Origin of the sequence: Ruegeria sp. HKCCE4148 (genome assembly GCF_017872495.1) — a bacterium.
Classification (GTDB): domain Bacteria; phylum Pseudomonadota; class Alphaproteobacteria; order Rhodobacterales; family Rhodobacteraceae; genus Ruegeria.
The window spans coordinates 2,501-60,171 of sequence record NZ_JAEDOS010000003.1; the positions used below are offsets into that span (position 1 = coordinate 2,501).

Below are 57,671 nucleotides of genomic sequence, written 5' to 3' on the forward strand. Positions count from 1 at the left end.
GAACAGAGTTGTCCAAGTCAAGTACACTAACCCGCATAACTTAACGGTTATGCATTGTCTTCTATCCTCTGCGTGGGGCCGACCGACATCGGCAGCGCGGGTTCCAGGATGGAAGGCGGGAAAGTATGCTTTTGGTTCAGAAGAAAGATCATCTTTAGTTACTAGCTGGATGATCGCGATGGACATACTTGTGCTCAAATAGCCGAATAGGCGGTAGCGCAAAATGTTATGTCTTTCTTTTTCTGGATCAAATCAAGCGCGAGAAGGGCGTTTGGTGAATGCCTTGGCAGCAAGAGGCGATGAAAGACGTGATACTCTGCGATAAGCCATGGGGAGCTGAGAATAAGCTTTGATCCATGGATTTCTGAATGGGGCAACCCACCTGAAAGCTTCATATTGTTATCCCCTCACAACCTGGTTGTGAGTAGATACTCAATATGGGGTTTAAACAGGTACTTAAGACCTGAATACATAGGGTTTTAAGAGCAAACCCGGGGAACTGAAACATCTAAGTACCCGGAGGAAAGGAAATCAATTGATACTCCCCTAGTAGCGGCGAGCGAACGGGGACCAGCCGAGCCAGATAAGTGACTAGAACACGTTGGGAAGCGTGGCCATAGCGGGTGACAGCCCCGTATAGGAAGCTTTGATGGACGTATTAAGTAGGGCGGAACACGTGAAATTCTGTCTGAAGATCGGAGGACCACCTTCGAAGGCTAAGTACTCCTTGCTGACCGATAGCGAACCAGTACCGTGAGGGAAAGGTGAAAAGCACCCCGACGAGGGGAGTGAAACAGTACCTGAAACCGAACGCCTACAATCAGTCGGAGGATCCTCGAGATCTGACGGCGTACCTTTTGTATAATGGGTCATCGACTTGGTCTCACGAGCAAGCTTAAGCCGTTAGGTGTAGGCGTAGCGAAAGCGAGTCTTAATAGGGCGCATGAGTTCGTGGGATCAGACCCGAAACCGAGTGATCTAGGCATGGCCAGGTTGAAGGTAAGGTAACACTTACTGGAGGACCGAACCCACATCCGTTGAAAAGGATCGGGATGAGCTGTGCCTAGGGGTGAAAGGCCAATCAAACTCGGAGATAGCTGGTTCTCTGCGAAATCTATTTAGGTAGAGCGTCATCCGAATACCCCGGGGGGTAGAGCACTGGATGGGTAATGGGGCCCCACAGGCTTACTGATCCTAACCAAACTCCGAATACCCGGGAGTACTAGATGGCAGACACACTGCGGATGCTAACGTCCGTAGTGGAGAGGGAAACAACCCTGACCTACGACTAAGGCCCCCAATTCATGGCTAAGTGGGAAAGCAGGTGGGACGACCAAAACAACCAGGAGGTTGGCTTAGAAGCAGCCATCCTTTAAAGATAGCGTAACAGCTCACTGGTCTAAATAAGTTGTCCTGCGGCGAAGATGTAACGGGGCTCAAGCCATGAGCCGAAGTCTAGGGATGCGTAAGCATCGGTAGCAGAGCGTAGTGTGACATAGAACCTTGCCTTTTTTACCGCCGGTCATTTGGTGCGCGCAATCGCGCTCAAGTAGCCGAATAGGCGGTAGCGCAGGCATAGGTTCTTTCGATGAAGCCGGGGCGTGAGCCATCCGGTGGAGAGATCACTAGTGAGAATGATGACATGAGTAGCGACAAAGAGTGTGAGAGACACTCTCGCCGAAAGTCCAAGGGTTCCTGCTTAAAGCTAATCTGAGCAGGGTAAGCCGGCCCCTAAGCCGAGGCCGAAAGGCGTAGGCGATGGGAACTAGGTTAATATTCCTAGGCCAGGAGGATGTGACGGATTGCAGGTGTAGTTCAACCTTATCGGATTGGTTGGGCTGCTGAGCAGTTCCTGGAAATAGCCCTCCATCAGACCGTACCCTAAACCGACACAGGTGGACTGGTAGAGCATACCAAGGCGCTTGAGAGAACGATGTTGAAGGAACTCGGCAAAATACCTCCGTAAGTTCGCGAGAAGGAGGCCCGGTTCCTAGGCAACTAGGGGCTGGGGGCACAAACCAGGGGGTGGCGACTGTTTATTAAAAACACAGGGCTCTGCGAAGTCGCAAGACGACGTATAGGGTCTGACGCCTGCCCGGTGCCTGAAGGTTAAAAGGAGAGGTGAGAGCCTTGAATTGAAGCCCAGGTAAACGGCGGCCGTAACTATAACGGTCCTAAGGTAGCGAAATTCCTTGTCGGGTAAGTTCCGACCTGCACGAATGGCGTAACGACTTCCCCGCTGTCTCCAACATCGACTCAGCGAAATTGAATTGCCTGTCAAGATGCAGGCTTCCCGCGGTTAGACGGAAAGACCCCGTGCACCTTTACTACAGCTTCGCACTGGCATCAGGATTGTGATGTGCAGGATAGGTGGTAGGCTTTGAAGCGGAAACGCAAGTGTCCGTGGAGCCTCCCTTGAGATACCACCCTTCGCACTCTTGATGTCTAACCGCGGTCCGTTATCCGGATCCGGGACCCTGCGTGGCGGGTAGTTTGACTGGGGCGGTCGCCTCCTAAAGCGTAACGGAGGCGCGCGAAGGTTGGCTCAGAGCGGTCGGAAATCGCTCGTTGAGTGCAATGGCAGAAGCCAGCCTGACTGCAAGACTGACAAGTCGAGCAGAGTCGAAAGACGGCCATAGTGATCCGGTGGTCCCGAGTGGAAGGGCCATCGCTCAACGGATAAAAGGTACGCCGGGGATAACAGGCTGATACTGCCCAAGAGTCCATATCGACGGCAGTGTTTGGCACCTCGATGTCGGCTCATCTCATCCTGGGGCTGGAGCAGGTCCCAAGGGTACGGCTGTTCGCCGTTTAAAGAGGTACGTGAGCTGGGTTTAGAACGTCGTGAGACAGTTCGGTCCCTATCTGCCGTGGGTGTAGGAGACTTGAGAGGAGTTGCCCCTAGTACGAGAGGACCGGGGTGAACGATCCACTGGTGGACCAGTTGTCGTGCCAACGGCAGTGCTGGGTAGCTATGATCGGACAGGATAACCGCTGAAGGCATCTAAGCGGGAAGCCCCCCTCAAAACAAGGTCTCCCTGAGGGCCGTGGAAGACCACCACGTCAATAGGCCGGAGATGTAAGCGCAGTAATGCGTTCAGTTGACCGGTACTAATCGCCCGATAGGCTTGATTTGATCCAGTAATGGAAAGACAAGACCAAAGCATACACCAACCTTGAGTTGGACAACGCTGATTGATTAACACAACCGTGCAGGACCGCGCATTCGCAAGCGAATACGCTGCCTCCTGCATAGTCGCTTTCTTGAACAGCAAGAAAGTCGACCGAGGGCTTTTCCTCGGTTTGGTGGTCATAGCGCAAGTGAAACACCCGGTCCCATACCGAACCCGGAAGTTAAGCACTGCCGCGCCAATGGTACTTGGGCTTAAGCCCCGGGAGAGTAGGTCACCGCCAAACCTAGTAAAAGCCCAAAATCTCTCTAAACGATGAAAATAATACCTGGCCTCAAGTAGCCGAATAGGCAATAGGCACACCAAAGCGTCGCGGGGTGGAGCAGTCCGGTAGCTCGTCAGGCTCATAACCTGAAGGTCAGAGGTTCAAATCCTCTCCCCGCAACCACTTGGGTCGAACAAGCCGCCTCAGGGCGGCTTTGTTCATTTTGGGCCAACCCAATCATTGCTGCCAGGGCACCCTCCAGTTCGATCTGAACGCCCTCGTTGGTGTGCTCGACCGTGACACGTTCGATAAGGCCCCGGATGATCTCCAATCCGAAGGCCGGCAAAGGCGCGTCGCCGCATCGGCATCAAAGCCAGCATGGCTATCATGGTGCCATCCCGCAGGCATATCATACGGCGCAGCGGTGTTGGCTCCGCTTCTGCATGACCCGTCGCTAGAGACATTCCCGCCTTGAATAGAACCTCGCTGGACAACACACGCCCAAGTTTGCGATCCCGATCACCCCGTCCTGCGGCGCGCTTCAATCCCGCTTTCAATCTCCGCTGAGCGGACCAGTCCTGTGTCGGGTCAGCCGCGGAGAGGATACGCAACACGCCGTCAATGAACATCAACCGGGTCATCGGCCGGGTGTGTGAGAGGTCCCTAAGCCATAGCCGCCGGGATTGGCGTCGAGCCAGTTCATCACCGCAAAATGCCGAAACAGGTGGGCATTCATCTCCAACCCCGTTTCCTTCCGAATCCGTTTGGAGACGCGCGCAGACAGAACGCCAGGATCAACCGAATGCTGACCATCCCTCCGGGGAAACAGCCAAGGCGTTCCCGCGGGGCAGAGTTCCGGACAGCGAGATTTGAGATGCACGTCGATCATGCGCAATACATCACGCGGGATCTCGAACTCGACAGGTCGCTCATTTTTGGTCTCGCCGTCTTCCAGAACCAGGTAGGCTCGGCCATCACCAGGACGGTGCAGGTGGCGTTCCAGGTGGATGCCAGCCAGGTTCTTCACGCGAACCGGGCAGACCAGCAAGATGGCGATGGCGAGTGCATCTTCGCGCGCCAGAGCCCAGCCATACGGTTTGGACATGCCGCGTGGTCGCGCGAAAATCCGTTCAGGCAGGAGCAGCAGGCGCTGTTGATGCCGATCCTCTTGCAACACCCGCAGCCGGCTTCGGTTCTTTTGGGTCATGCCATTCTGAGGTTTGACCGCCAGGCGCGTGGCAAGCCCGGCCAGTGCATCGCGAGCGTCATCGGGTGCATTAAGTATCCGGGCCAGGTTGCGGAGCAGCGCGGCGATCTCACTGATCATCTTTGTGGTCTGGTTGTTGGTGCGCGATAACATCTGGCGCAAACCCTGTTCAGCCATCACCGGATTGATCAGGACGTCCAATCCGCCAATCTCCGCGATCGGGATACCAGAGTGAACGAGTTCGGAGGCAAACCGAACCAACTGTCTTTGGTATTGGGACAGGGTCGCGGGTCGGAGTACCCTGTTCTGACCGTCATCTGCCAGCGGGTCCGGAGTTGCAAGACGGTGCATCAATTTTGCAAGCTCGCTTTGGAACGGCGTAGGAAATGCTGTCACGGGAAAGGTGATGACCTTCTGGCGCGTTTCCAGAGGCAGGATGGCCTTGGGCCATTCAGAAATACGTCGGACCGCCAGGTTCCAGCCGTTGACCGCAGCCCGATACGCGACATCCGGTGATTTGCTGATCTCGTTATGCGCAAGGGCTTCTCGATAGGCCGCGGCATGCTCTTTGCGCACAGTGGCGGGTTTGACGCCTTGCCGGTTCAGAAAATGCACGAAGCGGCAGAGTGCGGGTTGCAATGTCTTGTCGCCGGACGCCAATACATTCGCCCAGAGCGCTTGCCAATCGGGAGACAGATCATCGATCCGGTTGAAGCGCCGTTCCACCAGCCCGAAATGCGCGAGGGCGGCACGCGCATCACTCACCGCGTTTTGCCAACTCTTCGGTGTAAGACCGAGTGCTGCCGGTGTGACTTTGGACAGACGGGGCTGCAACCAGCGACTGTCGCAGGGCACATCCTCTGGCGGCAGCCCAAGGGCTTTGGCCACGCGGCGCAGACCGGAGATCATGTCGCGGCGGCGTCCGTCCGACAGAGAGCTGTCGGAGCGCAGTTGGTCGATGAGCTCGGCGAACATCGGTGTGTCGGCTTTGACGAAGGCCAATCTCAACGGAACGGGGCTCTGGCTAGTCATCGGGTTTACGTTCCTTTGGACATGTCGGGTCTCGGGCGGACGGGTGTGGACAGGGGGTCCGATTCGGGAAAAGCGTAGCACAGAAAGTCAGAAACTTACGGGCAAGCCCTCTTCCCGAAAATGTCATAACCTATTGACATTAATGTACATTAATGATCTCGATTGCCTACCAGCACTGTGCCTGCCGGTAGACGGCATGAGCTGCCGGATCAATGCGGATGAGGCGTCCGCCGGGGCCAACTCGGATAACCTCAAGCAGGCCTGCGGCAATCGCACGGCGCACCGTCTTCTCGGAGCAATTGTCCAGTTCAGCGACGTCCTTCACCGTCAGTAGCTTGCGGGGTCGGTTCTTCTTGGCATTGATCTGTGGCATCCTGATGCGCCTCCTTTTGGTCAGAGGCGTCCCGGCCCAGTTCCTGTACTGCCTGGGCAGCCAGCAATCGGACCAACTGGTCAATCGCTGTCTCAACCTGCTTGTGCGCGTGGTCGTCAGAAGGGGATATGGCAGGAACGCGTGTCATGCCATGACCATGACAACGCGGGCTTGCTCATTCTAAGTGTATTGATTGCCCAATTCCGGCGGCGCCCAACGCTCTTGCTCTTCGCGCTCAAGCTTGTCGCGAAAACCGTCAATGTCCACGCGGATCGTCTCACCGCTCAGGATTTGCCCCGGCTCGGTGATCATCTTCACGACAGCCTGGATAAAGTTGACGAGCGGACCTTGCCGTTGTCCTCCGGGGCGACCGTCTGAGTATGTCGTATAGGTTAGGGGGCGACCGGCATCTTTCCAGATGTAACAGCAGCTCTCGACAATGTACTGACGGCGTTTGTCGCGCGAGAACCGCTTGTCCCGGGGCGACATCTCCGCAATCGCACCAGGTGTCCCATGGATGCGTCGAATGTCATCGATGACATCCTGAGTAAGTGTCGTTGCGGTCTCAAGCTTGTCGAGCACTTGGGGAAGAAGGCCTGCGTCTTCTGGCGTCGACGCGAAACAAGTCGAAAGCGAGCCCAATGCGTTCCGGAGCTCTTGGGGACCAATGGAACTCTGTTTGGCTTTCCGCAAAAGTTGCTTGAGGTACTTTTGACCTCGTTCAATCGCTTGCGAGCGTCGGACCTCAGTCAGGTTGATTGCGATGTCGTCGTCGTTATTGAGGCAGTTCCCAAGAAGCACAGAGAGTTTGCGTACGAGCTGAGTTGGCAGGCCAAACCGTTCGGCCAAGCTCTCGATCATGTCATCAGAGAGAGTACCGCGTTCGCCATAACTGCCGAGCTTCCATGACAGCGAGCATTTGATCCCATCCATGTGCGGGTAGACCGAATAGTCACCTTCATCATCTTCAACGTCGCCTTGATCGTTCAGGCCAGCGTCCAAGTCAGCGCTCATCTTATTCTCCGCTTTGTACACTCTGCATTCGAGCCACACGTCCAAAAGCCAATGTGCATCACAGCAACTCTGCTTGCCGAAAAATCGGGCTGGATGACACAAGGCGATCCATTCAAACGTTGCACACAAACAAAAGAACAGGAAGAGAACAATTTGGTACCAGGTTCTGACTTGAAGCGCTGACCCAAAACGCCCGCGCTTTTGATAGGCTACAGCGCTTCGAGACAGCTGCGGCTTTTTAAGTTGGCGGACGAGCGAAACACAAGGAACAAAAAAACAGATCAATACACTTAGTCAGCAAGAACGAAAAATCGGACGTTCCGGGCCGGGACGGGTCTCCTCGTCTCCGTTGCGCCCGGTTTATGCTTGCTGCTTTCCCTCGCAAACGATCAAAAAAAGCGGTGACCACGGTACGTTCACGACCGGCCTCCAATAGTGAACTATGGTTCGGGGACTACCCCATCCCGCACCGACGCGGCTCCTTCTGGCCCGGTGCAGAAACGCGACTACGGAACCCACCGGCCGACGGGCGTCTTCAGACACTCGTCGGACCGGGGACCGCCGAGACCGTGCGCGGTCAAAGCGGGGCAGGTGAGAAGCCTGCGGGGAAGCGGCTGGCCTCCGACAAAAGGCATCGCGCGGATACGAACCTGAAAACGAAGGGCCTTCTCCCGCATGACGGGGGGAAGGAGCGGGGGCCGGATATTGTCTGGACAGTTGGAGGTCTCCGAACTGAAAGACTTTGCTGCCCGCTACACTTTGAGGGATGCTTGTGCCCTGCAACCTTTGTGAAATTTCCATTTGGTCGCGATATCTGTGTGACTCGTTTTTTCCAACACCATTTGAACTTTTGCACTTCGCTCGTTTGGTTGAGAAAATCGGCCATTTCGCTCTGTGTCAGTGAACTTTTGACCGTCTGGCTGCTGAGCCCTCTGACAAGGAGTGAGGCGAAGAAAATTTATTTGACATGCAGACATTATGTTTCATGCTTCAATTAGTCTTTTCTTCGGATTGGGAGTGCGAATGATGAAGTGGATGATGATAGCAGTCGGATTATTGACCTCTTTCGCCACAAACTCTGTAGCCCAAACCGCTGATACCGTCTTATTGAATGGCAACATCTACACTATGGATGCATCACGGCCTGAGGCTGAAGCAGTTGCTATTATGGGAACGCAAATCTTCTACGTTGGTTCCGATGATGGAGTCCAATCCCTGATTGGAGAAGAAACAACGGTCATCGATCTTCAAGGACAAACGGTTCTGCCGGGCTTTGTCAGCGGCCACGAACACCTTGTCGCATCCGGGTGGACGCAATTGGGTGTCCAATTGGGCTCTGGTCAATCCAAAGAGGATTATCTCAAGTTAATTAAAGAGTATGCGGACGCCAATCCCGACGAGGAGTTTATCCGTGGCATTGGATGGAACGCGACTCTGATGGGCGGTGAGTTCACGGCTGCCGATTTGGATGCAATCGTTCCTGACAGACCCGTGTTCCTGCAAGATTACACCATTCATGACGCATGGCTGAACACCAAAGCTATGGAAATGGGAGGCGTGAACAAAGACACCCCCGACCCAGTTCCGGGTTTGATCTATTTTGTAAGAGATGGCGAGGGTAACCCAACGGGCTACGCGAAAGAATTTGCGTGGATGGGGGCCTATGTGGAATCTGGTGCATGGCAGCCGGATACGATGATCCCAGAGAGCCAAACAGAGCTTTATGATTTGGCCGCGAAATTTGGCTACACCACTTACATTAACCAAGGCCTAGTGACACCGAACATCAAGTCTCAGGCTAAACACAAAGATGACACTAAAAAGGCATTGGAAATCCTGCAAGCACAAGCTGACGAAGGCACACTCAAGCTTCGTACGTTGATGATGACCCTTGTCAAAGGTGACGATTTCAATGCCGACGATGCGGTGGCCAATACTTTGGAACTGAAGTCTTCATTCGACAACGATGAAGTTCGCGTGCTTGGAATTAAGATACACCCGGAAGGGGTTCACACAAGCCATGCATCGGTCATGCTCGAGCCTTGGCTGGACCTGCCTGAAAAAAAGGCGGTGCGAGGTGTATCAGCAGCCCTCACCGATGAAATTGTCCTCAAAGCAAACGCAGCCGGGCTTGACGTCTCTGTGCATGTTGATGGCTCAAAAACCGTTCGCGAAACTGTTGACTCATATGTCAACGCTCAGAAAGCTGGATACACCGAAGCCCGCAATTCGCTTCAACACTTAGCTTTTGCGCATCCAGATGAAATTGAACGCATCATACAGCACAATATCCTGTCCAATATCACCCCGATTTGGGGCACGACTTGGAGCGGTGGGCTTGACGGTGCCATGGAAATCATGGGCCTTGAAAGGACGGTTTCCGAATTTCAACGCATCCGCACTTTGATGGACGCGGGCGCACCCGTCAGTATAGGCGCAGACGTTCCCAGCACCGATCCTAGCCTCATGGGTGTATTAACACTATGTGAAGCAGCCGTTACACGGCGCGATCCGTCTAATCCGGACGATGATCGTATCTTCCCACCGGTATATCAGGCCCTCACGCTCGACCAATGTATATACGCCGCAACGCTTGGTGGTGCGTATGAAGCGAGGATGGAGGACAAGATCGGAAGCTTGGAGTTTGGCAAGTATGCTGACCTGGTTATTCTAGAAGACGACCTTTTCTCGGTGCTTCCTTCTGACATCGCGGATGTGAAGATTGTCGCCACGATGAAGGGCGGAGTATTCACATATGAAGATGGTCTTTGAAACGCGGCAATAAACGTACCTTCGCAAATTGGGCCAGTGCGATGAACTAGGCTGCAATGCTACTAAAATAGGAAACTTTAGAGCTCTGAAATGACAAGCAATCTGATCGCTCTGATAGTTTTTGTATGTGCGTTCGCAGATGTGAATGCTGCTCAGGCAGAGGTTGCCCAAGGTTCGCCAGAACCTGCTGTCCAAACCTCTCCTTCAGGGGCGAAGCGTTTTGACATGTCTCGGCGCGCGCATGACTTTTCTGACACTTCAAACTCCACTGCGCTGGATAGATCTATTCAGAAACAAGTAGCGGATAGCTGGCTTGACTTGAAGCCAACACTGAAGTCTCTGGAAGCCCCATTTGAAACCCTGCCGGATCCGTTGTTGAACGCAATGAGAACGCAAATTCGTTGGCGAACGTCCGGAACCGCTACGCGCTCTGATCCTGATTTTGTCAAAGAATACAATGCAGCCACAGGTGTTCTCGCGGCGAATGAAATCGACGTTGAAAAGCTGATGCTCGAGCGCCGAAAGATCATTGCGCATAACAACTCAATCGGGCGTGGTCCAAACTTAGAAAAGCTGGGTACGGCGATCAAGCTGCCTGGGTACATAGTGCCGCTTACACTCAGTGGACGAGTTGTCACTGAGTTCCTATTTGTCCCGGTCGCTGGATCTTGCGTTCACACACCTTCGCAGCCGCCGAACCAGATCATTCATGTTGATTACCCCAGCGGCGTTGAATTTAAGTCGATTTTCGAAGCATTTTGGATCGAAGGCGAACTGTTAGCTGAAAGCAGAATTAGCGATGTTGTATTCTACGACGGCCAGGCAAACGTGGAGTCCACTTACAAACTAAACGCGAATTTAGTTGAAGTGTTTATGCCCTGATTTTTAGCCCCCCATCGGTTCATAACTTTCAGTCGTCTGTACGCGTAGACACTAATATCGGTGGACCGTCGCACACAGCCCAAGCCGTAAATGTTGAATAGAATGCGGCCTGACCCCTAATCTGGCTGGCTTTAGCGACTGCGGTCCCCTCGAAGATTTCATCAAGGGGGTTATCAATTTCCGATAGCAGACCTTGATTTAACTTTGTCCAACGTTTGCTCTGCAGGTATCTCAGCCTAAATCGCAGCGCGAAATTGACACGCAAAAAAGCACTGTTTTATGCGATACGTGTCAAGGATTGGTAGGGGCGATAACATACAGAGCTTTCAATGCTTCGCTGGGCTCTATCCCCGGCAAGGCAATACGGAAAATCTCCTCCATTGTACCTTGAGCATACATCTCTGACAAAATTCGATCTACAAGCAATCGAAAATCATAATCTCCTTTCGGTATCGCTAATCCTTGCTTTTCTATCGTCAATATTTCTTGGGATAACTTGAATTTGCCCTTTAGCCCGGCAGCAATGTAGTTGACTAATAAAATCGACTGATCTGCAAAATACGCATCGATTTCGCCGTCTCGCAGCGCCTTGATGCCGTCTGGGTGTGAGGCGAACCGTACCATATTTGCATCGATACTTGCCGCCTCAAAGGAATTGAGAACGGATGCCTCTGTTGTTGTGTTGCTTCTCATGCCAACCCTCTTACCCGCTAGCGCACTCATGGTGCCCTCGGCCTCGATTGGCAGTAATATGGACGTGCCGTCGACATAAATTGGAATCGAAAAATCAACAACTTCGCGACGGGAAAGTGTTATGGTTGCAGCCCCACAAAGCACATCGACTTCTCCTGAGGCAATTTTGTCGAAACGATCCTTGGCGTCGACCGGAATGAACTGGACGTTTAATTCCTTTAATTCAAGCTTCTTCGCAAGACTCTGCGCGACCCGATCGCAGATTAACGGTGACAATCCAAACGGCCGACCTTGATCGTTGAGGTAAGATAGTGGCGCAGCGTCTGTTCGAAAACCAAATCGGATTTCGTTGTTTTTTGTTATCCTTTCGATTGTCTGAGCAACCGCTCCGGTTGTGAAAAGAGCCGTTGCAATAAGTACAGATAGCAAGCGCATGGGTTTTCCTTCTTTGTCCGGTTTCCATTCCATTGGAGGTACGAATTATCCTATGTCGAGATCAAAACACATTGAGACGCAAAGTAGGCTGATAGTTGATAGCAAGAGTCGCTTGGCGAGGAAAGAAAACCACATCCTTGCACCATGGGTAGCTAACTCAGTTAGATAAAAGCAAAGCCTATTAGGCCGGGCTTATGTGCAAATGTCTAGTATGGGTTAACTCATTTGGATGCCACGGTGTCTTTGCCCCCTAGAGTTGGGCCACTACTTTTGCCGAGAAGGGGGAACAAGAAATGGCTCGGAGCGGCTCTTCGTTCCGATCTGACGAGCGGCTGTTATTTGGACCAAGCCTTGACCACAACATCCAACAATAAAATCGGTTAGTACAAGACACCAGGTCCGGTTGTAGATTATCCTTTGGAAAGCTACTTTTATCAGGCTTAAGGAAAACAAAAAATGGCGAACAAGCTGGCCACAATGTGGTTCGACGGCCCTTTGAGGTTAGTTGACCGGGTTTGTATTTCTTCAATGCTCGCCACAGATATGCCTGTCACCTTATACACCTATGGGGACATTCCGAATGCACCGCCTGGCGTCGAAATCAGGGACGGCAACGAAGTACTTGATCGGGCGTTAGTCCAGCGGCTGGTGCCTGTGGCGAAAAAAGATCAAGCTACCTGGCTGCCAACTGTTCAATTCAGTGATTTTTTCAGGGTCTTTCTGCAACGGGCTGGCGGAGGTTTGTGGCTTGATAGTGATGTGTTGATGTTTCGCCCCTTTGAATATCCTTCAGATGACGTCTATTTCGTGCGAGAGGTATCCGGCGGAATCGGCGCATCTGTTTTCTACCTTCCCCCCGGAAACCCGATTATTGGAGAATATGAGCGTCTACTTGAGCAGGATAGTCTGGTGCCAGACTGGCTTGAATATAAACGCCGCATTTTGCGTCCAATGTGGTATCGCCTGACCGGAACATCCTATTCCGCTTCGGACCTTGGGATTACGATCTATGGCAACGAGGCCTTCCGGCAGCTTGCAAAAAGATACGACCTTTATGGTCATGCACAACCACCAGCGACCTTCTATCATTGGTCTGACGCGAAGAATTTTGACGTTTTTCGCGACGTTCCCTGGCAATTCTTTTACGATGATCCTTGCCACATCGGTTTGCATATCCATAAAAAGTCCAATGAACATATCGAGCATCCGGAGCCCGGCAGCCTTTGGCACAGAGCTCTTAAAGACTTCTCGTGAAATGACCCGCGATTTTCCCATCCTCGCCACGAGAGGAACACTTCGAATTTAGATCTTTCTGGCGATGCTTGTGGTAGACTTGGTACTAAGGTTGCCCGTTTTCTGGCTCGGACTGAAGATACGCCGCTATCCGAAGCAATGCCCGTTTTTGGTTGGCCTGATTTGACGGGGGCAATTTGATTGCAAGCGCATGATTGGCCTGAGGCCCATCGGAATGATGGTTTGCTGCGCTTCTCATTCATTTCCTCTCGAAACGGTAAACACCATCCCAAGCGGCCGGTGGTTTAAACGCAAAACTGCTGCAACGTTCGATAAAGACATCTACAAGACGCTTGTTAGCTGCGATTTCTCGATGCCTCTGGAGGGCGTCTAATGCATCAGCCCATTTTCCAGACTGATACAAGGCATAGCATGCGCGCCATTCTTCGAGTTCGCGTTTCTTGGCTGCGCTCACCAGAAAACCACCCTCATCATCTTTTTCCGCGATTAGTTCAAAGATACGACTAGGAAAGCTAGTCCCGGCAGGCACGACAAAGTCAATTTCGCGCAGCAAAAACCTGTTCTTGACATGAACAGCCACGTCTTCCGATATAAGAATCCTTGTACCGTAAACTTTGTTCAACCCTTCTAGTCTGGAAGCAAAATTAACGGCAGCACCAAGCGCAGTGTATTGCAATCTTGAGAGAGACCCGACATTACCGACCACTACGCGACCGGTGTGTAGGCCAAAACGTGTGTGCAACGGACGTAAGGGTAACGCTCCATTGTCAGAATTGAGTTTCGCCTCAGCCAGTAAACACGCCAAAGCTGCTCGACAAGCATGAACAGGGTGATCAGAATCATCGAGTGGAGCGTTCCATAGAGCCATAATGGCATCTCCAATGTACTTATCCACTGTACCCTGATTACCGGATATCTCTTTTTCCATTGCTTCGAAATACTCGGACAAAGCAGACATCAGAACTTCGGGTTCAAGTCCCTCGGTCTGGCGCGTAAACCCTTTGAGGTCGGCAAACATAAGGGTTACATCGCGCGACTCTCCCCCAACACTAATTCTCTCTGCTTTTGAAAGGATAGAGCGCACCAGCTCCTTTGGTACGAACGCACCGAAACTCGACAATCCAGCTTTCATACTTGCAATGGCTGCTCCGAGTTCGGCGACTTCCTGAATATTTGATTTCAGGTTCAAGTTCTCACTTAGCTCAAAGTTACTGACTTTTCTCGCTTCCGTTGCCACGCGAACAAGATTTTTGCTCAAAAGACGGGCGACTACAAAGGTAAATGAGACAGCCAGAACCAAAGCAAGTACACCTATTTGCATGGCGCGAGTCGTGTTTCTTTTTATTTCTCCGATAAACTCATCTTCCGGCACTATTAGCCCGAGAGTAGGTTGGGCACCGAAGACTTCAGGAATTGGCATCACAGATGCGATATAGTTTCTTTCATCGGATGCTGGAGCTACGCGGAAAAAATCCTGCTGACTGGTTCGCCATCTTTCAATGACACTGTCAATAATTTTGCTACTACCTTCAATTGACCCGTTCGTATTGGAACTTACGAAGCGCGGCTCTCCACCTTCGGACCGCGTGCTGGTGTACGAAAGTAGGCGACCTTCGCGATCCAGCATGAAAACCAAACCATGATCGCCGATCCTGATATCATCTAGGATTTGCGAAAGTGCCGATATTGTTATGTCGAGCGCAACGACGCCAAGCATATTTCCGTCGTTGTCGACTACGGTTTTTGAGAACGTTGCGCCCAGACGCCCTGTGCTCTCAAACTGATAAAGCGGCGAAACGTAAACGCCGCTTTGCTCGAACGCCCCGCGATACCAAGGGCGCGTTCGAGGATCATAGACAGTGGTTCCACTAAGAAATGGGGTGGCTAACGAACTGCCATTCGACCAAAAGTAAGCTTCTACGCGCTCACCAGATTGTTCGGAAATTATCCGTTGGACGCGATCTACTCCTTCCGGCACTGGCAGCGCGCTTGGTCCAAAAGTTTTCCAGTGTTTTGGAAGGTTTATATTCTGATAAAAGTCTCCGGATTTCTCTTCTCCAAAATACAAGCCATAGTAGTGCTCATTGCCTTGAATCTGCGAATAGAGCACGTCCAAACCTGCACGTGAGCCAGCATACTCCGAAAAATTTGAAAGAAAGACGGACGCGGAAGACACGACACTTCCCGCTCCACGTACTACGGTTAGCATCTCATCGACTGACTGACTTCTGGCCTCGACCATCCTCTCTTTAACGGTACGAATGGCCAGTTCCTTGTTGCCAAAATAAAGAATGGCAACAAGCATTGTTGTTACGGCTAACGTGAGGAACGTGAATAAAGTCGCAACGCCGATATGGAGACGTACTTTCATGCTCTCAATTAGTCAAAATGTTGCAATAGAAGTTCACCCACTCATCGCCATACAAATAAGTGTCTTGAGTGCATTGTTCCCTGAGGACAAAAAGAATTGGCACTACTATTCTTCCTTGGATTGTTCGGCGCTTTTCGTTCGCCCAAACCGAACACTAAAGGACGGCATATCGTGAACCAGCCAATAGGCGAGTGAACAAGCAACCACTAGAAGTGCCAGGCCGACCAAATCCAGTCCACTGGTTTTTTCTGTATCGAGTATAATGACCTTTCGTGCGACGGCCATGAGCGCCGTCGCAACCACTATCTTAACATGGATTACATCGTCGCGAAGATAGATTGTGATGTTTACGAATATTTCGATGGCAATTAGCACCGCCATGAAGGCGCCAAAAGTAGCTAATATTTCAGAGATTGTTAGTATGAATACAGGCTGATTGATTAGTTTTTGATATAGGGTCCAGGCCACATCCAAGACGCCAAGTAGTATAACCAGAACCATCATAACGGCCAGAATACGGACGGCAAACCGAATTATGACCTGAAGTTTCTCTATAAATGGATCCTTGTGTTCCATTTATCACCTCCCCCTCTTTGCTAAGTCAAGAATCCAAACGGGCGTTCTCTGCGCCACCATCGCTTGCTCCCCAAAGGAAATATCTTGTACCATCAGTGCTTCATTTCAGCCGAGCTTACCTCGACGATTTTTGGCTTCACTCTAACGCCAGATGTCTTTTGTCCTGAAGGACTGGCTCGCTAGCCCCGTCGAAAGAAATTCCGAAATACTCATGGTCAACCACAAAAGAAACCACGAATTGTTTATTACGCTACTTGCCAATCGACAGAAGCCGATGACTATTCTTGAGTTCGCTTAAAGACGCGTCGCAAACCACTCCGAGAGGCCAAAGAGGTTAGATCACTCCGTCGACAAACTTAGCAAGATCCTCCTTTCCAAACAAAACAAGTGACCACCATATTAGGGTTAACAATTTAAACCCACACTCTTTCCACTCAAACGAATTTAAGATTGAACATCTCTTTCAGACCGGAAAGCACGAGTGTTGGAAGCGCCGCGACAAAGAACGTTCCCAACAGATGTGAAAGAGGCAATGGAACCGTGCCCAGAACGAAATGGCCCGGAGCAGAGTAAATTGCCAACAACGATAAAACGATTGAAATGCCGACTGCGCCTAGGAGCATTGTGTTGCCAAGCGGCGACTTGCGGTAAAGTGTCGTTGTAGTTCGCGCGTCAAATACATGCCAGATTTGCGCAAATATGAGAGTCATGAAGGCAGCTGTTTGTGCGTGCTCCAGAGAGGCGCCGCGTTCGAGAAACTCTTGAAACACGTAGTAGGTCAGAAGACCCAATGCGCTGCCCCTGATCAGAATCCGCTCTTTCATTCCACCGCCAAACATGTCCTCGTCGCGCGGGCGTGGCGGACGTCTCATTAGATCAGGCTCGCTTTTTTCAAATCCCAGCGCCAGTGCTGGTAAGCCATCTGAAACTAAGTTCACCCAGAGGATCATAAGCGGTGTGATGGGAAGGAGGGGATCTGCTCCCATCAGCAGAAAAGCGAAAAGAATGGTTGTAACTTCCGCAACGTTGGCAGTCAGAGCTTGCCGGACGAATTTCAGTAGATTGTCAAAGATTCTCCGGCCCTCACGAACCGCCGTGACAATAGTCGTGAAGTTATCATCCAGAAGAATCAACGCGGCGCTGTCCTTGGCAACCTGTGTCCCGGTAATCCCCATGGCGACACCTATGTCAGCCGCGCGAAGCGCAGGCGCATCGTTCACGCCATCTCCTGTCATCGCGGCCACTTCACCATTGGTCTGAAGTGCTTTAACGATGCGAAGTTTGTGCTCGGGCGTCACGCGTGCAAATACAGCTGCGTTCTTCACAGCGCTATTTAGATCTTCATCTTTCATTTGGTCGAGCTCGGCACCCGTGAATACTGCTTGCTGTGAACCCGACAGTACGCCGATTTGCTCGGCTATAGCCTTGGCGGTGACCGCGTGATCCCCAGTAATCATAACCGTACGGATTCCGGCACTAGTGGCTTCTGCTACGGCATGCGGGACTTCTTGTCGGGGGGGATCCATAATACCATGGATACCAGCGAGCACGATTTCCTGTTCTGGGTTGTTGTGATCCAGTTCGTCTGGAGAGACTTCGCGATACGCTACCGCCAAAGTTCTGAGAGCCCGCTCGCCAAAGCTGTCAATGACATTTTCTATGTCAGCTCGTAGTTCTGGCGTTATTTGGCACTCCTCCTCGCCAATGCGGACCTTAACCGCTCGCGACAAAATTACGTCAGGCGCTCCTTTTGCAACCAAAACAGTCCGCCCGTCGGGGAGCTGTGCAAAGACGGACATCATTTTTCGTGTTGAATCAAAGGGGAAAGATTGAAGAGCCTCACTCCGACGAGCCCTCAATTCTTCGACATCAATTCCAGCCTTTGCCGCAGCGACCAGAAGCGCACCTTCAGTCGGGTTACCTTGCACTGAGGTGTCAGCGCCTTCACCAATCAGCCGGGCATCATTGCAAAAAGCAGAGATCATCAGCACAGGCCATAACGGTGTCCCCTCTTCGACCTTTGTGGCTTCGTTTTTCGAGTCCAGAAATTCCCCTGACGGGTCAAAGCCAGCGCCACTAACGTCCCAGGTTTCGCCCCCAGCCCAAATGCGCATCACCTGCATTTGGTTTTGTGTAAGAGTTCCAGTCTTGTCCGAGCAGATAACAGACGTGGCGCCTAACGTTTCCACCGAAGACAGTTTTCGCGCCAGAGCGTTATTCGAAGCCATGTTCTGAGATCCGAGCGTCAAAAGTATTGTGACGACAGTTGGTAGGCCCTCTGGAATGGCAGCTACTGACAGAGAAATTGCTGTATTTAGCATTTCAGCGAGGTCCATGCCGTTGATAACGCCGATGCCAATGACGATAGCCACGACGATAAGCGCCGCGATAATAAGTACCTTCGAAAGCGCTTCGATTTTGAGCTGCAGCGGCGTCTTTGGTTCCTTAGCTGCTGACATCAGATCCGCGATATGGCCAACCTCGGTTCTCATACCAGTTCCAACTACGACGCCTTCGCCGGTTCCACCTGTGACAAGGGTACTCATGAAGCCCATGTTGAGGCGATCGGCAAGAACGACCTCCCGATCGTTGATCTTGCGATCATGTTTGTCCACAGGTTCGGACTCTCCGGTCAGTGCAGCTTCGTCGGCCTGCATTCTGCTGGCTTGAAGAAAGCGAATGTCAGCGGCGAGGATATCACCTGTTTTAACTATCAATATGTCGCCGGGAACCAGATCAGAAGCAGCGATTTGTACCTGGTCACCATCTCTTCTTACCAAAGCCTGAGGGGCCGACATCTCGCGAAGTGCGGCGAGTGATTGTTCTGCCTTGAACTCTTGCCAAAACGAGATGAAGGCATTGAAGATTGCGATCACAAAAATCGCCACGGCGTCGATCCAATGTCCAGTGAAAGCCGAAATAACCGCTCCCACCATAAGGATTATTAGAAGCGGGCTCTTAAATTGAACGAGCAGCATTTTCCACGCCGGGTCAGCCTCGGTTTCTGATAGACGGTTCAATCCGTATCGGGAGAGGCGTTCCTTTGCGGTTTCCGAGCTCAAGCCGTGTTTAGGATCTACAGCTAGTGTCTCGGTCAAAGCAGTTCTCTCGATTGCCCAAGGTGCTGTCGGAAGTGCGGCTCGGTCGTCCGTGGCATGGGAAGCATGCTGCATAGAAGCCCCTTTTCGTTACGACGTGGGTGCAAATTTTCGCGTACACGTAACGCGAATCATCGATAGTCTACTTCCTACCCTCGATTTTTCACTTTACGTTGAGCCATTTTGGCTCGCCAAAATTTGAAACGAATCTAAATACATGCTCGTTTTTTTATGTCGCTCTGCTACCAACGCGAGAGTCTACTATGTCCAAATTCAAGTTTCCTACTGCATTTACAATCCTGTTTGCTCTTATCGCTATTGTAGCGGTTCTAACTTGGGTCATTCCTGCGGGCGAATACGAACGTCAGATGAACGAAGCTCTGGGCAGCGAAGCTCCTGTTCCGGGCACTTATCACGAAGTCGAGTCTAACCCCCAAGGACTGACTTCGGTAATTCTCGCACCAATTGCGGGGATGTACGACCCTGGGCTTCTCGGAAGCTCTTCAAGTGCAGCAATTGATGTCGCTCTCTTCGTTTTGGTTATTGGCGGCTTCCTGATGGTCGTGACCAAGACTGGTGCCATCGACGCTGGCATTGGGTGGTTGCTGCTCAGGCTTGAAGGCCGCGAGATTTTAATGATTCCAATTCTGATGATTGCTTTTGCATTTGGCGGCACCAGCTATGGCATGGCTGAGGAAACATTGGCATTTTATGCTCTTATTATTCCGGTCTTTATACGTGCGGGATATGATTCACTCACCGGTGTCGCAGTGATCCTGCTAGGAGCTGGAATAGGTACTCTTGGCTCTACCTTCAACGCATTTGCGACAGTCGTCGCCTCGCAAGGCGCTGGTATTCCGTTTACCAATGGCATCGTTTTGAGGTTCATTATCCTCATACTCTGCTTGGCAGCTGGTATCGCTTTTGTCATGAGATACGCAAAGCGAGTAAAAGCCGACCCCTCTGCATCTGTGGTTGCGGATCAAGCCGAGGAAAACAGAAAGCATTTTCTTAAGGGGTCCGCCGGCGATGATGCTTTGCCAGAGTTGACACGAACCCGTTCCGTCATCCTGCTCCTGTTTGGAGTTACGTTTGCAATAATGATCTATGGTGTCGTGGTATTGGGGTGGTGGATGGCCGAGATGTCTGGCCTGTTCCTTGTTATGTCTATTATCGTCTGGTGGGTCGGAAAAACGGATGAAGGGTCCAGAATGGACGAAGGGACCTTTGTGGAAACCTTCGTTGATGGCGCGCGCGATTTGCTGGGCGTTGCCCTGATCATTGGCGTCGCGCGCGGTGTTGTCGTCATTATGGACGCGGGCAAAATCACCGACACAATATTAGCCGGAGCCGAGGGGTTTGTTTCGGGGCTGAGCGAGTTTGCTTTTATCAACGCGATGTTCGGCATTCAGGTTTTGATGTCATTCCTGGTGCCGTCCTCGTCTGGGCTGGCCACGCTTTCGATGCCGATCATGGCCCCACTTGCAGATTTCGCCGGTGTAGGCCGCGATTTGGTGGTCACAGCGTACCAATCGGCAAACGGATGGGTGAACCTATTCAACCCGACATTTGCTGTCGTCATGGGGGGGCTAGCCATTGGCCGCGTGTCTTATGACAGGTGGCTACGCTTTGTGTTCCCGCTGCTTGTAATTCTTGCAGCGATCATCTGCGCGGCACTTACCGTAGGGGCAATTACCGATCCGGGGATCGACGGGTCCACAACCGAGACTTCAGACACAACATCGAACTGAGCCGTCGCAATGACCGATCGCTCCGCTCCAGAGACGACTTCGACATCGGGTGCCCTAGGGCTGACGGCCTGTATCGCTTTGGTTGTAGGAAACATGATCGGGTCGGGAGTGTTCCTTCTACCAGCGTCACTTGCACCGTTTGGGCCAATTGCAATTGGTGGGTGGATTCTGACTTCGGCAGGGGCGCTTGTTCTTGCGATCATATTCGGAAGGCTGTCACGCGTCGTTTCGAAACCCGGTGGCCCCTATGCCTATTCGCAAGAAGCATTCGGCGACTTTGCAGGCTTCATTATTGCATGGGGGTATTGGATCGCACTTTGGACCGGGAACGCCGCAGTCGCAGTCGCGTTGGTGGGATATCTGGGATTCCTGTTCCCGATTATCATCGAAGTGCCGATGTACGGCCTCTCGACCGCATTGGTTGCAATCTGGACGCTCACCTTGGTTAACATCCGAGGGGTCGAAGGCGCTGGTTTGGTTCAGATCGTGACCACCGTTCTCAAACTCGCGCCGCTGATATTGATTGGCACATTGGGTATCTTCTGGATCAACACCGAGAACTATGTTCCGGTAAACCAAAGTGGCACCACGGCGTTTACGGCGATTTCTGCCGCGGCAGCTCTGACGCTTTGGGCCTACCTGGGCCTTGAATCTGCGACCGTTCCCTCTGGCGATGTTATCGAGCCGGAAAAGACCATTCCACGCGCCACCGTGATCGGCGTGATTATTGCGGCAAGCGTCTATATCTCAGTGACCGCCGTTTCGATGGGCGTCATTCCTGCCGAGTTGCTCGCTGTTTCCGCCGCGCCTCTGGCAGCCGTCGGTGAGGTGATGTTTGGTTCCATTGGCGGCGTCCTTGTTGCGGTGGGCGCGGTGATTTCGACCTTTGGCACTTTGAATGGCTTTACGCTGCTCAGTGGCCAGGTCCCTTACGGTGCCGCATTGGATCGCGTCTTCCCTGCAGCCTTGGGCCAAAAATCCAAATTTGGAACGCCTGCTAATGCGTTAATCCTGTCGAACGCGCTAGCCTCGGTTCTGATCATCATGAACTATGCGCAAGGGCTGGTCGCCGCATTCAACTTTGTCATTTTGCTCGCCGTTGTCGCCAGCCTGTTGCCCTATGCCATCTGCTCTGTGGCCGAGATTTTGATCCGTCTGAAAGGCGGGCAGGTCTTGCATGGCCCGGAACTGGCGAAGGTCGCCGTGCTGGGCGCGCTTGGGTTCGTTTATTCGGTCTGGGCCTTCATCGGCTCAGGCGCTGAAACTGTTTTGGTTGGCTCCGTCCTGTTGCTTATGGGCGTGCCCATCCACGTCTGGGTCCGCTGGAGCCAGGCCAATGAAATTGAAGACATTCAGAAAACGGATAGTTCGAAAGGAGAGTTGCAATGAAGCTCGGCGTTCATTCCGAGATCGGAAAGCTCAACAAGGTGATTGTCTCGCGCCCTTCACTGGCGCATGACCGACTGACACCGCGAAATTGCGAAGAGCTTTTGTTCGATGACGTGATCTGGGTCGAACAAGCTCGCAAAGACCACGCCGAGTTCTGCTCGCTCATGCGCGAACGCGGGGTCGAGGTTTATGACATTCAGGATCTTTTGGCTGAAGTGCTTACTGATAGTAGCGCTAGATCTTTCATGCTTGATCGATTGATCATTCCAAAAATTGTTGGCCTTGGCGTGTCTGTTGAGATGAGGGCTTGGTTGGACGAGATGAAAGCCGCGGATCTCGCGCGCCACATGCTTGGGGGTATCATATTCGCGGAATTGCCCAAGGGAACCATTGACCCAAAATTCGACGATTTGATCACCCAGAGTGAGTTCGTATTGCCCGCTGTGCCTAACGCCCTTTTCCAACGCGATCCTTCGTGTTGGATATTCAACGGTGTGACAACGAACCCGATGTTTTGGCCCGCTCGCAAACCTGAGACCTTAATGATGCGTGCGGTGTATAAATTCCATCCGATGTTTAAGGAAGCCGAGTTTGATATCTGGTGGGGCGACAGCGATGAGGATTTTGCCAATGCCTCAGTCGAAGGCGGTGACGTGCAGCCTGTAGGTAAAGGAACTGTGTTTATCGGAATGGGTGAACGAACGACGAGTCAAGCCGTTACCCTTCTCGCGCAGGCACTATTCGAGAAAGGCGGGGCAGAGAGAGTAGTCGCCTGCGCGATGCCAAAAAGCCGCGCGGCCATGCATCTGGATACCGTCTTCACTTGTCTTGACCACGACAAAGTGACTGCATTCACGGAAGTAGCGGATCAGATCACTTGCATATCGCTGCGCCCGGACGACAAGAAACTGTTTGATGCAAGGGTCGAAGAAGGTCACCTGTTCGACGTTTACAAGGAAGCCCTGGGGCTGAACTCACTTGAAGTCATCTCGACCGGTGGCAACGAGTTCCAGGCCGAGCGCGAACAATGGGATGATGGCAACAACGTTGTGGCCCTCTCGCCGGGTGTTGTCGTCGGCTATGCGCGTAATACGTTCACGAACGGAAAGATGCGCGCAGCTGGCGTCGAAGTGATCGAAATCTCAGGTCAGGAACTGGGACGCGGTCGTGGTGGCGGCCATTGTATGACCTGCCCGATCGACCGCGACCCCGCCTATTGAATTTACTATGGGTGCAGCCGCCTGCGCCCTTTGATTTTTGTTAGGGAGAGACAAAATGGCATTCAATCTAAAAGGCCGTAGCTATCTGAAAATCGCCGATTTCAGCCAGCGTGAAATGTTGTACTTGCTGGATCTGGCCCGTGACCTTAAACGCGCGAAATACGCCCGCGCCGAACAGCCGTCGCTGACCGGCAAGAACATCTGTTTGATCTTCGAAAAAACGTCGACCCGTACCCGGTGCGCCTTTGAAGTGGCCGCCTATGATCAGGGTGCCAACATCACCTATCTCGATCCATCGGGCTCGCAGATCGGGCATAAGGAATCGATGAAGGACACGGCTCGCGTATTGGGACGCATGTTCGACGGGATAGAATTTCGTGGTGCGGGCCAGGACATGGTTGAGACTCTGTCAGATTATGCCGGTGTCCCGGTATACAACGGCCTGACCGACGACTGGCATCCGACCCAGATGCTCGCGGACATGCAGACCATGATCGAACACGCCGACAAACCCCGCAAGGACATCGTCTATGCCTATTCGGGCGACTGTCGGTCGAACATGGGCAACTCGCTTCTGATGTTAGGCGCGATCATGGGTTGCGATGTGCGGATGATTTCTCCGAAAGAAACGCAACCCCATGACGATGTGCGTGAACTGGCTAGGGAACGCGCCGCAAAATCGGGTGCGCGGTTGACGATCACGCATGACACCTCGGCCGTGGAAGGCGCGGACTTCATCCACACCGATGTCTGGGTGTCCATGGGTGAACCGAAAGAGGTCTGGGCCGAGCGGATCAAGCTGCTGAGTCCTTATCAGGTCAACATGGATCTGATGAAGAAAACCGGAAATCCGGGCGTCAAGTTCATGCACTGCCTGCCTGCCTTCCACAATCTGGAAACCAAGGTTGGACAGGACATTTACGAACAATTCGGCATCACCGAGATGGAAGTAACCGAGGATGTTTTCGAAAGCGATATGAACATCGCATTCGAGCAAGCCGAAAACCGGATGCACACCATCAAGGCGATCCTCGTCGCGACATTGGGAGCCTGATCATGGGACGCGTTGTTGTAGCACTTGGCGGCAACGCGCTTCTCAAACGGGGTGAGGCTATGACGGCGGACAATCAACGCAGGAATGCGAAGATTGCCGCCAAAGCCCTCGCCCCGCTCTGCGAAGCGCACGAAACCGTCATCACTCATGGCAATGGTCCGCAGGTCGGGATGCTAGCCCTGCAAGAGATTACGTATACGGATGTCGAGGAGTACCCGCTGGACGTCCTCGTCGGCGAAACGATGGGCATGATCGGCTACATGATCGAGCAGGAGCTTGGGAATATCCTGCCCTTCGAGCATCACATCACCACCCTGTTGACCATGATCGAGGTCGACCCCAGCGACCCAGCCTTCGACAACCCGACCAAGTTCATCGGGCAGGTTTACTCCGAAGCGGACGCCAAGAAAGAGGCGGCTGACAAGGGCTGGACGGTGAAACCGGATGGCGAGTACTGGCGACGCGTTGTGCCATCGCCCCGCCCGAAACGTATCTTTCAGGTCGAACCAATCCGTTGGATGTTGGAAAAAGGCGCGACAGTGATCGCTGCCGGCGGCGGTGGTATTCCGACAATGTACGAGGCAGGAGCTGAACGGAAACTGGTCGGTGTCGAGGCTGTCATCGACAAGGACTTTGCCTCTTGTCTTCTGGCGCAGAACCTTGGCGCGGATTTCTTTGTTATTGCTACGGATGCAGAGGCCGTGTTCCTTAACTGGGGAACGCCTGAACAAAAGGGTATTCGATCGATCACTCCGGATGCGTTGGATGAATATGATTTTCCTGCAGGATCGATGGGGCCAAAGGTTCAAGCCGCGCAAGATTTTGCGCGATCAACGGGCGGCCGAGCGATCATTTGCGCCCTAGCCGATGTTCCCGCAGCAGTTCGCGGTGAAAAAGGAACTACGGTTTCTGAAAGCGCGGGAGAGACCAGGTTTCATTGATACAATGGGCCCAAAGAAAAATTGTTTTAAAGCCCTCTCTGATGTGGACAATACTCTCTGAGCTGGCCCACCGAATTGCTTTCTTTTGACTGCCCTTTTCGTCTTGTCGGCTGGCACTTAATTTTTGCCATGAACCCAACAAGAAGCGGCGTCGACTGACGCTTTTAACTCCAGTGAATGATACTGGTTCGAAGGGAGTTCACGTTTCTTCAAACCGTTGGCATCGTTTGTCGGGATATGGAACGAGCTCTGTAAGAGCATTTGACATCTAGAACATACCAAGCACAACTCACTTCGCTATTTAACCGGTCCACGCCGGCATGAAATGCACAAATAATGAAGTGAGCTTTTCAGTTGAATTGGGTTTTGACAAGGGCCGTAAGGCGGACTGAGAGGCAAAGTGATACGTGTCTTTAACCCAAGACAATAGCAATGCAAGAAGTCCGCAAAATACGAAAAGCGTTGCTACAATCGCAGGAGCCCTATCAAGATCATATTTGGCAGGCTTAAAACCGGGGAGGCGGCTTAAAGCGATACGACCGGTGTCCGACGACGTTCTGCTACGCTATCACTTTGGCTGCAACAGTCATTTACAGGCCACCAAATTTCATGAAACCACCCCCTATGGTAGGTTCGAGACGAACAATTGGATAATAAAAGCATTAGCAATATCTACAAAGAAAGCCGAAACTAGCGGCAGCACAATGAAGGCAAGCGGAGATGGGCCATACTTATGCGTAACAGCCGTCATGTTTGCGATGGCCGTTGGGGTAGCTCCAAGAGCGAAACCTGCGAAACCCGCTGACATGACGCCAGCAAAATAGTTTCGCCCCATGGTTCGATAGACAACGAATATGATGAAAGCAGCCGCAGCCGCAGCTTGAAGCGTCATAGTGATGGCTAAAACACCAGCGGAACCCGCCAAAGTCCAAAGTTGCATACTCATTAGAGACATTGAAAGAAACACCGCTAGCGAGAAGTCTTGCAATAGTTGTAAGGAGGCGGTCCCCGTTGGCGTCTTGATCTTTGGAAAAACTCTGGGCGTCAGGTTTGCAAGTAAAATGCCAGAAAGAAGGCATGGCACAAAGAGCGGTAAGTTTGCTCCGGTTAATTCCAGCGATTCATCTGCTATGTAACCAATCACAATCGCTACATGTGTCCAAAGAATAGCTCTCATCATTCCAGGATTCGTCGGGCCACCGTTTAGATCGGTAGGAGCTGTCACCTCAAAAGCCTTTTCCTTGGCACTGGAAATCGCCGTTTTCTCTTTCGCGCTTGGTTCGAGCCGGTCGCGCGCAATTAAGTAGCTGGCGATTGGTCCTCCAATTAGGCTCGCCATGATCAATCCGATTGTGGCCGCAGCTATTCCGAGTTCCGCCGCGCCCGCCACAGCGTATTGTTCTTCCACCACTGGGCCCCACGCTATCGCTGTTCCGTGACCACCAATCAGAGACGTTGTCCCCATCATCACACCAGCTTGAGAGGGCAACCCGAACAGCGAAGCACCAAGAACGCCTATTCCGTTCTGGACAAACATGTACCCAATTGTAAGGACAAGCATAACGCCCAGTAGAGGTCCTCCTTTAACTAGGTCCGAAAACCTAGCGTTCAGCCCAATGGTGGTAAAGAAATAGATCAATAATGAGTCACGCGAGGCCAGATCATAGATCACTTCACGCCCTGTCATAGTCACAACGCCTAACGTTACAAGTGCCGCCAGCAAGCCCCCCGAAACCGGTTCTGGGATCGAGTACTTGCGCAGCAACTCAAAGCGCTCTGTCAGCCTTGAACCTAGAAAGTACACGACGATGCCCAGCGTCACAGCAATAAAACTATCCACCACTATTGGTTCTGCCATGAGCTTTCTCCTAACTTCGCAGCACAACAAATCAATCAAGAAACAAGCCGAACACGTGCACCCAGAAGATATGGTCAAACGTTAGAGTACTTTTAAACAGCGGTGCAACAGGACAACAAAAGTTGAATATGAAATTAAAACGGTGTTCGCAGATTGGTCTTCCTAAAATGCGGGTGAGCCGGTCTAGTTCACCTGGGGGTCAACTGAACGCCCGCAAAAGGCTCGTACCGGTTAGTGCTATCCGTTCAAGCGCAATGCCAAAGAGGATGTATTCTTTCCACTTTAAAATGAGATGTGCAATGAAACGATCCTACTGCTATGTTTGGTTTCGAAAAAACATGCGAACCGGGTACCAAGCAATTAAACTCAGAGGGGTTATCAACTTGAAAAAACTCAATAAATACGCCATTGGTATCGTCTTACTCGCCTTTACTGGTAATTGCGCAACCGCAGAAGGAAACACATATTCTTACGTTTTTCTTGGTGAAGAGACAGTCCTAAACGACATTGAAAACTGTGTATTTGAAATCATGAAACAAGGTGTCGAAGTAGACAAAAACGAAAGCCAAATATTCCATGAGTTAGCACAAGGGATAGTCCTTGTTTATGCGCAAAAATATGTTGGCTTCAAAACCACTGGGAAAATACCAGCATCATACACCGAGGAAGAAGCCGAGATATTGCTTTCAGGTGAAATCGACGATTTTTTCGATCACTGCTTTGAGTAAATTTGAAATGACCAGCTAAAAACACAACAACCCGGCTGTTGTCCGCTCCCGCAAACTAGATGTATATTTGAATACAACAACCGGCATTGGAACAACTTAGTTAATCTGTGCCTATGATTTTCAGTTGCAGCGGGAGCCTTCTCAATGTCGAATAAGACAACTCGTTTGCTGCCATACTTTTTTGTTTTTTTTTGCCTTCTTGAGCTTCAACGCAGCCTTTGCTCAATCCGCGGAATTAGCGGAGCAACGATTAGATTGGCTCCAACTGGGCATGGGGCTCTTTGGCGGCTTGGCGCTATTTTTGGCAGGGTTAGACCTTTTATCTGAGGGTCTGAAGAAGGCTGCTGGAAACACTCTCAGAGATGTCCTTCAAAAGCTTACTGTGAACCGATTCATGGGCGCTGCGACTGGTGCTTTTGTCACCGGTATTCTTAATTCCTCTTCTGTTACAACAGTACTTGTTGTGGGCTTCGTTACAGCCGGCGTCATGACGTTGGCGCAATCCGTCGGCGTTATCATGGGAGCAAATATTGGCAGCACTGTCACTGCGCAGTTACTTGCATTTGACCTTTCTGCGTATTCTCTGATTGCAGTTGCTCTTGGCTTTTTTATGACGTTTGGGAGCAAGTACGAGCGCCCCAAGTACATAGGTATGATGATAATGGGCCTCGGATTGGTTTTCTACGGAATGGGTCTGATGAGTGATGGCATGAAGCCTTTGCGCAGCTACGAACCCTTTCTGGAAATCCTCGCTAGCATGGAACAGCCACTATTTGGTATTTTGGCGGGCGCTCTATTCACTGGGTTGGTTCAATCCTCCGCTGCCACTGTTGGTATCGCCATCGCGATGGCAAGCGAAGGATTGCTGTCTCTTCAGGCTGGGATAGTCTTGGCTTTGGGTGCAAATATCGGGACCTGTGTCACCGCTTTGCTTGCGGCACTTGGTAAGCCAGTCGAAGCCGTTCGCGCGTCCGTTGTCCATGTCTTGTTCAATATTGCCGGTGTTCTAATTTGGCTTCCGTTTCTAGGAATACTTGCTGACATAGCCGTAAATGTTTCGCCCGCCGCCGCGGACAGTCTAATTGGAAAAGACAAACTTGCAGCAGAGGTTCCTCGGCAGATCGCAAATGCCAACACCATTTTCAATGTCCTCAACACTATAATTTTTATAGGTTTCGCAACGGCCTTCGCACGTCTCGCGGAAAGACTGGTCCCAGAACGGCCTGAGCCAAAAGAAAAAATCATCCAACCCGAGTTCCTTGATGATGGAGCTCTGGAAGCGCCAACGATTGCTCTTGAAAACGCAAGAAGAGAGATTGAGCGGGTTGGGCACATCGCCTTGGAAATGATGGACACCTTGGGTGAGGGAGCTGAACATCACGATAGAGATGCGTTAGACGCGGTCGCAAGACGAGACGATGAAGTGGATATTCTAACTTCGGAAATCATGAAATATCTCGGTCGCCTTCTGCAAAGTTCACTCACGGAAAGTGAAAGCGAAACACATCACAAACTTGTCGCAGCGATTATGAATATTGAGAGTACAGCTGACATCGTCGAAACGGACATGGTGGAGTTGATCAAGAACTTCATCGATGGCGACTATGCCGAAAGTAGCGAAACAACCAGAGATATGGTGCAGGGTCTTTGGAAATGTGTAAGAGAGAGCTTAGAGCTCGCAGTTCGCGCTGTTGGCAACAAAGACGAACGTTCCGCTCAAGAAGTACTATTGCTCAAAGACGATATTCGAACTCTTTCCGACCAGTTGTTCGAAAGACACGCAAAGCGACTGAACATCGACGAACCCCGATATTTAGAGCGCGTTCGATTGCTAATGACATTTATCGAGCAATTGCGCCACATGTATACACTGACCAAACGCGTCGCAAAAACACAACTTCCAATCGAAGTCGCCACAGACGCGACATAAGCTGTTTGCACGTTGAATAGCAGAACCATCACCTTTGTGACGTCAGATATGAAGCAGCCTTTGGTTACAATGGTGTTTGAAAGGATTTGCTCCCACCCTAGGGTTGCTTAGTATTTTTGCGGGACGGTATGTTCGAACGAAATAGACTTTGCAGCACCTTTCCTGTGTTTTCGACGCTTTGGCAATTCAGGGAGAACGAATGGTTCCTCGTCGTAAGGTATCGATTGAAGTAAATGTGAGATGCAGTTCAGCCGGGCAAGACGTTTGTTGTCTGCCGGGACACGGAACCAAGGCGCGTGATCGCTGTCTGTTTCCGCAATCATACGTTCATAGGCTTCGGTGTAGTCCCACCAACGCGCCCATGACTCCAAGTCCATCGGGCTCAACTTCCAGTGCTTCCTTGGATCGATCATGCGATCCTTAAACCGTTCTTGTTGAACCTCTCTACTGACGTCAAAAAAGTACTTCAGAAGGATGATCCCTTCTCTGACCAGGTATCGTTCAAATCCAGGTACATCTGTAAGGAAGTTTTCGTATTCACTGTTTGTACAGAAACCCATGACCCGCTCAACACCCGCGCGGTTGTACCAACTGCGATCGAAAAGGACGATCTCACCTCCTGCAGGGAGATGCTCAAAATACCTCTGCACGTAGACCTGGGTTTTTTGCCGATCACTTGGAGCGGGAAGCGCAACGACCCGAAACACTCGTGGGCTTACACGCTCGGTAATGCGTTTGATGACGCCGCCTTTTCCTGCAGCGTCGCGCCCTTCGAATACTACAACAACTCTCGCTTTTGTTCGTTGCACCCAACCTTGGAGGTGGCAAAGCTCGACCTGCAATCTCTTTAGTTCTGCCTCATAGGACTTTTTGGAGATTTTTGTCTTTGTCGCCATTTCCTTCTCCTCCCACTTAACAGTAGTAGTTAATTTAGGTGGGTTTAAGGTGAGTTCGTTTCCTAGAGTCTTCGAAATCACCTAGGCGCTAAACTTTACAATCAACTGGCAATTCTCTCGTCCAGACCACCACAGTCTGGCAAGTCAAACTATCCAACAACCTAAGCGTCCAGAATTTCCGGCGCTTCTATTATTGGCCACCAGACATGTGTGGACAGCCATTCATAATCGGCCCCACCCGCACCGTTCGCACCAGTTGATTGCTTGTGGGCAAGAATTAGCTCTTGGCTGAAACGATGCCCTCCTCGGACGAACTTTGTAAGCTCGCGGTGTACAGTCCAGTTTAAAGCCAAACCCATTTCTGTGATTTGAAACCCATCGTCAACACGCTGTATGTTCGGGTTAGTCAGAAGATGAAGCTGCCGTCTTACGCTGGTCTGAGGGAGGTTAGTATACTTAGCTAAACCCCGAGTGGTCCATGGTTGGGGATGAATAACAAGAGCTTGATGCACCCTCTGCATAGGAGGAGGATACTTGAAATGATCAAAGCTGATTTGCCAGCGGCGCCATAGTCTTAACCGATTGCGCTCAGATTCACTCATCGACATAATTAGATACTTTAAAGACTGTGATTTAGCTGACAAGCCAGATTAAGCTACGTTCTACTAGACAACAACTGTGCATTACCTCGGCGGATGATCGCTCCAAAGGTTCCCCGACTTAAAGCGCAAATAACCGTAATCAAACAGCGCCCGCATATATTCTGGGTCGAACGGCTCGCTTAGAGGATGGTCGAAGTCCGCTCCAATCCATGTTGCCCGGTATTCTGCGCCTCTTTGAAGGCTGAGCTTGTAGGCTAATCTTAAATCATCAACACCTTGAGCTTTGATAAGCGTGGAAAGTGATCGCGCTGATACTTTGAAGACCCCTGTCTCTGTTACCCTCAACTCAGGTTCCACTTTCCCGTTGCGTATCGCGTATAGTTTTCCGCCGCGCGCGTATTTTCTGGGGATATCCCATCCCGGCACGTACGCGGTTTGAGAATATACACCACCGTCAACGTGCAGTTCATCCCGGACACCTTCTTCAGTTTCAACATCAATTAAAACCGGAGGAAAAACACCCGGAATTGCCGCGGATGCGAGCAAGACATCACCAAATGTCTTTTTTGCGTTTGGTGAATTACTGTTCGCGATGGCGCCCAGATCCCACAGCACTGGTCTTTGTGCATCCAAACTCACCGTCTGAACCAACAACCGCCGTCCGCGACGATGTTCTTTGGCAATCTGCGATAGAAAATCGTCGGTTATGTAAGTTTCGATAAGTTGTTTTAACGGGTCAGAGCTTTTGACAGAGGAACCACTTAGGATGCCTGTTACAAATCGGCCCCTGAATATCCGCGACGGTGGTAGCCCACCGTAAAGCTCTTTGAGATCAAAATCATAGTCGGAACCCAGAAAGGCGAATGGCGCGGCCAACGCGCCTGTAGAAACCCCTGTAACGACCATAAATTCTGGGCGCGTGCCGGACTCGCTCCATGCGGACAGAATACCGGCGGCGAAGGCTCCATCCTCGCCACCGCCCGATAGTGTTAGTGTGTAATCTGAAGAAAGTTTCGAAGCGCGCCTTTGACGATGGGCCTCTTCAAGAAGTTCACTGATATTGGAAGGAGCGACATCAGCCCAATAACGAGCGCCTTCGATGCCTGGGACCTGCGGGTTCTTGAGATCTGTCTCGTCTACCGGGTTTCTGGAAATACTTGAGCACCCTAGTTGGAAAAACAGCAGTAGGAAAACACACAGCTTACTCCAATGCATGCGCCCCATCTTCTCCACTCCCAGCTCCATTGGATAAAACTAAAACAAAGGCCAGTACACTGTCTTGGACCAATACTCTTGTTCGTCGTTTTGGCCCTCAAAGCGCATTGAGCGTTGCAGTCTTTTGGGCCGCGCTAAAGCATAGCATACTAAATGAAAACGTATTTATCATAGAGTCAACGTTTCTCTGAAGGGGCCATTTCTGTACTGGTTGGTAGGACGTCGGTGTGGGACGTCTGCTCAGCACGAGACACAGGTTCAACTGACCATATCCTTTGTCCCAAATACAAAGCAAAACAGAGCATTACTGCAAAATTCACCCAATAGAGCGCGATGTCACCGAAGTAAGTTGTAGCGGCATTCGCGATCAGGGGACCGGTAATAGATCCTAAAGTCCAAACCAATAACATGGTTACCGCCGCCGAAGACACAAAAACCGGAACCGTTCGGTCCAACGCGTGCGCCACAAGCAAAGAATAAAGGGTGAGCAAGCTACCACCCAGCAACACCAATATGATGGAAAGCACCGCGAAACCGATTGAGTTGTAGTCGAATGAATTGACGCTATGGTCGTAGTCCACGTCGACCAGAACCGCCATAAGAAGAAGAACTACTGTCGCGGTGACCGTAGCTATCAAGATTACTATCCGCCGGTCCATCTTGTCGGATAGCCATCCAAGCGGAAACTGAAAAAGGACACGCCCGAGGTAAACTATGGCGACCATAAGGGCCACATCAAAAATGGCGACCCCTAGCTGAGCAGCATTGTAGGGGACTACGCTCAACAAAGTTGTAGACACCATCCCCATGGCGAACACGCCTATGGCTGCGGCCGGGGCGTCTTTGAATAATCCGCGTATTCGAATGGGTACGTTGGATTCATTGTTGGGAGGAGATGAGCGAGTGGTCGAGATAACCACAATCGAAACGCAGTAAAACAAAGCAACGTAAACGAATGCCTCTCGAATATCTCCAGGCACGACAAAAACTAAAAACTGACTGAACACGGCGACAACACCGACTATTATCGCATAGACTGCGAGAACTCTTCCACGGCTCTTGTCCTCCACAGTTTCATTGAGCCAAGTGTCACCGATCGAAAAGAGTCCTGCAGTCGCCAATCCGGTTAGGAAGCGCAAAAAGACAAGGAACGGGGTGCTAGCGGAAACTGAGAACAGGATGGCCACCGCTATCGTGATAGCTGCTCCAGAAGCAAATGCACGGATGTGGCCAATATCAGCAATCGATCTGGCGACAACAAAACACCCAACTAAAAATCCTGCAGAGTATGCGGACGCCGCAAACGAGGCGGCTTCTTGAGACGCCCCAATTTCAGAAAACGCGAGCGGAACCAAAGTACCAGATCCAGCAGTGGCCAGTTGAACAGCAGCCATTGCAATGAAGAGTGATTGAAGATTGAGAACTTGGTTTCTGATTGCCAATGCACCCTAGCTCCAAGTTGCACCGAGGCTCGGTAAGTTTTTCTTACTTGTCGCTTCTACTCAAGTAGACGCGCAGTATCTTCCACAAATCAATGCTACTTCTTTGTGTTGATAACATTGAGCTCTACTGACACTAAGACCGCCAGATGCCACAGTGGAACTTCAGACTTTCGCAAAAATATTATGACCTACTTTCGGCTTAAGCTCAGCAATACAACAATAAACTTCATCCATTAACCTATTTTTATGCTGAGCCATTTTGGCTCACATTAATTTGTGAAAAGCCTCTGATGCGGGCAGAGTTGTTTCAATCGATCTCTTCTCCCGCGAAGCCTCTCATGCCCAACAAGGTAGCAGCTTCGAATAAGCAGGTGAAAAATATGCCTCTGAACTTCCTAGGGACACTTGCGGCTGTTTTGTTTAGTGCTTTTCCCATCGTGGCCGCAGCACAAGATACCCCCGCAACGGTAAGACCAGCAAAAGTATTCACTGTTGTAAAAGCCTCGTCTGACTTTGAAAGAGTTTATCCTGCTATTGTCTACCCTTCGAGGGAGGTTGAACTCTCTTTTCGTGTAAGTGGACGAATTACAGAGTTACCAATTAGGGCCTCAAGCAGTGTAGTGCGGGAAGGTATTGTTGCCCAACTAGATACGCGCGACTTCGAAGTCGAGGTTGCAAGGCTCAACAGCCAACTAGAAGAGGCAGAGGCGAATTTGGTTGTGCTGAGGTCAGGTGCACGCCCTGAAGAAATTACAGCTTTAGAAGCCTCGGTTCAGGCAGCTCAAGCCCAAAGAGACCAAGCTCGGGAGGAATACATCCGCTCTGCTCAGCTTTTGGAAAGGGGTATAATTCCTACTGCGCAGTACCAACAACGTGAAGCTGCTTTTCGTCTGGCAGAAGCCGAACTGGTGTCGAGAGAGGAGCAGCTTACAATTGGTCGAGTCGGTGGGAGGCCGGAAGAAATAATTGCAGCAGAAGCGGCAATCCGCGGCCTTAAAACACAAATTCAGTCGGCAAAAAACAACCTTTCTGATGCAACGCTTCGAGCGCCATTCGATGGAACGATTGCCAAGCGCAACGTGGACAATTTCCGAAATGTTCAAGCCGGTGAAACCATCGCCTTAATCCAAGACCTATCGACTGTAGATGTAAGCTATGACTTACCCGGCGCTGACATAATCGCGATGTCGTCAATCGGCTTCGACAATGTTGTAAGTGTGGTTACGTTTGACTCCTTGCCGGGAGTTGAAATGAACGCAGATCTCGTCGAGTTTACCACGCAAGCTGACGCAGCGACACAAACCTATCGTGGTCGTCTATCAGTAACTCCTCCTAAAGACTTGGTTGTACTACCTGGGATGGTAGCGCGCGTGATTATTAGGGCAAACAGGCAAAGCGATACGCAAGTTGTCGTTCCATTTTCGGCTCTAGCGGCAAGCCCCGACGGTTCCCCATATGTCTGGCTGCTTGATGGATCCAGCAATACCGTTAGTCGTCGACCGATTGAATTGGGGGAAATATCTGACGACTTCGTGTTCGTGAGATCGGGTCTTGAAGAAGGGAACATGATTGTCACTGCAGGATTGAGCGAACTGCAGGATGACATGGTGGTTCGCCCAATCTCAAAAGTTGGTGAGTAGCAAATGGATCTTGCAAGGTTTGCAATTGAGAAACGCCTTATTTCGGCGTTGGTGACCATTCTCATCTTGGTGGCTGGCTACTTTGCATACTTAACTCTTCCTCGTTTCGAAGATCCTGAGTTCATAATCAGACAAGCTCAGGTCATAACCCCTTATCCGGGTGCCACTGCAGAAGAAGTCTCAGAAGAAGTCACCGAGGTAATTGAAAATGCTCTACAAGAGCTCCAAGGGGTAAAAGAGGTAAAGTCAGTCTCATCACCCGGACTCAGCACTGTGACAGTCGAATTTACAATCCCCACGACGCCTGATTTTCCGTCGCTTCACGCAAGATTTGCTCAATTGCGCGCAAAGATACTTGACGCCCAAACAAGTCTTCCGCCGAACGCACTCCGATCGCAGGTCTACGATGACTTCGGCGACGTGTATGCATTGTATTTTGCGATTGTTGGCGATGGCTATTCTATAGCTGAGCTCCATGAGTACGCGAAGGAGCTCCAGAGGGAGTTGGTTGCAGTCAGTGGTGTTTCCAAGGTGATCTTAAGTGGTGAACAGAATGAAGCGATCTTTGTAGAATATGCACCTGCAAGGTTAATAGAACTTGGAATATCACCACAGCAAATTGGCCAAGTTCTGGAGGGACAAAACCTCGTAGCGCCCTCGGGTTCTCTCAAGTCCAACTCGCGTCGCATAGAGATACGGCCGTCGGCGGCAATAGCCTCAATTGACGCTATCAAAGACCTAGTCGTTTCTGTGCCAAGTAGCGGAGCATCATTTCGACTTTCAGATATCGCAACCGTGTCGCGCGGTTACGTTGAACCCGCAAGCCCCCTACTTTTTCGAGATGGTCGGCCTGCGATTGGAATTGGAATATCCAATAGCCTAGGCGGAAACGTTGTGAACATGGGCGAAGCCGTAAAGCAACGGATAAACGAGTTGGAGAACCTAAGACCAATCGGAATCCAGATTTTGCCAATCTCTGATCAGTCTGCTTCGGTAAAAGAATCGATCAACGACTTTGTCATGAACGTGGTTCTGGCGCTCATCATCGTTGTAGGCATATTGCTTATTTTTATGGGGTTAAGATCCGGAATACTCATGGGGGGTATTCTGTTGGTCACAGTCGCAGGCACGCTTACCGGCATGCAGCTCTTAGGGCTCGACATGCAAAGGATTTCACTAGGCGCGCTGATTATTGCGCTCGGCATGCTGGTCGATAACGCTATTGTCGTTGTCGAAGGTACGTTGGTCCGCGTTCAACGCGGTGAAGCCACCAGCGACGCTGCTATCTCTGTCGTAAATCAAACCAAATGGCCGCTACTCGGAGGAACAGTTGTAGGACTCTTGGCATTTTCCCCAATTGGCTTTTCACCGGACAACACTGGAGAATACGCCGGGAGCCTCTTCTGGACCATCTCGATCTCATTGCTTTTTTCGTGGTTGGTGGCGATATGGCTCACGCCCTATTTTTGCACTCTACTGCTGAAGCCTACCTCGGAAAAACCGCCTGCAGAGAACGCGATTCTCCGTGGTTATCGTTCGCTCCTCGCGTATGCGATCCGATTCCGGTACCTTACGGTGGGGCTTGTTGTTGCGCTCTTTCTCTCTGCGATCGCAGGGTTTGCGTTAGTACCCCCGGGCTTCTTTCCCAACAGCACCAGAGCGCAATTTGTAGTGGATTACTTTTTGCCAGAGGGAACCGACATTGAACAAACCAGTCAGGACATGCGAGAGATTGAAGCGCATCTCTTAACTCTACCAGGTGTCACCTCTACAAATCTGTCTGTGGGCAGCGGGCATTTACGCTTCATGTTGGTATACGATAGTGAAGACCAGAACCCTGCCTATGGTCAAATTTTGGTGGACGTAGAGGATTATCGGCAGATCGATGCACTACAGCCGGAAATTCAGTCTTGGATTGACCAAAACTACGCTGACTCATATGCAAAAGTTTGGAAATTTGTACTGGGCCCTGGTGGTGGATCGAAAATCGAAGCCGAATTTTCTGGACCCGATCCCGTTGTACTTCGCGAACTAGCTGAACAGGCAAAACTGATATTCGCTGAAAACGGAGCCATCGCGATAAAAGACGACTGGCGCGAGCAAAAACAGGTAATTCGGCCAGTTATTGACACAGAAAACACCCGCAGGCTGGGTCTCACCCAAGCGGAAATATCAAGGGCCGTTTACTGGCATCAAGTAGGGGCGCCGATAGGGGTTTACCGCGAAGGCGACAACTTGTTGGACATAGTTATGCGCCCATTCGAAACCGACCGAAACAAGATCAGTGACCTAAAAAACATCCAAGTTTATAGCGACGTAGCCGGAGGATACATTCCAATATCTCAAGTTGTAGACCGATTTGAACTTGTTTTTGAAGCTGGGAACCTTAGGCGCATAGACCGTAAGCTTGCAATCACCGCACAAGCCGACAACGCACCAGAAGTACTGTCAGGCGATCTTTTCGCTCATGTCCGACTACTGGTAGAGGCAATCAAATTGCCAAGTGGGTATTCTCTTGAATGGGGTGGTGAGTATGGGGACTCGCAAAGCGCAAACGACGGTTTGGCTTCGACTATGCCGCTTGGGTTCGGAGCGATGATTGTCGTTGTTTTCTTCTTGTTTAACGCAATCCGTCAGCCACTTATCATATGGTTGACAGTACCTCTGGCTCTCATTGGAGTCGTCTGGGGGCTCGCGGCAACCAGAACGCCGCTCGAATTTATGGCAATACTGGGTGTTTTGTCTCTAACAGGGATGCTAATCAAAAACGCTATCGTCCTTATTGACGAAACCGATACTCAGATTGCTGGTGGAAAACCTCGGCTGCAGGCTGTTGTTGACTCAGCTGTTCTACGCGTCCGCCCAGTGTCACTGGGCGTACTTACTACTGTTCTTGGAGTAATGCCTTTGCTGTGGGATCCGTTTTTCGAGTCACTCGCAGTGGTGATCATCTGCGGTTTGAGTTTTGCGACCGTTCTTACACTGATAGTAGTGCCAACTTTGTACTCAGTGTTCTTTAGAATAAATGAAGACGAAACAGCGGCTTAATCACTGATCTGAAAATTCCCATATGCTTGCCTGACCACACCCCAGCATGTTCTTCGTTTGGTGAAAGACAACTTCTTTTAGGCCGTTCTCGTAAATTCCACGGTCTGCTTTCTGCGCATCTATGCGGCTCGCGGTCAGCGCGGTAAATGACCCCTACTCCAGCACCTCATCTCCATCGCGGGCAGCCGCACGCCTTTCGGCCAGACGTTTGGCCATGTTGTACTCGTCACTGCCCCGTTCGAAGCGGCTTTCATAAAAATCGAGCACCATTGCGTTTTCCTTGGCGGTTAATATCTACTCTCATTTAATGCAAAGAACCTGCTGCATTTACTTAGCTATTTGCCCGAGTACTTAGCGCAGTATGCTCAATTACTTTATATGCTTTCAAATAGTAATGAAATACTTTAATTACCTATTTATGCTTTGGCATACCCTTGACGCCTAGTCTCAAGGCTGGAAATCCGATCTGTAAGGAGCAACATCATGGCCAGTGACCCCAAACTTAAAAAAGAGATGACCGAACGTCTGAAGGCGCTCGCAATTTGGGCTGTTGAGAAAGAAGGCTACAAGGTATCCCCACTGCGTGGCCGGGCTAAGTTGTTCAAACTCGCGCGCGATGGGCAAGAATGCGTTGCGGCTCTCAAGTGCACGGTATCAAGCCGGATAGGCATTGGCATGGATGAGAATGAAAAGTGGCGAACTATTCCTCAAGCCGACTTCGTGCTTGTCGCTTCGGCAGATGGTGAAGACGGAAAGTTAGATTACACAATCGACACCGGGTCTGTCTGGCTGCTGCCTACCAAGGAGGTCATTAACCGTTTGGAAATTCTAAAAGCCTCGAAGGCTGCGAAGGGCTACGATTTGGCAGAGCAAGGTTGGTTTCTTTCGCTTCAAGAAGTGCCTCCGCCCGACAGTCAGGCTCCTGGTAGCGGCATCGGCAAAGCCATCAGTCCTATTGCAAGCAATGTGAATTTGACCAATCTAATAAACCGAAGCGGAGAGCATACTACCGAACAGCCAAAAGGCCCGGATGTTCAGCCGCTCACGATTGATCAGGCGAAAGCAGCCGTCGCAGCTCAGTTGGGCGTGGCGATAGATCAGGTGCGCATTACTGTTGAGTGGTGATGATTTTACCGGCTTGCTTATCTACTATAGTGGGGGGAGCAACAGCAGCGCGTGTTCGATTGAATGCTCGCGTCTAAGGCGACAAATCTGAGGCCGGTCGGCCAATTGTTTGCTTTTGCAAGACATCTCGTCAATCTTCGCAACCAAGCTGGAGACGTAAGAAATGGTCCATCAGAGCAAGCTTTCAGAAACTGAACTCGGAAAAGAGTGGATCCGAGGTCAGGCCAAACATTTGGGCGTCAGCCGTCGACGTTTCGACGCATTGGCCGCTCAACTGGATGCGATTGATCTTTCAGACCCAGGGATCCTGGAGCGATACCTGATCAAGCAACTTTCTTTTGTTGCATCTGCGCTTCCGGAACCCGTCGCCATCTACTTCGATAATGATTTCGAGTCAGCTGATTTCTTTCAGCATTCTCGCTTGCGAACTTCCAATGGGAAAACCCCGCTTCGGGCAAGTGGCCTTGCTCGTAGTTACGGGCCCGGCATACGGCAAAATTCCGTCACGGAAATATTTATCAAAGTGCTTGAAAACCTGCATCGAACGCGACGTTCTTGGCCATTTCGGCCAACGCCCGACGAACTGAGACTTTCGAAATGTCGGAGCATCCTTCTAGTAGGATCTGAACTTTTCGAGCCGGACTTCGACCAGCAGCTTCTTCCTTCAGCCAATTTACGAGTGTCGCGCCTAATGAACAGCCTTTTGAAGTCTCCATCAGTCAAAAGTTGGAGATCCTATGGGCTGCTTCGATCCGCAGTACCGTTCTGCCCACTCGGGTATGGCACGTCTTTTTTGTGGCGCCATCGTCTAAAAGAGTTAGAAGAATCGGCGGGGCTTTCCGGGCAATCACTGGAATATGCAAATGCAATTGTGGTTCTTGGTGGCCATAACCACGGTATCCAATCATCATTGGGCGCCCTGCGAAACGTGATCGCGAAGTCGACAAAAATAAGTGGTTGCACCGGCAAACCATCGGCAGACAATCGAGCCCAAAGGGTTATAGATCTCAATTTTCTTTTAGGTACCCTTGAAGCGGCCATATCAGATGGAAGATCCAGCCCGCCAACCCAGACTTCGTCGGCTACACGGGCCCTTCCTCACCACATTGTCGTAAGTCCGATACCCAGCGAGACAGCATATAAACTGCGCTCGCAGCTCACTTCCCTTCAATCGTACATTGCAGACATGTTGCTGGAGCTTCCGGTTGAGACCCGTATTCGTGTTCAATCCGCAATAACTCGGTTCCTGTTCGAATTGTCGATGGACCAGGCTCCGAAGTGCGAAAACCAGGGCAAACCACAGCTTGCTGAACAATCGCTCGGGCCGTCCATGGGAGAGGAAATCCGTGAGATTTGGAACGCTTATGCGCAGCTCGATCACACGACAAAGGTCGAGGCGCGATTGAGACCAAAGGAACCCTCGTCTGAGTTTGTTCCTACGCGCGCTGCTCTCGGAGAGCTCTATCGATGACCTCATCGTCGAATAGAAATCCTTGGCACCCGAGCGAGTTTATTGACGCCTGCCAACGAGAGGGCGCGGTTTCAAATGTCGCCGGTCCGGCCTTGGACATAGCACAGAGGATAAAGGCCCAAGGGCAAGATCTTCCCGTACTGTTTTCCCTTGAGCATCTAGCCGCAACTGTGGATGTGCCGATCGGACTTCTGCTGTCTTATGTCCAACGTGGCAAAGATCCGTATCGAGTATTCTCGGTTTCAAAACAGGGATCTAAGGGATTGAGGTCAAATCGCAGGACGATTTGCGTCCCGGAGCCACTTCTTTCGAAAACCCAAAGTTGGATCGCTGCTCAGCTCCTGAACAACTGCACTCCTCACCCAGCAAGCACGGCCTATGCCCCAGGATCAAGCCTTGCCAAGGCCGTGAGACCGCATTGTGAAGCTCGCTGGCTGCTAAAGGTCGACCTAAAGAACTTCTTTGAGTCTATTGACGAGTTGAAAGTGTTCGACACTTTCGTCTCTATGGGATACCCCAGACCGATTTGCTTTCAGATGGCTCGTCTTTGCACGAGAGTGTTTGGAGCGGAACGCGGCGATAACGCCAGCACGCGCTTGGGCGTACTTCCGCAAGGAGCCCCGAGCAGCCCGATGCTGGCCAATCTGTCGGTCTATAGGCTCGATGTCAGTCTCTCGGAAATAGCGTCAAGGAGTGGCTGGAATTATAGCCGCTACGCTGATGACCTCGCATTCTCCACCCGATTAGAGTCAAGTCGACATGCAACGAAAGATCTGATGTGGTCCATTTTTGATGAGATCCGTTCATTTGGCCTCACTACGAACAAACGAAAAACAATCATTTCACCCCCAGGTACCCGAAAGGTCCTGTTGGGACTAAACGTCGACACTGATCGGCCCAGACTGACGCGGAGTTTCAAAAACAATGTCGAAACCCATGTATATGCGATCACGAACCCCGAAATTGGTTTCAATAAGCATCTTGAGGCAAGGGGATTCAGAAGCGGCCCATCTATGATACGGCACATCGCAGGGCTGATTGCATACGCGCGTTCGATCGAGCCTGATTATGCGGAAAAACTTTACAAGCGATTGACGACCGAGGCCGTTCGCTCTTGATCCAATGGGGGTCCAGTGTTCAAATGCTTTTTGATCGGGAAGGCGTTTATCAGTCTCTGCGGGAATTGCTAACCCGCGCCGCAAGGTTGGATCAGTCGGTTTCGGCTGGTCTTTGATGTAGCTCTCGAAGGCTCCCCTACCCCCCTCCCCACCGGCCACCTTCGGGGACGGCTCGAGGCCTCGCCTCCGGTGGGGAGGGGGGTAGGTCGGAAACCCAAACCAGGTGATATCACTGCCTTCCCGATCACAATCAGGCAGTCACATCATCAGTAATGGTCTTGTCTAGTTTGGTTAGACACTTTCGCGACTTTCAAAAATGTCTCGGTTGGATTGCTACCGTACTTCTGCAGCATCATTCAGGAACGAAGGGTTTGGAAGCAATACGAAGCAAAGCAACCCGACACTTCATACCTGACTTACTTGAACGGGAACGGATCAGAACCTTTGTCTGATCATGAAAGCGTCGGACCGGTGCAAATTGCGATGTGTCCGGCAGCGCAACTTTCAAGTCTTGCAGACCAATAACGCACACATGCAGTGTCTGTTCGAAAAGCGTCAACTACATCTTGCCGTGTAGCTATTTGTTGTCTACTCTTTGAGTGTTGCTGCGCAAGATGTGCAGCTCGTCTTCCCCGACACGGGGGCACCCATTGGTGGGACGAGCGGCCGTTTGCGATCATTCTGGCTTTCGTCCCAAGTAAGAAAGGACGACTGGCCCTATGAGCGCAATTGTTTCGACACCCGCAAAGTACCTGACCCTGAATGAGCTTCGCGAGAAGCTCGGGAACCGTTCTCGTTCATCCATTTATGCCGACCTGGCTGCAGAGCGGCTTCCCAAACCCGTCAAACTGGGTGGTCGTTTGTTGTGGATCGAGGAAGAAATCGATTCCCACCTCCGCGCTCTGCGCGATGGCGACATATGCTAATCGCGCGCAGTGGAGGATCCATTATGGTCGGTCGCTTCGATACATCGAAAATAGCTAACATCACTTGTGACGCTGTGAGCCCACGGGAACTTGGAAAGCTGCGGAAGGTTACTCACGATGAGTAATTTCAACGCCAAACGTGCCCGCACAAAACGTCCCTGCCCACTTTGGGTAGACGCATTCCAGCGTGATACTCAACCCCTCGCAGCCGATGAAGTTGGCGCCTACATGCTTATTCTCATGGCGATGTGGGTGCGCGAAACATGTGATTTCCCTGATGATGACCGCCGTCTAGCGGCGGTCTCCAGGGTATCTTTCCGCCTCTGGAGGTCACGCATCGGGCCTGCCATCAGGGAGTTCCTTGAAACCGACAATGGCGTCCTAATTTCCCGCCGGTTGCGAAAAGAAGCTGCTTACGTCGAACGCCATTGCAAGACTCAATCCGACCGGAAATCGGGGAAAAAAATGGGTAACCCATTGGGAAATACAGGAACACTATCAACCGAGGGAAAATCCGAGGTTGCAACCGTGGATACCCCCACGGACAAACCTACCCAACTACCCAACAACCCAAATATTACCATTCCTGACGGAATGGACGGCAACGCCGTCGATGCGACAGATGTCGTTTGGTCGAAGTGCAAGGATTGGCTGGTTTCGCAAGGTGTCGATGACCGCCAGGCCCGCAGTGTCATTGGCAAGTGGCTGAAGAGGAGTTCAGTTAGCGAGGTTCGGGCGGCCTTCATTGACGCCTACCACGCCAAAACCGGAGACCCGATCCCCTACATCACCGCAATTCTCGGCAAGCCTGCACAGCCTACCACGGCTGAACTCATGGCGATGGCGAAGGAGGTAAATGCAAGACGATGACCATGTTCGACCGCAAGCGGCGGGAAACCTTCTTGACCGACAAGATCACCGGCTATCTCGACCGCAAGGCCCCGCCTCGCAGCCTCGGGGCTCAAGCTCAGGCCAACGAGATGGCCTCACTGGTTCGTTGCTTCATGCGTTTTGCCCCGAAAGACGGTTACGAGGATTGGTGGCCGAACTTCGAAGATCGGCTTGACGAGGACGCCAAGACCCGCGCATGGCCCACCGCCGGAGAAATTAAGGCGGCGGCAATGGCAATCACCGGCCCGTCCTCCCGGCGCATTGCCGAGGGCGACGAGTTTGACATTCTGGATGTGAACGCAAAGCGTATGCATGCTGGTGAGCCGGTGTCTGATGGCTATCTCTATGGGCGTCTTGCTGTCGAATTGGTGGCAAGTGGGAAAGTCAGTGAAGCCCAAATTCGCCACTATCGCGCGGCGTTTATCTTTAGTCTCAAAGAAACCTACAACGAACCTATTGCGTTGGCGAAAGTTGCCGAGTTCGAGGCCCGCCATGCCGCCGCGGAGGCCGCTGCGCATGAGCCCTCAGAGCCGCGCGCCTTGCCCAAGCCGCAGCCCAAGATAATACCCAGACACAAATGGGAAGGTGCAGCATGAGCGCAATGTCAAAACTAGCCTCTATGGAAAGCAAGGGGACCGGCGGCACCCCCTTCGCCTCGCGCCCATCATGGGGTTTGCCAACTATGTTAACAAATGTTGGTGTTTTCTGATGGGGCGACCGACCAATTTTGAGAAGAAATTCCGAGCGCGCTTTCAAGGTGACCCCATAGACTTGCGCGCGCTTCTGTCACGTTGGCGGCCTTGCCCTGCGGAAGCGCACAAACACAGAAACTACCAGAGGGATTGCTCACAGTGCCAAGGCGTAAACTGCAAGCGGGTGGCTGAACTGGGCTTGAACGATAGTGGAGAACCACTGCCTAAGTCAGAGCGTCCAACGTGCGGCGCAAAAACCCGAGCGGGAGGCAAATGTCAGGCCCGGGTAGTACCAGGAAAGCGGCGTTGCAGGTTGCATGGCGGCCTCAGCACAGGCCCGAAGGGGAAGCGAAGAGTTAAAGCCAATCTTGAACCAGAGGGCGCCTGAAGAGAGGCGTTGTGATACTTCTGGAGATTAATGGTACTCGCTCGGTTATCTGCTACGGTGTACACTGGTACAGCCATGGTTTTCTGTTGACCCCGAGAAACTCAAGGGAGGCAGTCGAAAAAATCCGATCCGACAGAGTCTTTCAACCCATCAATTTTGAACTCCACAGTAGCCAAGGAACTAGAAACTGGATCGATTTGCAGTAGTAGTTTGCGACCGGTGGCCACAACTTTCACCAAATGATCAGCATTCGATTTGTTTACTACACTACCTAGATGAACAGATTGACCCGATCCCTGTGGGGTCGCCCAAACCATTTCTTTCTGTTGATCATCTACCCGAAAAGAAAAAACTTCCTCATCAAAGATACAGTTTGTGGTTCCCAGCAAAGCGGCAGCGCCATTGATTGTACACGTGAGATAAAGTCGTGCTTTGGAAGAACCGCCACTGCAAGAAAACGGTTGGAGGTTTTCTACCCAATACCAAACAGTTTCTTCATCTGACATTTGGTCAACGTGAACTTCTCGCCCCCAATTGCCGTTCGCCAAAACTAAGTTAGGGACTGACAAGAAGATGAGTGCGCATACGACATTTGTGAATTTTATCATTTCAGGCCTGTTTTTCAGGAAGTTAAAGCGGAGGTTATTTAATGTTAACAAGGTGATGAGTGGAACGAGATTGCAACTTCGCCATTAGTACGAGTAACAGTTGGTCGTCGCCCCGTATGATCTGCACTGAACCCGGACTGTGTTTGGAATGAGGAGCACTGGGTTCACAACTTCAGGTCCACGAAAGGCAAATGTGGGCATTGTGCCATCCGATTTCCCGCAAAGAAATATGAGCGAGTACCAAGTGAAAGGACCCGGCATCAAATCTGCGGCCAGACCGCCTGCATGGCTGTCGCTGTCAATTACCTGGTAGCTCCCTGAGCAGTGCTTTCCAGCGGATTTCATACACTTTGCAGCATTTGAGCGACACTTCACTTGACTGACAGTTACGCCAGAAGGGGTCGGCACCTGCTTTACTTGCTGCGCCAGCGCCAAGCTTGGGACTGCCATCAGCATGGCTGCAATAAATCCAATGCGTTTCATGAGGTCCTTTGCAGATCTTTCGTACGCTAAATCAAGTTCGTTATTCTATAGCTGCCAGCTACATCAGGCAGTCATTCGCATTTTCAAGTTCAACCGGAACATCCTGGCGTGCAAAGCAAACTTCTTTCGTCGGGAGATTCACGCAAAACCCGCCGTTTGCCCAGCTCCAGGATCCCTTACCAACTTTTGGATCAACCGCGTCACAGCTTTTTCCCAGATATATTAAGTCACCGTTTTCACCATTTAGAATAGCGCCGTGTTCGTTTACCGAGGCTGTGTATTGAACATCATCAGAAGACGTATAAGCTTGGGCCATCTCCGGAACGGCTAAAATCAATCCCAATACGACTTTGATGCCAGCAGTTGTATTTTTCTTCATCCATTCATCTCTTGGTTGGCGGCAACCTACTCGCAAGCGGACAGTCATGGAAGTCGCTAAGCACGGCTTTTTACCCCATGGAGCAATTTGTCTCATAGAGTGCTAGAGTTGGTCCCTGCGCCAAATTTTACTGATCATTTTTTAACGGCACTGTCCGTCGTCAGACATACGGGAACACCGCGTGCGTGTTGCGTAGCTGCAAAAAATCGGTAGCTCTTACCTCCAAACAGCTCCAATCAAGACAAGACCCAAAACCGACTACTACGATGATCAGCTATCCTTTCAAAGGCCCCTTGATGAATGCGTACTGCGCCGACCTCGGTGCGGCGCAGCCTAATTTTCAACCGAAGCATGTTCCTTTTCTTGCTCGCAACAGAAATCTTACAGAAACGCAAGCTCGCGAAGCCGACCGCCTCCGCAAAATGAAAGATCGTATTCCCGATACCGAGGCAGTCTCCCTTGGTAGTAAGAAGATGCGGGCTTTTTTTACGCAGCTCCTTGATCATTGGGCCGATCGGTCCGGTCGAAAAGAAGCAAAAAGATTCAATTTCGCTGACCTTGATGACTCTATCAATGCTTTCCAAGAGAAGTACGCTTTGTCCTTCGACGAGTTCGCAAAATGGTGCGGCGGTCCAACTTCACTTCTTTTGGGTATGGCAGTGAGCGGTTCTGGTAAATCGGTTCTAGGTTCGAACACGTCGCAAGCTTTATTAGCCACGTTAATCGAAGCTTTTTCTGAACCGGAGCGAAACGGCATCGCTTTGGAACAAGGCAAGATACCCAAAAAGGATCTGATAAAGACTTGCCTGGAAGGATTGCCTGAAGGAACAGCTCTGCACAGGTATGTGGAATGCGAAACAAGCCTCGACGCGGAACGATTGGGACAATTGGGGTGTCTGACCGGTATGCTGTGGCAACTGGCTCTCGTTTCGGCGGCAGCGGCCGCGCCCGGCGAGGAGGGCAACCCAATTCTGAACCCGACTCCTCAGCAGACTGAAAATGGTGGGCAGCGATGGTCAAGTGGGCCAGCCTGGGTTGCTGCCCTCGCTGAATTTGAGCGAGTCCACCACGGTGCTAAACGAACGGGCAGTCGGGGTCCAACCAGCGTTGCCCGCCAGATCCACACCCTTTTGGCAAAACACCCGGACGGCGCCAATGGGAGTGAAAGCATTGTTCGAAAGTTGAACGGAGTTCTTGCGGGCCAAAAACCGCTTACATTCAAGATTGTTGAGGACATTTGCCAAACTATCGAAGCTGCAGAGGATTCGCCTACCGACGAGACATTTCAGAGTGCTTTGTCGGACGACGGGGATACGAAGTGGGAAAATGAGCTTTTTCGGCTGCGAATCTACGGACACATCGCTGGGTTCATGAGTTACATTGAGCGTGTATGGGAGTACGCAAGTCGCAAGCTCGACAATCCGGCACTGCTTCAAGACTTGCACGACGTTTGGCAGGATTGGCCGCTGATCTACGATAGCGCATTGGACAACCATAGGAAGCGCCTTGCTGAATTTGGCTTCTGATCCCAATTCAGCAAGGCTGTGCTCAAGTCATAGCATCAGGGCTGACGTGCCGGTTGCTTCGAGCGGCCCTGAGTAACCGCTTTTCGGGCACGGTCTACAAATCCACTGTCGAGCGTCAGGCTTTGTTCGATGCGCCGGACAGCATCTGTTGTCATCGGCACCCGCGGGGCTTTCCCGGACTTGGGAGGTTTGTTGTCGCGGTTCTTTCCGGACTTCATGCCATGTTTCTTCGAGGGCAGACCAGCGGGGTTTTTCGTTTTGGCGTTCATGATTTGCTCCATTATTGCGTGTTAGAACACCAGTTTTCTCGCACAGTCCTACCGAAAAACTCTGTTGTACCGTGGGACAAAATGAAGGGTAAGCGGTGCGCCGGTCACAGGGGTCTAGCGTAGTTCCAGGGCAGTAGCTCGTTGATGTCCGTGTTTGTTTGTGCCCGCTAGCAATGGCTTTCAGGACGGCGGACAGGTAACCGTCTCGCCTTCGATCAACGTCTCGGCGACGATCCGTGCCTTCAACTCGGCGGGCCAGTTCCGCTTACCATCCGCCCGGCGTGGCATCCTTGCCAGAAACTCGCTTGTAGCTTGTCTGTCATCAAATGATTTGGAACACGAGCGGTTGATTGGCTTTGGAGGCTCAGGCTCGCTGTAGTTTCAATTTACGCCGCGTTTTGATGATGCAGCAAGGAATCGACTGCGAAACCGAATGAGGAATTGCAAACAACAGAGCCGAGTGGGTGGATATTTAGGTGGATGTACTGCGCTAGAAATCTAGATTTTGTATAAAAATCAACCATATTCTACAAGCACGTGGTGCCCGGGGGCGGAATCGAACCACCGACACGAGGATTTTCAATCCACTGCTCTACCCCTGAGCTACCCGGGCACGGGAACGATGTACATCGTTGGGTGGGGGCGTTCTATGACTTGCTACCGGCAGTGTCCAGAGGCTTTTTTACATTTTTTCAATGCGGTCGTTTTGGCATAAGGTCTTGGGCTTCAGCCTCGGCTTCAAGGTCCTCTTCGCGTTGCGATGGGACAGCATATGAGCCGTTCAGCCACTTGGCCAGATCAATGTCCGCGCAGCGTTTTGAGCAGAAAGGGCGGAACTTTTGCACCGTGTCTTCACCGCAGATCGGACAGCTCATTTCAGGATCTCCGCCAGCGGCAAGCGGCTGCGTTTGCGTTGCAATTCGAAATGCCCCAGCGGGGTCCAGCCTGCCAGGATGGTCTCGTCCGGGTCCGATTTGAAAGCAGCACGTAGAGCGGATTCAAAACCGCGTCGGTCCTTCTTAGGCATCGGTGCCAGGTCCAAGGTGATCTGCCCCGCCAACCCACGCACACGCAGAGCCCGCGGCAACAACTTGGCGCAAGCAAAATTGGCTTTGGTGCCCGCAGCGAGAGACGTATCTGAACCGGTATTCACATCCACTGCAACCAAGGCACGCGTGGGTTCGACATAAAGATGCCCACCGCCCGGCAAAGGCTCGGACGTTCCGCGCGCCATATCGAGCGCATCCAAAACACCGTGACTTTCGAATCCCCCGGCCTGCGTGACAACCTCAGCCGGGTCGGTCCAGTCGCGCCAGGCGAGGAAATGAGGGCCATCCCCTTCGCTCAGCACCTCTGTCTCTGTGCCATCGTCATTCATCACCTGATCCGCCTGGGCCAACATGGCTGAAATATCCTCGGCAATGTCATCGGCATCCGCACCTGCACAGCAGGAACGAAGGATCAGACCATAAGGGCTGTCGCCCATCTGTTCGTGTGCAATTTCCAACAACTGGTCGCGGGTATCGTCATCCCTGATGCTGCGCGAAATATTCAGACCCGGCGCTTCGGGCGTGACAATGGCATAACGGCTTTTGAATAGGATCCGGTTGCTGACAGGGATCGCTTTTCCTTGTTCGGCATAGCCACTCACCTGTACCAAAAGTAAAGCCCCCGGCGCCAAGCCTTTAACTTGACGCAAGAAAGCGGGCCCATCTGGCGTTGTCAGAAACATACCGCCCTGCCCTTTGACTGGGCGGTCTGCGCGGGCGCGGTAGATCGTGCCGGGCGTGGGCGCGTCAGCTGCAATCAGGAAGTCATCAAGCTTTCCGTCAACCATAAGGGCCGCGGCTTCGCGATCCTCGATGTGGTCCAGAACGATAGTGCGGCCCTTCATGGTGCCTCGCGATAAAGTGGATAGCCGATACCCTGCAACAGGGCGGCGGTTTCGGACAGGGGCAGTCCGACAATGCCGGTGAACGATCCCGAAATCCAGGGTACGAACGCACCTGCGGGGCCTTGAATGGCGTAAGCTCCAGCTTTGCCCTGCCAGTCCCCTGTCGCCAGATAAGCATTGATTTCGACATCGGACAGGCGTTTGACCCTCACCTGCGAGACCACGTCACGCTGTAGTATTCGATCCCCAGACCGTACAGCTACCGAGGTTATGACCCGGTGACGGCGACCGGACAATGCGTGCAGAAATTCGGCGGCCTGGCCCGCATCTTCGGGCTTTCCCAGAATGCGCCGCCCCAATGCGACCGTGGTATCTGCGCAAAGCGTGATGTCACCGCTATCCGCCTGCACCGCCAGCACTTTCTCGCGCGTTATCCGACTGCAATAAGGAACCGGAAGCTCAGCTTTCCGAGGCGTTTCGTCGATGTCAGGGGGGCGGATGGCATCGGGCTGCACACCAAGCTGGGCCAACAGGTCCAGCCGTCTCGGGCTGCCCGATCCTAGGATAAACGCCATTGCGGCAGGCGTTACTTGAAGCGGTAGTTGATCCGACCCTTGGTCAGATCATACGGGGTCATTTCGACCTGAACTTTGTCGCCGGCCAGAACACGGATGCGGTTCTTGCGCATCTTGCCTGCCGTATGTGCGATGATCTCATGGCCGTTTTCCAGCTCGACCCGAAACGTCGCATTAGGCAGGAGTTCCTTCACGACACCGGGAAATTCGAGCGTATCTTCCTTGGCCATGTTGTCTCCATCATTACGTTGAACCCGCAGAATCTGCGGGGATGAGCGCTTAAATGAGCCTATTTTGCCCTTATTTCAAGGGCGGAATCACCTAAAGGTCGGATATTGTGACCGATTCGACTCGGAGGGCTTGTTCTTCCCAATGCGTTCGGTTCAACACATGACCATCCGCACGGACTTCGGCAATGGCTGACAGATCGATCTCGGCATAGGTCCAGCCGGGCTGATTAAGCGTGCCCTCGGCCAGCACACCAGTGGCTGGAAAGCCCTTGTCAGGCGGGCCGAATATTCCGCCCGTACCAGTGTTTTTGTCCACGGCCTCGGACCAATCATTGTCACCTACCAGCGACGCCATAACTGTAACACATTGGTTTTCCAAGGATCTTGACATCGCTCCGATACGAACCCGCCAATAACCCGAAAGAGCTTCGGTGCAAGACGGGACCAATATCAGATCCGCCTCGCTCAGCGCGCGGCCCAGCAAAGGGAATTCGCTGTCATAGCAGATGAGCACCCCGATCTTGCCCAGCGCGGTGTTGAACAGCTTCAGCGGACCACCGGGGGCAATGTCCCAATCTTCACGCTCGAACCGGGTCATGATCTGCTTGTCCTGATGGTCGCAAGCGCCGTCCGGCGAATAGAACGCGGCGCGGTTCACTGGACGACCGTGGCCATCCACAACCGGGGCGGAAGCGCTCAGAATATATGTGTTGTATGTCTTCGCAAGGCGGCTGTGCAGGGTTTGCACATCCCCCATCCGGTCAGACACGGCATGGATCGAACGTTCCAGATCGCCTGCCACGGCGACCCCGTCGAGGGTCGAAAGCTCCATAGCCCCGTATTCAGGAAAGACCAACAGCTCGGCCCCCTGACCTGCGGCCTCGGCAACCCATCGGTCCAACTTGTCTTCGTACTGTGCCCAACTGTCGAGCCAGCTGAGATCGTAAGCAGCGGTGGCGACTTTCATGATTCCGTATCCAAAGGAACTCAGTCGGCGCGACACTAGAAGAGGACGGCGCGGTATGTACAGGGCATTTGTTTCCGCACCGTCCTTCTGACCCGCACCCAAGCGCTGTGGAGGTTTTACGAGACGCTGACCCAACGATCAAACGATAACCCGCCAAAAACCAGCTTGCCATCAACAATGTAATAACATTACATGATCGGCAATTTATAGCGGGAGAGGATAGGCAACCGCCTGTACCCCGAAACGAGCCATATACACAGGAGCACATTCCATGAGTGACACCCGACTTCCGGTCACAGTACTGTCCGGCTTTCTGGGCGCGGGCAAAACAACCCTCTTGAACCGCGTACTCAACAATCGCGACGGCCGCCGGGTGGCCGTGATTGTCAACGACATGTCCGAAGTGAATATCGACGCTGATCTCATACGCGCCGATACCGAGCTTTCCTGCACAGACGAGACACTGGTCGAAATGTCGAACGGCTGCATCTGCTGTACGCTGCGCGACGACCTGCTGGACGAGGTACGCAGACTGGCATCTGAAGGGAGGTTTGATTACCTGTTGATCGAATCCACCGGCATTTCCGAGCCTCTACCCGTAGCGGCCACTTTTGACTTCCGCGATGAGCTTGGCGAAAGCCTCTCGGACGTTTCACGCCTGGACACGATGGTGACGGTTGTAGATGCGGTGAACCTGCTCAAGGATTTCTCCAGCCATGATTTCCTACGCGACCGTGGCGAGACGATGGGCGAAGAAGATGAGCGCACGTTGGTACATTTGCTGACCGATCAGATCGAATTTGCAGATGTGGTCATTCTGAACAAAGTTTCTGACGCCGGACCAGATCGCGTGGATGCTGCGCGCAAGATCATCCGAAGCTTGAACGCGGACGCCCGGATCATCGAGACCAACCACTCGGACGTGGCCGCAGATGAAATTCTGGATACCGGGCTGTTCGACTTCGAAAAGGCGCATGAGCACCCGATGTGGGCCAAAGAACTTTATGGTTTTGCGGATCACGTGCCAGAGACCGAGGAATATGGCGTCACCAGCTATGTCTACCGTGCGCGGCAGCCCTTTATCCCTGAAAAGATCCTTGAAATCCTGAACGGCGATCTGCCCGGTGTGATCCGGGCCAAAGGCCATTTCTGGATCGCCACGCGCCCGGATTGGGTGGCCGAGTTTTCGCTGGCGGGTGCCCTGTCCTCGGTACAGCCGCTGGGCACTTGGTGGGCCACCGTGCCCGAAGACCGCCGCCCAGATCACGAAAGCGCACGAGCTTACATGCAGGCCCATTGGCAAGAGCCGTGGGGCGATCGGCGGCAAGAGATAGTGTTCATCGGCAGCGGTATTGATTGGCCCAGATTGAAAGCCCGGTTGGATGCTGCGCTGCTGCCCGCTGTCGCAGCAACTCGTCTGGAGGATCTACCCAATCTGGCAGACCCCTTCCCGATCTGGCGACGGGCAGAGGCTGCAGCATGAGTATTGTTCAAAACATCATCCAAGACGCCGCCATAGGGGTCGAGATTTGCACCACGCCCAACGACCTTTCAGCCATTCATCAACCCGGATGTGCTGCGGCAATTTGGAACCGGCAACCGCTGCAGGGTTTTCAATCCTGGCTAAACGGGATCGCGCCCGAACAACTGCCCAAGACCCGCGTGATCCTGCGCCCCGAGTTGGTGCGCGAGGCTGTTTCTGAAGTATGCGACGCGCGCGGCACCCCACCGGGTGCAGAGCGCGACCGGCTGGTGGACGACATTGCAGCGCTGTCTGATATCTTTGCCGGTCTGATGAACGCGAAATGGCTGCGGCTGCGGTTGGACGTGATAACGACCAAAGCATGCCGCAGGTTCCACGTCGATGCCGTGACCGCGCGCCTCGTATGCACCTATAAGGGAACGGGAACGCAATATGGGGTCTCGACAGGTGGCGCAGACCCATCGCGCGTTTTCACGACCCCAACCGGCGCACCAATTCTGTTATGTGGCACGCTCTGGCCCGCACAACCAGACTCCGGTTTTCTGCACCGCTCGCCTCCGATTGAAGGCACGGGCGAGACGCGGTTGGTGCTTGTTCTGGATCCGGTCCTCGACCCTGAAAGTGAGTTTGACCCGATCTTAGGGCACTGAAAACAAATGCCCGGGCATGCTCTGCCCGGGACCTACTCTATGTCTTGCACAGACGGGAACGTGAATTGGCATCTGCGGTCTGACGTGCTTGAATGTACGAAGGAGGCTGGTGATGCAAAAACAGGAAGAATTCGAGAAGTTCTATTTCGCCAAGGTTGGGATGGGCGAAGCCTGCGGATGCGCCGAGCGTGTCATTGACGTCTATGAGTTCAACCGCAAAGGCGGTCAGCAATCCAAGAAAGCAGTGAAACAAGACAAGCGTAAACGCCTGTCGCTTCGGGCTTGGGCCGTGAAGTACGGTTTCTTAAGCCGCAGGCGCGCACCGTAGATGGTGACTACAGATCCCTGATCCAGAACTGTAGCGGTTTGAGCGTCTCGCCGTCTTCTCCGATGTCTTTCCAGGAAAACTGTGCCATGACGCCGGGTAGAGGCGTGTAACCGCGCGCGCGCCAGAAGGTGTCGAGCGGGCGGTATTGTGCAGGTCTCATCGGGTGGTCGTCCGGGCGTTGCACTCCGCAGAATGCAGCTTTGGAGAACCCAAGACGGCGAGCATGGGCTTCACGTTCGTCAAAGAATTTGTGGCCGACACCTTGCCCACGATACTCCGATAACAGTACCGACTCTGCGCAATAGAAGATGTCGCCCAACTCAAGGCCTGTGCCTTCAAACGCTGCGGCGAAATCTTCGGCGTGATCCTTCAGGGGGGCGCCGGTTGACGCGCCGATCAGGCGGTCGCCGTCGAAAGCACCCACCACGATGGCCTGATCGCTGTCCCGGTAGGACTGCAGGTATTTACGCTCGTATTCGAGGTCGCCATCATAGAGATAAGGCCAGTCGTGAAAGACCTTGATCCGCAGACGGGCGACATCGTCCAGAGCAGCCTCAAGCGCCGCTCCGGTCAGGGGGCGGACTGCGCTGACCTCAGCCATTCGAGACCTGTTTGGTCCAGTCCGCAAGGTTGTAAAAAGTGGTGACGCGGGTGATTTTGCCGTCTTTCAGATCAAAGAATGATCCGGCAGGCAGGCGATAGGTCTGGCCGTGTGCTTCGGGCAGGCCCTCGTCGGTCTCCAGATAGGTGCCGTTCACGATGAATTCGGCCGCAGCGCGGGTGCCACCCTGGGCATCGAACACGACGATATCTGTCAGGTTCTCTTTGTAGCAGCGATTCATATGGGCGCAGAAGGCAGCAAACTTTTCCTTGCCCACACGGATTTGGCCCTCGTTTACGTGATGGGCCACGTCGTCGGACAAACAGGCCAACATGCCATCAACATCACCGGCGTTGAATGCCTCGAAATAGGTTTGAACGGTCTGGTTCATGGTTCACTCCGTTGGTTCGCCCCAGCGGTCTTTCAGATGCTTGATGATCTGATCGCGGGTCTGTCGGTAGTGGTGTAGCTTTGTTTCCCGTGTCTCACCCATTCCAGTAGGGTCCATTATTGGCCAATAATCGACATCGAGGTGAAAAATCCGGGTCAGTTCCAACGCCTTGCGTTGGCTGGCGGGGGACAAGGCGACAATCAGGTCGAACGAACTGAGGTCATCACCCCACTCTTCCATCTCGTCGAAGGATCGGGTGCGGTGGCGGGATAGCTCGACCCCGATTTCGTGACAGACGGAAATACAGAAGCCGTCAATATCCAGATCGTTGTGGACTCCGGCAGACTGCACATAGGTGCCGGTGCCGTAGAATTTCTTCATGATGCCCTCGGCCATCGGGGATCGAACCGAGTTGTGGTCACAACAAAACAGGATCGACTGCGGCAGAGGCGTCACCCGTTAGCCTCCGAAATGCAGCACGCAGATCAGCGTGAAAAGGCGGCGGGCGGTGTCGGTGTCTACGTCGGCCTTGCCCTCTAACCTTTCCTGCAAGACGCGGCTGCCTTCGTTGTGGATGCCACGCCGGGCCATGTCGATGGTTTCGATCTGGCTGGGCGGCAGCGACTTCACCGCGTCGAAATAGCTTTCGCAGATCTGGAAATAATCTTTGACCACTTGCCGAAACGGACCAAGCGACAGATGAAACTCAGCCGCTTTCTGTTCTTCCTCGGTTGCAACGTCAAAGACCAACCGCTTGTCGCGGATCGACAATTGCAGGCGATAGGGCCCGTCGGGCACAACGCGGTCATCGCGTTTGGGCAGAGAGAAACTGTTCTCTTCCAGCAAATCATAGATGGCGACCTTGCGCTCCTGCTCGATCTCTGGCGTCGGCGGAGGCAGGTTTCGGTCATCCAGTTCGATATGCGAGATGCGGGTCATCTTTACAGCTATAATCCTTGTGTCAGCACAGACCTATAACAACGAAATTGGCGGGGCAACGCGCAGAAACGCCACATCGGCCAAGTCTTTGCGCCATCTCATCCATTTAGGCGGTTCAATCGCGCTGCTACCGACAGCCCATGCGCCTCAAGGCTTTCCGATTGGGCCAGTTGTTCGGCGGCTGGACCTATGGCACGCAACGCTTCGGGGGTCATGTGGCTCAGTGTGGTGCGCTTGAGGAAGTCCATCACGCTGAGCCCCGATGAGAACCGCGCAGACCGGGCGGTCGGCAGAACGTGGTTCGGGCCGCCAACGTAGTCACCGATGGCTTCGGGCGTATATTGGCCCAGAAAAATGGCGCCAGCGTGGATCGTCTTTTCGCTCAACGCCAGCGGATCAGAAACGCACAGTTCCAGATGTTCTGGCGCAATGCGGTTGGACAGGATTGCCGCCTCGTCCAGGTCGCGTGCGGTGATGATAGAACCGAAGTCACGCCAACTGGCCCCGGCGATTGCGCGGCGTTGTAGGGTTTCAAGGCGCTTTTCCACCGCGTCCGCGACGCGTTGCCCGAAAGCAGCGTCATCGGTGATTAGGATGGATTGCGCGCTTTCGTCATGTTCGGCCTGACTGAGCAAATCCAGCGCGATCCAGTCGGGGTCGTTATCCTTGTCGGCAATCACCAAAATCTCCGACGGGCCCGCGATCATATCAATGCCGACCTTTCCAAAGACACGGCGTTTGGCGGCTGCAACAAAGGCATTGCCCGGGCCGGTGATCTTGTCGACCGGCGCGATAGTGTCGGTGCCATAGGCCAGTGCGGCCACAGCCTGCGCGCCACCGATTCGATAGATCTCGTCCACGCCCGCCAATTGCGCGGCCAGCAACACCAGCGGGTTCACCTGCCCGTCTGGTGTGGGAAC

48 protein-coding genes, 2 tRNA genes and 2 rRNA genes (1 of these 52 cut by a window edge) are annotated in these 57,671 nt (G+C 52.3%); 27 read left to right on the top strand and 25 right to left on the bottom strand.

Annotated features, from left to right (window positions below; genetic code table 11):
• The first annotated feature begins 250 nt into the window (after positions 1-250).
• The 3 genes from I9187_RS09925 to I9187_RS09935 all read left to right on the top strand — a co-directional run bounded on the left by I9187_RS09925 (position 251) and on the right by I9187_RS09935 (position 3,579).
• A 23S ribosomal RNA gene (locus tag I9187_RS09925) occupies positions 251-3,136 on the top strand.
• A 166-nt stretch (positions 3,137-3,302) separates the two neighbouring features.
• Positions 3,303-3,417 (top strand): 5S ribosomal RNA (gene rrf / locus I9187_RS09930).
• Between the two features lie 85 nt (positions 3,418-3,502).
• Positions 3,503-3,579, top strand: a tRNA-Met gene (locus I9187_RS09935).
• Positions 3,580-4,033: 454 nt separating this feature from the next.
• Here I9187_RS09935 and I9187_RS09940 read toward each other — a convergent pair.
• The 3 genes from I9187_RS09940 to I9187_RS09950 form a co-directional block, all read right to left on the bottom strand.
• Positions 4,034-5,635: a site-specific integrase gene (locus I9187_RS09940; RefSeq protein WP_209940158.1), complete on the bottom strand. Its 1,602-nt coding sequence runs from the start codon at positions 5,633-5,635 to the stop codon at positions 4,034-4,036.
• Between the two features lie 166 nt (positions 5,636-5,801).
• Positions 5,802-6,008 carry a helix-turn-helix domain-containing protein gene (locus I9187_RS09945; protein ID WP_171178882.1) on the bottom strand — a complete coding sequence of 69 codons (207 nt, stop codon included), beginning with the start codon at positions 6,006-6,008 and terminating at the stop codon, positions 5,802-5,804.
• Positions 6,009-6,188: 180 nt separating this feature from the next.
• Entirely contained in the window at positions 6,189-7,022 is an 834-nt protein-coding gene (locus I9187_RS09950; RefSeq protein ID WP_171178884.1) for a hypothetical protein, read from the bottom strand.
• Between the two features lie 1,023 nt (positions 7,023-8,045).
• Between I9187_RS09950 and I9187_RS09955 the strand changes: the two genes are divergently transcribed.
• Entirely contained in the window at positions 8,046-9,794 is a 1,749-nt protein-coding gene (locus tag I9187_RS09955) for an amidohydrolase (protein ID WP_171239136.1), read from the top strand.
• Between the two features lie 90 nt (positions 9,795-9,884).
• On the top strand, positions 9,885-10,676 hold the full coding sequence (locus tag I9187_RS09960; protein ID WP_171239135.1) for a DUF3299 domain-containing protein: 792 nt from the start codon (positions 9,885-9,887) through the stop codon (positions 10,674-10,676).
• Between the two features lie 291 nt (positions 10,677-10,967).
• Here I9187_RS09960 and I9187_RS09965 read toward each other — a convergent pair whose 3' ends face one another.
• On the bottom strand, positions 10,968-11,837 hold the full coding sequence (locus I9187_RS09965) for an amino acid ABC transporter substrate-binding protein (protein ID WP_171239134.1): 870 nt from the start codon (positions 11,835-11,837) through the stop codon (positions 10,968-10,970).
• Positions 11,838-12,260: 423 nt separating this feature from the next.
• Between I9187_RS09965 and I9187_RS09970 the strand changes: the two genes are divergently transcribed.
• Positions 12,261-13,058 carry a hypothetical protein gene (locus I9187_RS09970; RefSeq protein WP_209940159.1) on the top strand — a complete coding sequence of 266 codons (798 nt, stop codon included), beginning with the start codon at positions 12,261-12,263 and terminating at the stop codon, positions 13,056-13,058.
• Positions 13,059-13,296: 238 nt separating this feature from the next.
• On the opposite strand, the gene I9187_RS09975 is transcribed toward I9187_RS09970, so the two are convergent.
• The 3 genes from I9187_RS09975 to I9187_RS09985 form a co-directional block, all read right to left on the bottom strand.
• Positions 13,297-15,429, bottom strand: a complete 2,133-nt coding sequence (locus I9187_RS09975) for an adenylate/guanylate cyclase domain-containing protein (protein WP_209940160.1) — start codon at positions 15,427-15,429, stop codon at positions 13,297-13,299.
• Between the two features lie 105 nt (positions 15,430-15,534).
• Entirely contained in the window at positions 15,535-16,005 is a 471-nt protein-coding gene (locus tag I9187_RS09980) for a phosphate-starvation-inducible PsiE family protein (protein WP_171230802.1), read from the bottom strand.
• A gap of 434 nt (positions 16,006-16,439) precedes the next feature.
• A complete protein-coding gene (locus tag I9187_RS09985) occupies positions 16,440-19,103 on the bottom strand; it encodes a cation-translocating P-type ATPase (RefSeq protein WP_245223188.1) in 2,664 nt (887 codons plus the stop codon).
• 263 nt (positions 19,104-19,366) lie between these two features.
• On the opposite strand from I9187_RS09985, the gene I9187_RS09990 reads away from it, so the two are divergent.
• From I9187_RS09990 to arcC, 5 genes are read left to right on the top strand one after another with little or no spacing between them, the layout of a single operon-like run.
• Positions 19,367-20,854: a YfcC family protein gene (locus tag I9187_RS09990; RefSeq protein WP_171235737.1), complete on the top strand. Its 1,488-nt coding sequence runs from the start codon at positions 19,367-19,369 to the stop codon at positions 20,852-20,854.
• A 9-nt stretch (positions 20,855-20,863) separates the two neighbouring features.
• Complete coding sequence (locus tag I9187_RS09995; RefSeq protein ID WP_171235736.1) at positions 20,864-22,243, top strand: amino acid permease; 1,380 nt, start codon at positions 20,864-20,866, stop codon at positions 22,241-22,243.
• Positions 22,240-23,463, top strand: a complete 1,224-nt coding sequence (locus I9187_RS10000) for an arginine deiminase (RefSeq protein WP_171230806.1) — start codon at positions 22,240-22,242, stop codon at positions 23,461-23,463. Before I9187_RS09995 ends, I9187_RS10000 begins: the two co-directional genes overlap by 4 nt.
• A gap of 55 nt (positions 23,464-23,518) precedes the next feature.
• The gene (gene argF / locus I9187_RS10005; protein WP_171235735.1) at positions 23,519-24,517 is read left to right on the top strand and encodes an ornithine carbamoyltransferase; all 999 of its coding nucleotides are present in this window, start codon (positions 23,519-23,521) and stop codon (positions 24,515-24,517) included.
• Positions 24,518-24,519: 2 nt separating this feature from the next.
• Positions 24,520-25,458, top strand: a complete 939-nt coding sequence (gene arcC / locus I9187_RS10010; RefSeq protein WP_171235734.1) for a carbamate kinase — start codon at positions 24,520-24,522, stop codon at positions 25,456-25,458.
• Between the two features lie 622 nt (positions 25,459-26,080).
• Here arcC and gltS read toward each other — a convergent pair.
• Complete coding sequence (gltS, locus tag I9187_RS10015; RefSeq protein WP_171235733.1) at positions 26,081-27,316, bottom strand: sodium/glutamate symporter; 1,236 nt, start codon at positions 27,314-27,316, stop codon at positions 26,081-26,083.
• 299 nt (positions 27,317-27,615) lie between these two features.
• Here gltS and I9187_RS10020 point away from each other — a divergent pair, with 299 nt between their 5' ends.
• Together I9187_RS10020 and I9187_RS10025 are read left to right on the top strand one after the other, a co-directional pair.
• The gene (locus tag I9187_RS10020) at positions 27,616-28,044 is read left to right on the top strand and encodes a hypothetical protein (protein ID WP_171235732.1); all 429 of its coding nucleotides are present in this window, start codon (positions 27,616-27,618) and stop codon (positions 28,042-28,044) included.
• Between the two features lie 181 nt (positions 28,045-28,225).
• On the top strand, positions 28,226-29,974 hold the full coding sequence (locus tag I9187_RS10025; RefSeq protein ID WP_209940161.1) for a Na/Pi cotransporter family protein: 1,749 nt from the start codon (positions 28,226-28,228) through the stop codon (positions 29,972-29,974).
• A 107-nt stretch (positions 29,975-30,081) separates the two neighbouring features.
• Here the strand turns inward: I9187_RS10025 and ppk2 are convergent, their stop codons facing one another.
• From ppk2 to I9187_RS10040, 3 genes are all read right to left on the bottom strand, one after another.
• A complete protein-coding gene (gene ppk2, locus I9187_RS10030) occupies positions 30,082-30,870 on the bottom strand; it encodes a polyphosphate kinase 2 (protein ID WP_209940162.1) in 789 nt (262 codons plus the stop codon).
• Positions 30,871-31,553: 683 nt separating this feature from the next.
• Entirely contained in the window at positions 31,554-32,696 is a 1,143-nt protein-coding gene (locus I9187_RS10035) for a patatin-like phospholipase family protein (protein ID WP_245223199.1), read from the bottom strand.
• Positions 32,697-32,863: 167 nt separating this feature from the next.
• Positions 32,864-34,129, bottom strand: coding sequence for an MFS transporter (locus tag I9187_RS10040; RefSeq protein WP_171235728.1), 1,266 nt, complete (start codon positions 34,127-34,129; stop codon positions 32,864-32,866).
• Positions 34,130-34,467: 338 nt separating this feature from the next.
• Between I9187_RS10040 and I9187_RS10045 the strand changes: the two genes are divergently transcribed.
• From I9187_RS10045 to I9187_RS22105, 9 genes are all read left to right on the top strand, one after another.
• Positions 34,468-35,769: an efflux RND transporter periplasmic adaptor subunit gene (locus I9187_RS10045; protein WP_209940163.1), complete on the top strand. Its 1,302-nt coding sequence runs from the start codon at positions 34,468-34,470 to the stop codon at positions 35,767-35,769.
• A 3-nt stretch (positions 35,770-35,772) separates the two neighbouring features.
• Positions 35,773-38,817 (top strand): efflux RND transporter permease subunit, encoded by a 3,045-nt coding sequence (locus I9187_RS10050; RefSeq protein ID WP_209940164.1) that lies wholly within the window; start codon positions 35,773-35,775, stop codon positions 38,815-38,817.
• Positions 38,818-39,300: 483 nt separating this feature from the next.
• Positions 39,301-39,942 carry a hypothetical protein gene (locus tag I9187_RS10055; RefSeq protein ID WP_209940165.1) on the top strand — a complete coding sequence of 214 codons (642 nt, stop codon included), beginning with the start codon at positions 39,301-39,303 and terminating at the stop codon, positions 39,940-39,942.
• A 163-nt stretch (positions 39,943-40,105) separates the two neighbouring features.
• Complete coding sequence (locus tag I9187_RS10060; protein WP_209940166.1) at positions 40,106-41,413, top strand: hypothetical protein; 1,308 nt, start codon at positions 40,106-40,108, stop codon at positions 41,411-41,413.
• Positions 41,410-42,531: a reverse transcriptase family protein gene (locus tag I9187_RS10065; protein WP_209940167.1), complete on the top strand. Its 1,122-nt coding sequence runs from the start codon at positions 41,410-41,412 to the stop codon at positions 42,529-42,531. The genes I9187_RS10060 and I9187_RS10065 overlap by 4 nt, the downstream gene beginning before the upstream one ends.
• 719 nt (positions 42,532-43,250) lie before the next feature.
• Positions 43,251-43,457 (top strand): AlpA family phage regulatory protein, encoded by a 207-nt coding sequence (locus tag I9187_RS10070; protein WP_209940168.1) that lies wholly within the window; start codon positions 43,251-43,253, stop codon positions 43,455-43,457.
• A gap of 117 nt (positions 43,458-43,574) precedes the next feature.
• On the top strand, positions 43,575-44,327 hold the full coding sequence (locus I9187_RS10075) for a DUF1376 domain-containing protein (RefSeq protein WP_209940169.1): 753 nt from the start codon (positions 43,575-43,577) through the stop codon (positions 44,325-44,327).
• Positions 44,324-44,944, top strand: a complete 621-nt coding sequence (locus I9187_RS10080) for a hypothetical protein (protein WP_209940170.1) — start codon at positions 44,324-44,326, stop codon at positions 44,942-44,944. The genes I9187_RS10075 and I9187_RS10080 overlap by 4 nt, the downstream gene beginning before the upstream one ends.
• Positions 44,945-45,056: 112 nt before the next feature.
• A complete protein-coding gene (locus I9187_RS22105; protein ID WP_280923327.1) occupies positions 45,057-45,428 on the top strand; it encodes an HGGxSTG domain-containing protein in 372 nt (123 codons plus the stop codon).
• A 101-nt stretch (positions 45,429-45,529) separates the two neighbouring features.
• Here the strand turns inward: I9187_RS22105 and I9187_RS10085 are convergent, their stop codons facing one another.
• On the bottom strand, positions 45,530-46,036 hold the full coding sequence (locus tag I9187_RS10085) for a hypothetical protein (protein ID WP_209940171.1): 507 nt from the start codon (positions 46,034-46,036) through the stop codon (positions 45,530-45,532).
• 541 nt (positions 46,037-46,577) lie between these two features.
• Positions 46,578-46,898, bottom strand: a complete 321-nt coding sequence (locus tag I9187_RS10090) for a hypothetical protein (RefSeq protein WP_209940172.1) — start codon at positions 46,896-46,898, stop codon at positions 46,578-46,580.
• 266 nt (positions 46,899-47,164) lie between these two features.
• Here I9187_RS10090 and I9187_RS10095 point away from each other — a divergent pair, with 266 nt between their 5' ends.
• Positions 47,165-48,424 (top strand): hypothetical protein, encoded by a 1,260-nt coding sequence (locus tag I9187_RS10095; protein WP_209940173.1) that lies wholly within the window; start codon positions 47,165-47,167, stop codon positions 48,422-48,424.
• Between the two features lie 35 nt (positions 48,425-48,459).
• Here the strand turns inward: I9187_RS10095 and I9187_RS10100 are convergent, their stop codons facing one another.
• Entirely contained in the window at positions 48,460-48,693 is a 234-nt protein-coding gene (locus tag I9187_RS10100; RefSeq protein WP_209940174.1) for a hypothetical protein, read from the bottom strand.
• A 160-nt stretch (positions 48,694-48,853) separates the two neighbouring features.
• On the opposite strand from I9187_RS10100, the gene I9187_RS10105 reads away from it, so the two are divergent.
• Positions 48,854-49,072 (top strand): hypothetical protein, encoded by a 219-nt coding sequence (locus I9187_RS10105; RefSeq protein ID WP_209940175.1) that lies wholly within the window; start codon positions 48,854-48,856, stop codon positions 49,070-49,072.
• 159 nt (positions 49,073-49,231) lie between these two features.
• Here the strand turns inward: I9187_RS10105 and I9187_RS10110 are convergent.
• The 6 genes from I9187_RS10110 to I9187_RS10135 all read right to left on the bottom strand — a co-directional run bounded on the left by I9187_RS10110 (position 49,232) and on the right by I9187_RS10135 (position 52,359).
• Positions 49,232-49,306, bottom strand: a tRNA-Phe gene (locus I9187_RS10110).
• A gap of 79 nt (positions 49,307-49,385) precedes the next feature.
• Positions 49,386-49,568 (bottom strand): DNA gyrase inhibitor YacG, encoded by a 183-nt coding sequence (gene yacG, locus I9187_RS10115; RefSeq protein ID WP_171175802.1) that lies wholly within the window; start codon positions 49,566-49,568, stop codon positions 49,386-49,388.
• A complete protein-coding gene (locus tag I9187_RS10120) occupies positions 49,565-50,587 on the bottom strand; it encodes a ribonuclease E/G (RefSeq protein WP_171727351.1) in 1,023 nt (340 codons plus the stop codon). Before I9187_RS10120 ends, yacG begins: the two co-directional genes overlap by 4 nt.
• Positions 50,584-51,162: a Maf family protein gene (locus tag I9187_RS10125; protein ID WP_171175806.1), complete on the bottom strand. Its 579-nt coding sequence runs from the start codon at positions 51,160-51,162 to the stop codon at positions 50,584-50,586. The genes I9187_RS10120 and I9187_RS10125 overlap by 4 nt, the downstream gene beginning before the upstream one ends.
• An 11-nt stretch (positions 51,163-51,173) precedes the next feature.
• Positions 51,174-51,392 (bottom strand): translation initiation factor IF-1, encoded by a 219-nt coding sequence (gene infA / locus I9187_RS10130; RefSeq protein WP_005978431.1) that lies wholly within the window; start codon positions 51,390-51,392, stop codon positions 51,174-51,176.
• 91 nt (positions 51,393-51,483) lie between these two features.
• Entirely contained in the window at positions 51,484-52,359 is an 876-nt protein-coding gene (locus I9187_RS10135; RefSeq protein WP_171175807.1) for a carbon-nitrogen hydrolase family protein, read from the bottom strand.
• A gap of 271 nt (positions 52,360-52,630) precedes the next feature.
• On the opposite strand from I9187_RS10135, the gene I9187_RS10140 reads away from it, so the two are divergent.
• The 3 genes from I9187_RS10140 (at position 52,631) to I9187_RS10150 (ending at position 54,820) form a co-directional block, all read left to right on the top strand.
• Positions 52,631-53,842, top strand: a complete 1,212-nt coding sequence (locus I9187_RS10140) for a GTP-binding protein (RefSeq protein ID WP_209509494.1) — start codon at positions 52,631-52,633, stop codon at positions 53,840-53,842.
• Positions 53,839-54,492 carry a DUF1826 domain-containing protein gene (locus tag I9187_RS10145; RefSeq protein WP_171175811.1) on the top strand — a complete coding sequence of 218 codons (654 nt, stop codon included), beginning with the start codon at positions 53,839-53,841 and terminating at the stop codon, positions 54,490-54,492. Before I9187_RS10140 ends, I9187_RS10145 begins: the two co-directional genes overlap by 4 nt.
• Before the next feature lie 112 nt (positions 54,493-54,604).
• A complete protein-coding gene (locus I9187_RS10150; protein WP_171091306.1) occupies positions 54,605-54,820 on the top strand; it encodes a hypothetical protein in 216 nt (71 codons plus the stop codon).
• Positions 54,821-54,827: 7 nt separating this feature from the next.
• Here the strand turns inward: I9187_RS10150 and I9187_RS10155 are convergent, their stop codons facing one another.
• The 5 genes from I9187_RS10155 to hisD form a co-directional block, all read right to left on the bottom strand.
• Entirely contained in the window at positions 54,828-55,421 is a 594-nt protein-coding gene (locus tag I9187_RS10155) for a GNAT family N-acetyltransferase (protein WP_171175813.1), read from the bottom strand.
• On the bottom strand, positions 55,414-55,812 hold the full coding sequence (locus I9187_RS10160; protein WP_171175815.1) for a ketosteroid isomerase-related protein: 399 nt from the start codon (positions 55,810-55,812) through the stop codon (positions 55,414-55,416). The genes I9187_RS10155 and I9187_RS10160 overlap by 8 nt, the downstream gene beginning before the upstream one ends.
• 3 nt (positions 55,813-55,815) lie before the next feature.
• On the bottom strand, positions 55,816-56,268 hold the full coding sequence (locus I9187_RS10165) for a low molecular weight phosphatase family protein (RefSeq protein WP_171091313.1): 453 nt from the start codon (positions 56,266-56,268) through the stop codon (positions 55,816-55,818).
• 3 nt (positions 56,269-56,271) lie between these two features.
• Positions 56,272-56,751 carry a UPF0262 family protein gene (locus tag I9187_RS10170; protein WP_171175817.1) on the bottom strand — a complete coding sequence of 160 codons (480 nt, stop codon included), beginning with the start codon at positions 56,749-56,751 and terminating at the stop codon, positions 56,272-56,274.
• 98 nt (positions 56,752-56,849) lie between these two features.
• On the bottom strand, positions 56,850-57,671 hold the 3' portion of the coding sequence (hisD, locus tag I9187_RS10175; RefSeq protein ID WP_171176267.1) for a histidinol dehydrogenase. Its footprint extends 480 nt past the window's final position; the window shows 822 of its 1,302 coding nt (coding positions 481-1,302); its start codon lies beyond the right edge, outside the window — the gene reads right to left on this strand; it ends in the stop codon at positions 56,850-56,852.

Coding starts and splice junctions, on each gene's coding strand:
- I9187_RS09940 (WP_209940158.1), bottom strand. CDS start 5,635: ATGACTAGCCAGAGCCCCGTTCCGTTGAGATTGGCCTTCGTCAAAGCC.
- I9187_RS09945 (WP_171178882.1), bottom strand. CDS start 6,008: ATGCCACAGATCAATGCCAAGAAGAACCGACCCCGCAAGCTACTGACG.
- I9187_RS09950 (WP_171178884.1), bottom strand. CDS start 7,022: ATGAGCGCTGACTTGGACGCTGGCCTGAACGATCAAGGCGACGTTGAA.
- I9187_RS09955 (WP_171239136.1), top strand. CDS start 8,046: ATGATGAAGTGGATGATGATAGCAGTCGGATTATTGACCTCTTTCGCC.
- I9187_RS09960 (WP_171239135.1), top strand. CDS start 9,885: ATGACAAGCAATCTGATCGCTCTGATAGTTTTTGTATGTGCGTTCGCA.
- I9187_RS09965 (WP_171239134.1), bottom strand. CDS start 11,837: ATGGAATGGAAACCGGACAAAGAAGGAAAACCCATGCGCTTGCTATCT.
- I9187_RS09970 (WP_209940159.1), top strand. CDS start 12,261: ATGGCGAACAAGCTGGCCACAATGTGGTTCGACGGCCCTTTGAGGTTA.
- I9187_RS09975 (WP_209940160.1), bottom strand. CDS start 15,429: ATGAAAGTACGTCTCCATATCGGCGTTGCGACTTTATTCACGTTCCTC.
- I9187_RS09980 (WP_171230802.1), bottom strand. CDS start 16,005: ATGGAACACAAGGATCCATTTATAGAGAAACTTCAGGTCATAATTCGG.
- I9187_RS09990 (WP_171235737.1), top strand. CDS start 19,367: ATGTCCAAATTCAAGTTTCCTACTGCATTTACAATCCTGTTTGCTCTT.
- I9187_RS09995 (WP_171235736.1), top strand. CDS start 20,864: ATGACCGATCGCTCCGCTCCAGAGACGACTTCGACATCGGGTGCCCTA.
- I9187_RS10000 (WP_171230806.1), top strand. CDS start 22,240: ATGAAGCTCGGCGTTCATTCCGAGATCGGAAAGCTCAACAAGGTGATT.
- argF (WP_171235735.1), top strand. CDS start 23,519: ATGGCATTCAATCTAAAAGGCCGTAGCTATCTGAAAATCGCCGATTTC.
- arcC (WP_171235734.1), top strand. CDS start 24,520: ATGGGACGCGTTGTTGTAGCACTTGGCGGCAACGCGCTTCTCAAACGG.
- gltS (WP_171235733.1), bottom strand. CDS start 27,316: ATGGCAGAACCAATAGTGGTGGATAGTTTTATTGCTGTGACGCTGGGC.
- I9187_RS10020 (WP_171235732.1), top strand. CDS start 27,616: ATGAAACGATCCTACTGCTATGTTTGGTTTCGAAAAAACATGCGAACC.
- ppk2 (WP_209940162.1), bottom strand. CDS start 30,870: ATGGCGACAAAGACAAAAATCTCCAAAAAGTCCTATGAGGCAGAACTA.
- I9187_RS10035 (WP_245223199.1), bottom strand. CDS start 32,696: ATGGGGCGCATGCATTGGAGTAAGCTGTGTGTTTTCCTACTGCTGTTT.
- I9187_RS10045 (WP_209940163.1), top strand. CDS start 34,468: ATGCCCAACAAGGTAGCAGCTTCGAATAAGCAGGTGAAAAATATGCCT.
- I9187_RS10050 (WP_209940164.1), top strand. CDS start 35,773: ATGGATCTTGCAAGGTTTGCAATTGAGAAACGCCTTATTTCGGCGTTG.
- I9187_RS10055 (WP_209940165.1), top strand. CDS start 39,301: ATGGCCAGTGACCCCAAACTTAAAAAAGAGATGACCGAACGTCTGAAG.
- I9187_RS10060 (WP_209940166.1), top strand. CDS start 40,106: ATGGTCCATCAGAGCAAGCTTTCAGAAACTGAACTCGGAAAAGAGTGG.
- I9187_RS10065 (WP_209940167.1), top strand. CDS start 41,410: ATGACCTCATCGTCGAATAGAAATCCTTGGCACCCGAGCGAGTTTATT.
- I9187_RS10070 (WP_209940168.1), top strand. CDS start 43,251: ATGAGCGCAATTGTTTCGACACCCGCAAAGTACCTGACCCTGAATGAG.
- I9187_RS10075 (WP_209940169.1), top strand. CDS start 43,575: ATGAGTAATTTCAACGCCAAACGTGCCCGCACAAAACGTCCCTGCCCA.
- I9187_RS10080 (WP_209940170.1), top strand. CDS start 44,324: ATGACCATGTTCGACCGCAAGCGGCGGGAAACCTTCTTGACCGACAAG.
- I9187_RS22105 (WP_280923327.1), top strand. CDS start 45,057: ATGGGGCGACCGACCAATTTTGAGAAGAAATTCCGAGCGCGCTTTCAA.
- I9187_RS10085 (WP_209940171.1), bottom strand. CDS start 46,036: ATGATAAAATTCACAAATGTCGTATGCGCACTCATCTTCTTGTCAGTC.
- I9187_RS10090 (WP_209940172.1), bottom strand. CDS start 46,898: ATGAAGAAAAATACAACTGCTGGCATCAAAGTCGTATTGGGATTGATT.
- I9187_RS10095 (WP_209940173.1), top strand. CDS start 47,165: ATGATCAGCTATCCTTTCAAAGGCCCCTTGATGAATGCGTACTGCGCC.
- I9187_RS10100 (WP_209940174.1), bottom strand. CDS start 48,693: ATGAACGCCAAAACGAAAAACCCCGCTGGTCTGCCCTCGAAGAAACAT.
- yacG (WP_171175802.1), bottom strand. CDS start 49,568: ATGAGCTGTCCGATCTGCGGTGAAGACACGGTGCAAAAGTTCCGCCCT.
- I9187_RS10120 (WP_171727351.1), bottom strand. CDS start 50,587: ATGAAGGGCCGCACTATCGTTCTGGACCACATCGAGGATCGCGAAGCC.
- I9187_RS10125 (WP_171175806.1), bottom strand. CDS start 51,162: ATGGCGTTTATCCTAGGATCGGGCAGCCCGAGACGGCTGGACCTGTTG.
- infA (WP_005978431.1), bottom strand. CDS start 51,392: ATGGCCAAGGAAGATACGCTCGAATTTCCCGGTGTCGTGAAGGAACTC.
- I9187_RS10135 (WP_171175807.1), bottom strand. CDS start 52,359: ATGAAAGTCGCCACCGCTGCTTACGATCTCAGCTGGCTCGACAGTTGG.
- I9187_RS10140 (WP_209509494.1), top strand. CDS start 52,631: ATGAGTGACACCCGACTTCCGGTCACAGTACTGTCCGGCTTTCTGGGC.
- I9187_RS10145 (WP_171175811.1), top strand. CDS start 53,839: ATGAGTATTGTTCAAAACATCATCCAAGACGCCGCCATAGGGGTCGAG.
- I9187_RS10150 (WP_171091306.1), top strand. CDS start 54,605: ATGCAAAAACAGGAAGAATTCGAGAAGTTCTATTTCGCCAAGGTTGGG.
- I9187_RS10155 (WP_171175813.1), bottom strand. CDS start 55,421: ATGGCTGAGGTCAGCGCAGTCCGCCCCCTGACCGGAGCGGCGCTTGAG.
- I9187_RS10160 (WP_171175815.1), bottom strand. CDS start 55,812: ATGAACCAGACCGTTCAAACCTATTTCGAGGCATTCAACGCCGGTGAT.
- I9187_RS10170 (WP_171175817.1), bottom strand. CDS start 56,751: ATGACCCGCATCTCGCATATCGAACTGGATGACCGAAACCTGCCTCCG.